Annotated in this window: 53 protein-coding genes and 1 pseudogene (1 of these 54 cut by a window edge); 31 read left to right on the top strand and 23 right to left on the bottom strand. The window is 61.2% G+C overall.

Features of this window, described 5'->3' with window-relative positions:
* The 11 genes from DMX12_RS03480 to DMX12_RS03425 all read left to right on the top strand — a co-directional run.
* A protein-coding gene (locus tag DMX12_RS03480) for a F0F1 ATP synthase subunit B (RefSeq protein ID WP_003253189.1) crosses the window boundary here: on the top strand, window positions 1–59 show its end. 412 nt of this gene lie to the left of the window's left edge; the window shows 59 of its 471 coding nt (coding positions 413–471); its start codon lies off the left edge, out of view; its stop codon occupies window positions 57–59.
* A 12-nt stretch (window positions 60–71) separates the two neighbouring features.
* Window positions 72–608, top strand: coding sequence for a F0F1 ATP synthase subunit delta (locus tag DMX12_RS03475; protein ID WP_003253191.1), 537 nt, complete (start codon window positions 72–74; stop codon window positions 606–608).
* A 21-nt stretch (window positions 609–629) separates the two neighbouring features.
* Entirely contained in the window at window positions 630–2,174 is a 1,545-nt protein-coding gene (atpA, locus tag DMX12_RS03470) for a F0F1 ATP synthase subunit alpha (RefSeq protein ID WP_009684664.1), read from the top strand.
* A gap of 48 nt (window positions 2,175–2,222) precedes the next feature.
* The gene (atpG, locus tag DMX12_RS03465; RefSeq protein WP_009684663.1) at window positions 2,223–3,083 is read left to right on the top strand and encodes a F0F1 ATP synthase subunit gamma; all 861 of its coding nucleotides are present in this window, start codon (window positions 2,223–2,225) and stop codon (window positions 3,081–3,083) included.
* A gap of 27 nt (window positions 3,084–3,110) precedes the next feature.
* A complete protein-coding gene (gene atpD, locus DMX12_RS03460) occupies window positions 3,111–4,487 on the top strand; it encodes a F0F1 ATP synthase subunit beta (protein ID WP_009684662.1) in 1,377 nt (458 codons plus the stop codon).
* A gap of 44 nt (window positions 4,488–4,531) precedes the next feature.
* Window positions 4,532–4,951, top strand: a complete 420-nt coding sequence (locus DMX12_RS03455) for a F0F1 ATP synthase subunit epsilon (RefSeq protein WP_029886844.1) — start codon at window positions 4,532–4,534, stop codon at window positions 4,949–4,951.
* A 121-nt stretch (window positions 4,952–5,072) separates the two neighbouring features.
* The gene (glmU, locus tag DMX12_RS03450; protein ID WP_110676249.1) at window positions 5,073–6,440 is read left to right on the top strand and encodes a bifunctional UDP-N-acetylglucosamine diphosphorylase/glucosamine-1-phosphate N-acetyltransferase GlmU; all 1,368 of its coding nucleotides are present in this window, start codon (window positions 5,073–5,075) and stop codon (window positions 6,438–6,440) included.
* A gap of 263 nt (window positions 6,441–6,703) precedes the next feature.
* A complete protein-coding gene (locus tag DMX12_RS03445) occupies window positions 6,704–7,483 on the top strand; it encodes a DeoR/GlpR family DNA-binding transcription regulator (protein ID WP_174824181.1) in 780 nt (259 codons plus the stop codon).
* 3 nt (window positions 7,484–7,486) lie between these two features.
* Window positions 7,487–9,322: a glutamine--fructose-6-phosphate transaminase (isomerizing) gene (gene glmS / locus DMX12_RS03440; protein WP_054914016.1), complete on the top strand. Its 1,836-nt coding sequence runs from the start codon at window positions 7,487–7,489 to the stop codon at window positions 9,320–9,322.
* Window positions 9,323–9,572: 250 nt separating this feature from the next.
* On the top strand, window positions 9,573–10,511 hold the full coding sequence (locus DMX12_RS03435) for a LysR family transcriptional regulator (RefSeq protein WP_110676247.1): 939 nt from the start codon (window positions 9,573–9,575) through the stop codon (window positions 10,509–10,511).
* A gap of 519 nt (window positions 10,512–11,030) precedes the next feature.
* Window positions 11,031–12,221, top strand: coding sequence for a multidrug effflux MFS transporter (locus tag DMX12_RS03425; RefSeq protein WP_110676245.1), 1,191 nt, complete (start codon window positions 11,031–11,033; stop codon window positions 12,219–12,221).
* A gap of 176 nt (window positions 12,222–12,397) precedes the next feature.
* Here DMX12_RS03425 and lpdA read toward each other — a convergent pair whose 3' ends face one another.
* Window positions 12,398–13,798, bottom strand: a complete 1,401-nt coding sequence (gene lpdA / locus DMX12_RS03420; RefSeq protein WP_110676243.1) for a dihydrolipoyl dehydrogenase — start codon at window positions 13,796–13,798, stop codon at window positions 12,398–12,400.
* 207 nt (window positions 13,799–14,005) lie between these two features.
* On the opposite strand from lpdA, the gene cfaB reads away from it, so the two are divergent.
* Entirely contained in the window at window positions 14,006–15,190 is a 1,185-nt protein-coding gene (gene cfaB / locus DMX12_RS03415) for a C17 cyclopropane fatty acid synthase CfaB (RefSeq protein ID WP_029886462.1), read from the top strand.
* A 26-nt stretch (window positions 15,191–15,216) separates the two neighbouring features.
* Here the strand turns inward: cfaB and cls are convergent, their stop codons facing one another.
* Entirely contained in the window at window positions 15,217–16,656 is a 1,440-nt protein-coding gene (gene cls, locus DMX12_RS03410) for a cardiolipin synthase (RefSeq protein ID WP_110676241.1), read from the bottom strand.
* Window positions 16,657–16,787: 131 nt separating this feature from the next.
* On the opposite strand from cls, the gene DMX12_RS03405 reads away from it, so the two are divergent.
* Window positions 16,788–17,315, top strand: a complete 528-nt coding sequence (locus DMX12_RS03405) for a DUF3617 domain-containing protein (protein ID WP_110676239.1) — start codon at window positions 16,788–16,790, stop codon at window positions 17,313–17,315.
* Here DMX12_RS03405 and folE2 read toward each other — a convergent pair.
* Together folE2 and DMX12_RS03395 are read right to left on the bottom strand one after the other, a co-directional pair.
* Window positions 17,299–18,204, bottom strand: a complete 906-nt coding sequence (gene folE2 / locus DMX12_RS03400; RefSeq protein ID WP_110676237.1) for a GTP cyclohydrolase FolE2 — start codon at window positions 18,202–18,204, stop codon at window positions 17,299–17,301. The genes DMX12_RS03405 and folE2 overlap by 17 nt on opposite strands.
* A 23-nt stretch (window positions 18,205–18,227) precedes the next feature.
* Window positions 18,228–18,608 (bottom strand): glutamine synthetase, encoded by a 381-nt coding sequence (locus DMX12_RS03395; protein WP_110676235.1) that lies wholly within the window; start codon window positions 18,606–18,608, stop codon window positions 18,228–18,230.
* A 115-nt stretch (window positions 18,609–18,723) separates the two neighbouring features.
* On the opposite strand from DMX12_RS03395, the gene zigA reads away from it, so the two are divergent.
* The 3 genes from zigA to DMX12_RS03380 are packed head-to-tail and all read left to right on the top strand — an operon-like array spanning window position 18,724 to window position 21,566.
* On the top strand, window positions 18,724–19,932 hold the full coding sequence (gene zigA, locus DMX12_RS03390; RefSeq protein ID WP_054913669.1) for a zinc metallochaperone GTPase ZigA: 1,209 nt from the start codon (window positions 18,724–18,726) through the stop codon (window positions 19,930–19,932).
* Window positions 19,929–20,555, top strand: a complete 627-nt coding sequence (locus DMX12_RS03385; RefSeq protein ID WP_110676233.1) for a DUF1826 domain-containing protein — start codon at window positions 19,929–19,931, stop codon at window positions 20,553–20,555. The genes zigA and DMX12_RS03385 overlap by 4 nt, the downstream gene beginning before the upstream one ends.
* A gap of 39 nt (window positions 20,556–20,594) precedes the next feature.
* Window positions 20,595–21,566, top strand: coding sequence for a GTP-binding protein (locus DMX12_RS03380; RefSeq protein WP_110676231.1), 972 nt, complete (start codon window positions 20,595–20,597; stop codon window positions 21,564–21,566).
* Here the strand turns inward: DMX12_RS03380 and DMX12_RS03375 are convergent, their stop codons facing one another.
* On the bottom strand, window positions 21,567–21,959 hold the full coding sequence (locus DMX12_RS03375) for a DUF3301 domain-containing protein (protein ID WP_110676229.1): 393 nt from the start codon (window positions 21,957–21,959) through the stop codon (window positions 21,567–21,569).
* A gap of 121 nt (window positions 21,960–22,080) precedes the next feature.
* Between DMX12_RS03375 and pdxY the strand changes: the two genes are divergently transcribed.
* Complete coding sequence (gene pdxY / locus DMX12_RS03370) at window positions 22,081–22,953, top strand: pyridoxal kinase PdxY (protein WP_110676227.1); 873 nt, start codon at window positions 22,081–22,083, stop codon at window positions 22,951–22,953.
* On the opposite strand, the gene DMX12_RS03365 is transcribed toward pdxY, so the two are convergent.
* Window positions 22,950–23,435 carry an acyl-CoA thioesterase gene (locus DMX12_RS03365; RefSeq protein WP_009683536.1) on the bottom strand — a complete coding sequence of 162 codons (486 nt, stop codon included), beginning with the start codon at window positions 23,433–23,435 and terminating at the stop codon, window positions 22,950–22,952. The genes pdxY and DMX12_RS03365 overlap by 4 nt on opposite strands.
* A 136-nt stretch (window positions 23,436–23,571) precedes the next feature.
* A complete protein-coding gene (locus tag DMX12_RS28915; protein ID WP_125854445.1) occupies window positions 23,572–23,781 on the bottom strand; it encodes a hypothetical protein in 210 nt (69 codons plus the stop codon).
* Here DMX12_RS28915 and DMX12_RS03360 point away from each other — a divergent pair.
* Window positions 23,776–25,536 (top strand): cation:proton antiporter, encoded by a 1,761-nt coding sequence (locus DMX12_RS03360; RefSeq protein WP_110676224.1) that lies wholly within the window; start codon window positions 23,776–23,778, stop codon window positions 25,534–25,536. The two genes, DMX12_RS28915 and DMX12_RS03360, sit on opposite strands and share 6 nt — an antisense overlap.
* Before the next feature lie 101 nt (window positions 25,537–25,637).
* Here DMX12_RS03360 and DMX12_RS03355 read toward each other — a convergent pair whose 3' ends face one another.
* From DMX12_RS03355 to zwf, 5 genes are all read right to left on the bottom strand, one after another.
* Complete coding sequence (locus tag DMX12_RS03355) at window positions 25,638–26,045, bottom strand: SMI1/KNR4 family protein (RefSeq protein ID WP_009683533.1); 408 nt, start codon at window positions 26,043–26,045, stop codon at window positions 25,638–25,640.
* 114 nt (window positions 26,046–26,159) lie between these two features.
* Complete coding sequence (locus DMX12_RS03350) at window positions 26,160–27,008, bottom strand: Tim44 domain-containing protein (RefSeq protein WP_054904314.1); 849 nt, start codon at window positions 27,006–27,008, stop codon at window positions 26,160–26,162.
* Window positions 27,009–27,184: 176 nt separating this feature from the next.
* Complete coding sequence (gene uvrD / locus DMX12_RS03345; protein WP_009683531.1) at window positions 27,185–29,371, bottom strand: DNA helicase II; 2,187 nt, start codon at window positions 29,369–29,371, stop codon at window positions 27,185–27,187.
* A gap of 133 nt (window positions 29,372–29,504) precedes the next feature.
* Window positions 29,505–29,813, bottom strand: coding sequence for a hypothetical protein (locus DMX12_RS03340; RefSeq protein ID WP_110676222.1), 309 nt, complete (start codon window positions 29,811–29,813; stop codon window positions 29,505–29,507).
* A gap of 88 nt (window positions 29,814–29,901) precedes the next feature.
* The gene (gene zwf / locus DMX12_RS03335; RefSeq protein WP_110676220.1) at window positions 29,902–31,344 is read right to left on the bottom strand and encodes a glucose-6-phosphate dehydrogenase; all 1,443 of its coding nucleotides are present in this window, start codon (window positions 31,342–31,344) and stop codon (window positions 29,902–29,904) included.
* A 103-nt stretch (window positions 31,345–31,447) separates the two neighbouring features.
* Between zwf and hexR the strand changes: the two genes are divergently transcribed.
* Together hexR and DMX12_RS03325 are read left to right on the top strand one after the other, a co-directional pair.
* The gene (gene hexR / locus DMX12_RS03330) at window positions 31,448–32,314 is read left to right on the top strand and encodes a transcriptional regulator HexR (RefSeq protein ID WP_009683527.1); all 867 of its coding nucleotides are present in this window, start codon (window positions 31,448–31,450) and stop codon (window positions 32,312–32,314) included.
* Window positions 32,315–32,509: 195 nt separating this feature from the next.
* The gene (locus DMX12_RS03325; RefSeq protein ID WP_110676219.1) at window positions 32,510–32,728 is read left to right on the top strand and encodes a PA3496 family putative envelope integrity protein; all 219 of its coding nucleotides are present in this window, start codon (window positions 32,510–32,512) and stop codon (window positions 32,726–32,728) included.
* Here the strand turns inward: DMX12_RS03325 and DMX12_RS03320 are convergent.
* Entirely contained in the window at window positions 32,670–33,617 is a 948-nt protein-coding gene (locus DMX12_RS03320) for a LysR family transcriptional regulator (RefSeq protein ID WP_161891643.1), read from the bottom strand. The two genes, DMX12_RS03325 and DMX12_RS03320, sit on opposite strands and share 59 nt — an antisense overlap.
* 204 nt (window positions 33,618–33,821) lie before the next feature.
* On the opposite strand from DMX12_RS03320, the gene DMX12_RS03315 reads away from it, so the two are divergent.
* The 4 genes and pseudogenes from DMX12_RS03315 (at window position 33,822) to DMX12_RS03300 (ending at window position 38,960) form a co-directional block, all read left to right on the top strand.
* Window positions 33,822–35,237 (top strand): acetyl-CoA carboxylase biotin carboxylase subunit, encoded by a 1,416-nt coding sequence (locus DMX12_RS03315; RefSeq protein ID WP_009684483.1) that lies wholly within the window; start codon window positions 33,822–33,824, stop codon window positions 35,235–35,237.
* A 98-nt stretch (window positions 35,238–35,335) separates the two neighbouring features.
* Window positions 35,336–37,144, top strand: a complete 1,809-nt coding sequence (gene oadA, locus DMX12_RS03310; protein WP_029886450.1) for a sodium-extruding oxaloacetate decarboxylase subunit alpha — start codon at window positions 35,336–35,338, stop codon at window positions 37,142–37,144.
* Window positions 37,145–37,360: 216 nt separating this feature from the next.
* Window positions 37,361–38,685 (top strand): annotated as a pseudogene (locus DMX12_RS03305) (type II toxin-antitoxin system HipA family toxin).
* A complete protein-coding gene (locus tag DMX12_RS03300) occupies window positions 38,682–38,960 on the top strand; it encodes a helix-turn-helix domain-containing protein (RefSeq protein WP_009684487.1) in 279 nt (92 codons plus the stop codon). Before DMX12_RS03305 ends, DMX12_RS03300 begins: the two are co-directional and overlap by 4 nt.
* Before the next feature lie 48 nt (window positions 38,961–39,008).
* On the opposite strand, the gene DMX12_RS03295 is transcribed toward DMX12_RS03300, so the two are convergent.
* The 3 genes from DMX12_RS03295 to DMX12_RS03285 are packed head-to-tail and all read right to left on the bottom strand — an operon-like array spanning window position 39,009 to window position 40,774.
* Window positions 39,009–39,680: a GNAT family N-acetyltransferase gene (locus DMX12_RS03295; protein WP_110676217.1), complete on the bottom strand. Its 672-nt coding sequence runs from the start codon at window positions 39,678–39,680 to the stop codon at window positions 39,009–39,011.
* Between the two features lie 5 nt (window positions 39,681–39,685).
* Window positions 39,686–40,132: a GNAT family N-acetyltransferase gene (locus DMX12_RS03290; protein WP_110676215.1), complete on the bottom strand. Its 447-nt coding sequence runs from the start codon at window positions 40,130–40,132 to the stop codon at window positions 39,686–39,688.
* Window positions 40,133–40,144: 12 nt separating this feature from the next.
* The gene (locus DMX12_RS03285) at window positions 40,145–40,774 is read right to left on the bottom strand and encodes an FMN-binding negative transcriptional regulator (protein ID WP_110676213.1); all 630 of its coding nucleotides are present in this window, start codon (window positions 40,772–40,774) and stop codon (window positions 40,145–40,147) included.
* A 90-nt stretch (window positions 40,775–40,864) separates the two neighbouring features.
* Between DMX12_RS03285 and DMX12_RS03280 the strand changes: the two genes are divergently transcribed.
* Window positions 40,865–42,397 (top strand): PLP-dependent aminotransferase family protein, encoded by a 1,533-nt coding sequence (locus DMX12_RS03280; protein ID WP_110676211.1) that lies wholly within the window; start codon window positions 40,865–40,867, stop codon window positions 42,395–42,397.
* Window positions 42,398–42,519: 122 nt separating this feature from the next.
* On the opposite strand, the gene DMX12_RS03275 is transcribed toward DMX12_RS03280, so the two are convergent.
* The 4 genes from DMX12_RS03275 to aspA all read right to left on the bottom strand — a co-directional run bounded on the left by DMX12_RS03275 (window position 42,520) and on the right by aspA (window position 47,543).
* Window positions 42,520–43,623 carry a polyamine ABC transporter substrate-binding protein gene (locus DMX12_RS03275; RefSeq protein WP_110676209.1) on the bottom strand — a complete coding sequence of 368 codons (1,104 nt, stop codon included), beginning with the start codon at window positions 43,621–43,623 and terminating at the stop codon, window positions 42,520–42,522.
* A complete protein-coding gene (locus DMX12_RS03270) occupies window positions 43,623–44,666 on the bottom strand; it encodes a histone deacetylase family protein (protein ID WP_110676206.1) in 1,044 nt (347 codons plus the stop codon). Before DMX12_RS03270 ends, DMX12_RS03275 begins: the two co-directional genes overlap by 1 nt.
* Before the next feature lie 225 nt (window positions 44,667–44,891).
* Window positions 44,892–45,884 carry an AraC family transcriptional regulator gene (locus DMX12_RS03260; protein WP_110676204.1) on the bottom strand — a complete coding sequence of 331 codons (993 nt, stop codon included), beginning with the start codon at window positions 45,882–45,884 and terminating at the stop codon, window positions 44,892–44,894.
* Window positions 45,885–46,118: 234 nt separating this feature from the next.
* Entirely contained in the window at window positions 46,119–47,543 is a 1,425-nt protein-coding gene (gene aspA / locus DMX12_RS03255; RefSeq protein ID WP_029886441.1) for an aspartate ammonia-lyase, read from the bottom strand.
* 182 nt (window positions 47,544–47,725) lie between these two features.
* Here aspA and DMX12_RS03250 point away from each other — a divergent pair, with 182 nt between their 5' ends.
* On the top strand, window positions 47,726–48,631 hold the full coding sequence (locus DMX12_RS03250) for a LysR substrate-binding domain-containing protein (protein ID WP_161891645.1): 906 nt from the start codon (window positions 47,726–47,728) through the stop codon (window positions 48,629–48,631).
* A 6-nt stretch (window positions 48,632–48,637) separates the two neighbouring features.
* On the opposite strand, the gene DMX12_RS03245 is transcribed toward DMX12_RS03250, so the two are convergent.
* On the bottom strand, window positions 48,638–49,255 hold the full coding sequence (locus tag DMX12_RS03245; protein ID WP_110676202.1) for a hypothetical protein: 618 nt from the start codon (window positions 49,253–49,255) through the stop codon (window positions 48,638–48,640).
* Window positions 49,256–49,524: 269 nt separating this feature from the next.
* Here DMX12_RS03245 and purE point away from each other — a divergent pair, with 269 nt between their 5' ends.
* The 4 genes from purE (at window position 49,525) to DMX12_RS03225 (ending at window position 52,033) form a co-directional block, all read left to right on the top strand.
* Window positions 49,525–50,016, top strand: coding sequence for a 5-(carboxyamino)imidazole ribonucleotide mutase (purE, locus tag DMX12_RS03240; protein WP_009684500.1), 492 nt, complete (start codon window positions 49,525–49,527; stop codon window positions 50,014–50,016).
* A gap of 10 nt (window positions 50,017–50,026) precedes the next feature.
* Window positions 50,027–51,109, top strand: coding sequence for a 5-(carboxyamino)imidazole ribonucleotide synthase (locus DMX12_RS03235; RefSeq protein WP_029886439.1), 1,083 nt, complete (start codon window positions 50,027–50,029; stop codon window positions 51,107–51,109).
* Between the two features lie 96 nt (window positions 51,110–51,205).
* Window positions 51,206–51,451 carry a GlsB/YeaQ/YmgE family stress response membrane protein gene (locus DMX12_RS03230; RefSeq protein ID WP_009684502.1) on the top strand — a complete coding sequence of 82 codons (246 nt, stop codon included), beginning with the start codon at window positions 51,206–51,208 and terminating at the stop codon, window positions 51,449–51,451.
* A gap of 48 nt (window positions 51,452–51,499) precedes the next feature.
* The gene (locus DMX12_RS03225) at window positions 51,500–52,033 is read left to right on the top strand and encodes a DUF3299 domain-containing protein (RefSeq protein WP_177411232.1); all 534 of its coding nucleotides are present in this window, start codon (window positions 51,500–51,502) and stop codon (window positions 52,031–52,033) included.
* A 333-nt stretch (window positions 52,034–52,366) separates the two neighbouring features.
* Here the strand turns inward: DMX12_RS03225 and DMX12_RS03215 are convergent, their stop codons facing one another.
* Both DMX12_RS03215 and DMX12_RS03210 read right to left on the bottom strand, forming a co-directional pair.
* Window positions 52,367–53,263, bottom strand: a complete 897-nt coding sequence (locus DMX12_RS03215; protein ID WP_110676200.1) for a D-hexose-6-phosphate mutarotase — start codon at window positions 53,261–53,263, stop codon at window positions 52,367–52,369.
* A 71-nt stretch (window positions 53,264–53,334) separates the two neighbouring features.
* Complete coding sequence (locus DMX12_RS03210) at window positions 53,335–53,733, bottom strand: acyl-CoA thioesterase (protein ID WP_003253317.1); 399 nt, start codon at window positions 53,731–53,733, stop codon at window positions 53,335–53,337.
* Window positions 53,734–54,094: 361 nt separating this feature from the next.
* On the opposite strand from DMX12_RS03210, the gene DMX12_RS03205 reads away from it, so the two are divergent.
* Window positions 54,095–55,384, top strand: coding sequence for an MFS transporter (locus DMX12_RS03205; protein WP_110676198.1), 1,290 nt, complete (start codon window positions 54,095–54,097; stop codon window positions 55,382–55,384).
* The last annotated feature ends 115 nt before the right edge of the window (window positions 55,385–55,499 follow it).

Genomic DNA, 55,499 nt, shown 5'->3' with positions numbered 1-55,499 from the left:
CCACAATCGATCAAAACGCGCATGCGGAGCTGGTTAACAAACTGGCCGCTGAAATTTAAGCGAGGGCGATCATGGCAGAACTGACCACGTTGGCCCGACCTTACGCTAAGGCTGCCTTTGAGCACGCCCAGGCCCATCAGCAACTGGCCAATTGGTCAGCCATGCTCGGCCTGGCTGCTGCGGTGTCGCAAGACGACACCATGCAGCGCCTGCTCAAGGCCCCGCGACTGACGAGCGCAGAAAAGGCCGCCACGTTCATTGACGTGTGCGGTGACAAGTTCAATGCACAGGCACAGAATTTCATTCATGTTGCCGCGGAAAACGACCGTCTCCTGCTTCTGCCGGAGATTGCCGCCCTGTTCGACCTCTACAAGGCCGAGCAAGAGAAATCCGTGGACGTGGAAGTCACCAGTGCCTTCGCGTTGAACCAAGAACAGCAAGACAAACTCGCCAAGGTTCTCAGTGCACGGTTAGGCCAGGAAGTGCGCCTGCACGCGTCGGAGGATGCCAGCCTGATTGGCGGCGTCGTCATCCGCGCAGGTGACCTGGTAATCGATGGCTCTGTTCGCGGCAAAATCGCGAAACTGGCCGAAGCATTGAAATCTTGAGTTTGAAGGGGCAGCAGAGCAATGCAGCAACTCAATCCTTCCGAAATTAGTGAAATCATCAAGGGCCGCATCGACAACCTCGATGTGAGCTCCCAAGCCCGTAACGAAGGTACCGTTGTTTCGGTATCCGACGGTATCGTGCGGATCCACGGTCTGGCCGACGTCATGTACGGCGAAATGATCGAGTTCCCTGGCAGCGTCTACGGTATGGCCCTGAACCTGGAGCAAGACTCCGTAGGTGCAGTGATCCTGGGTGCCTATGACACCCTCGCCGAAGGCATGAGCGCCAAGTGCACCGGCCGCATCCTGGAAGTTCCTGTTGGTAAGGAACTGCTGGGTCGCGTCGTTGACGCACTGGGTAACCCGATCGATGGCAAAGGTCCGCTGGGCAACACCCAGACCGACGCGGTCGAGAAAGTGGCTCCAGGCGTGATCTGGCGTAAGTCGGTAGACCAGCCTGTACAGACTGGCTACAAGTCCGTCGACGCCATGATCCCTGTCGGCCGTGGCCAGCGCGAGCTGATCATTGGCGACCGTCAGATCGGTAAGACCGCCATGGCCATCGACGCCATCATCAACCAGAAAGACTCCGGTATTTTCTGTGTTTATGTTGCTGTCGGCCAGAAGCGCTCTACCGTTGCCAACATCGTTCGCAAGCTGGAAGAAACCGGCGCCCTGGCCAACACCATCGTGGTTGTTGCCAGTGCTTCGGAATCCGCCGCACTGCAGTTCCTGGCGCCATACGCCGGCTGCACCATGGGCGAGTTCTTCCGTGACCGCGGTGAAGACGCACTGATCGTTTACGATGACCTGTCCAAGCAGGCCGTTGCCTACCGTCAGATCTCCCTGCTGCTGCGCCGTCCACCAGGACGTGAAGCGTACCCAGGCGACGTGTTCTATCTCCACTCCCGTCTGCTGGAGCGTGCATCGCGCGTTTCGGAAGAATACGTCGAGAAGTTCACCAACGGTGCAGTCACTGGCAAGACCGGTTCCCTGACCGCCCTGCCGATCATCGAAACCCAGGCTGGCGACGTTTCCGCGTTCGTTCCGACCAACGTGATTTCCATCACCGACGGTCAGATCTTCCTGGAATCGGCCATGTTCAACTCGGGCATTCGCCCTGCAGTGAACGCCGGTGTTTCGGTATCCCGCGTAGGTGGTGCCGCTCAGACCAAGATCATCAAGAAGCTGTCCGGTGGTATTCGTACCGCTCTGGCTCAGTACCGTGAACTGGCTGCATTCGCCCAGTTCGCTTCCGATCTGGACGAAGCGACCCGCAAGCAGCTGGAGCATGGTCAGCGCGTAACCGAGCTGATGAAGCAGAAGCAGTACGCGCCGATGTCCATCGCGGACATGGCTCTGTCGCTGTACGCCGCTGAGCGTGGTTTCCTGACTGACGTGGAAGTCTCCAAGGTCGGTAGCTTCGAGCAAGCACTGATCGCCTTCTTCAACCGTGATCACGCCGAACTGATGGCGAAGATCAACGTGAAGGGTGACTTCAACGACGAAATCGACGCAGGCCTGAAAGCCGGTATCGAGAAGTTCAAGGCCACCCAGACCTGGTAAGCCGCAGCGGGGGCTCCGGCCCCCGCTTGCTAACCTGATAGGTGATACATGGCAGGCGCAAAAGAGATTCGCAGTAAGATTGCGAGCATCAAAAGCACGCAAAAAATTACCAGCGCCATGGAGAAAGTGGCGGTCAGCAAGATGCGCAAGGCACAAATGCGCATGGCTGCTAGCCGTCCTTACGCGGAGCGTATCCGCCAGGTGATCGGTCATCTGGCCAACGCCAACCCGGAATACCGCCACCCGTTCATGATCGAGCGCCCTGTAAAGCGCGCCGGTTATATCGTGGTGAGCAGTGACCGTGGCTTGTGCGGTGGCTTGAACACCAACCTGTTCAAGGCCCTGGTCAAGGACATGAGCGAAAACCGCGAACAGGGCGTGGAAATCGACCTGTGCGTGATCGGCAGCAAGGGTGCGACTTTCTTCCGCATCTTTGGCGGCAACGTTGTAGCCGCGATCAGCCACCTGGGCGAAGAGCCGTCGATCAATGATCTGATCGGCTCCGTCAAAGTGATGCTGGACGCCTACATGGACGGCCGTATCGATCGCCTCTCGGTGGTTTCGAACAAGTTCATCAACACCATGACCCAAAAACCGACGGTCGAGCAATTGGTACCGTTGGTGGCAACCCCGGATCAGGAACTCAAGCACCACTGGGACTACCTGTACGAACCCGACGCAAAAGAGCTGCTGGACGGCTTGATGGTGCGTTACGTGGAGTCGCAGGTCTACCAGGCGGTGGTCGAGAACAACGCTGCTGAACAAGCAGCCCGGATGATCGCCATGAAAAACGCCACAGACAACGCCGGTGATTTGATCAAAGAGCTGCAATTGATCTACAACAAGGCGCGTCAGGCTGCGATCACCCAGGAGATCTCGGAAATCGTCGGCGGCGCTGCCGCGGTTTAACGGTTCAAAAAATCAGAGGATCCAGCTATGAGTAGCGGACGTATCGTTCAAATCATCGGCGCCGTCATCGACGTGGAATTCCCACGTGACGTCGTGCCGAGTGTTTACAACGCGCTGAAAGTACAAGGCGCGGAAACCACCCTGGAAGTTCAGCAGCAGCTGGGCGACGGCGTGGTTCGTACCATTGCGATGGGCTCGACCGAAGGCCTGAAGCGCGGTCTGGATGTCGTCGACACCGGCGCAGCCATCTCCGTTCCTGTTGGTAAGGCCACCCTGGGCCGCATCATGGACGTACTGGGCAACCCGATCGACGAAGCCGGCCCGATCGGCGAAGAAGAGCGTCGCGGTATCCACCAGCCAGCGCCTTCGTTCGCTGACCAGGCAGGCGGCAACGACCTGCTGGAAACCGGCATCAAGGTTATCGACCTGGTTTGCCCGTTCGCCAAGGGTGGTAAGGTTGGTCTGTTCGGTGGTGCCGGCGTCGGCAAGACCGTTAACATGATGGAACTGATCCGTAACATCGCCATGGAACACAGCGGTTACTCCGTGTTCGCTGGTGTGGGTGAGCGTACTCGTGAGGGTAACGACTTCTACCACGAGATGAAGGACTCCAACGTTCTCGACAAGGTAGCGCTGGTCTACGGTCAGATGAACGAGCCACCAGGAAACCGTCTGCGCGTAGCGCTGACCGGCCTGACCATGGCTGAGAAGTTCCGTGACGAAGGTAACGACGTTCTGCTGTTCGTCGACAACATCTATCGTTACACCCTGGCCGGTACCGAAGTATCCGCACTGCTGGGCCGTATGCCTTCTGCAGTAGGTTACCAGCCGACCCTGGCTGAAGAGATGGGCGTTCTGCAAGAGCGCATCACCTCCACCAAGGAAGGTTCGATCACTTCCGTTCAGGCCGTATACGTACCTGCGGACGACTTGACCGACCCGTCGCCAGCGACCACCTTCGCCCACTTGGACGCCACCGTCGTTCTGTCCCGTGACATCGCCTCCCTGGGTATCTACCCAGCGGTCGACCCACTGGACTCGACTTCGCGTCAGCTGGACCCGAACGTGATCGGCAACGAGCACTACGAGACCGCTCGTGGCGTTCAGTATGTTCTGCAGCGCTACAAAGAGCTGAAGGACATCATCGCGATCCTGGGTATGGACGAACTGTCCGAAAGCGACAAGCAACTGGTAGCCCGCGCTCGTAAGATCCAGCGCTTCCTGTCGCAGCCGTTCTTCGTGGCCGAAGTCTTCACTGGTTCGCCAGGCAAGTACGTTTCCCTGAAAGACACCATCGCTGGCTTCAGCGGCATCCTCAAAGGTGACTACGACCACCTGCCAGAACAAGCGTTCTACATGGTCGGCAGCATCGACGAAGCGATCGAGAAAGCCAAGAAACTGTAATCCCGGCGCCCCGCAAGGGGCGCTAATCAGGTTGAGGCAAGCAGATGGCTATGACAGTCCATTGCGACATCGTCAGCGCGGAAGGAGAAATCTTCTCCGGCCTGGTCGAGATGGTAGTAGCGCACGGCAACCTGGGCGATCTGGGTATCGCTCCAGGCCACGCGCCGCTGATCACCAATCTCAAGCCAGGTCCGATCACGCTGACCAAGCAGGGTGGCACTCAAGAGGTGTTCTACATCTCCGGTGGCTTCCTCGAAGTGCAGCCGAACATGGTGAAGGTTCTTGCCGACACCGTGCAACGTGCTGCCGACCTGGACGAAGCTCAGGCTCAGGAAGCCCTCAAGGCTGCCGAGAACGCGCTGAACACTAAAGGCTCGGACTTCGACTACGGCGCTGCAGCCGCACGTCTGGCCGAGGCGGCTGCTCAGCTGCGTACTGTCCAGCAAATGCGCAGAGGCAAGTAATCCGGCCCAGGCCGCTTACTGCCAGTGCGATTGAGTTAAAGGGTAGCCTCGGCTACCCTTTTTCTTTTTCCGAATTTCTATTTTGGTCACGCAGCTGACCGCCCAGGATTGGTAGCCAGTAATGTCCCTCGATATCGTTATTCTCGCCGCAGGCCAAGGCACGCGCATGCGTTCGGCGCTCCCCAAAGTGCTGCATCCGGTCGCCGGCAACTCCATGCTCGGCCATGTTATCCACAGCGCGCGCCAGCTGCAGCCGCAAGGTATTCATGTGGTCATTGGCCATGGTGCCGAACTGGTCCGCGAGCGCCTGGCCGCCGATGACCTGAATTTCGTCATGCAGGATAAACAGCTGGGTACCGGCCACGCCGTTGCACAGGCACTGCCAGCGCTGACTGCCGATACTGTGCTGGTACTGTACGGCGACGTGCCGCTGATCGAAGTGGAGACCCTGCAGCGGCTGCTGGCCAAGGCCAATGACCAGCAACTGGGCCTGCTCACGGTCACCCTCGACGACCCGACCGGCTATGGCCGCATCGTTCGCGATCAGCAAGGCAATGTCACCGCCATCGTTGAGCACAAGGATGCCAGCGAAGCGCAGAAAGCGATCAACGAAGGCAACACGGGCATTCTGGCGCTGCCAGCGGCGCGCCTGGCTGACTGGATGGGTCGTCTGTCAAACAACAACGCCCAGGGTGAGTATTACCTGACCGACGTCATCGCCATGGCGGTGGCCGATGGTTTGGTGGTGGCTACCGAGCAGCCCCACGATCCAATGGAAGTGCAGGGGGCCAACGACCGTCGCCAGCTTTCCGAGCTGGAGCGCCACTACCAGTTGCGTGAAGGGCGTCGCCTGATGGCCCAGGGTGTAACCCTGCGTGACCCGGCGCGCTTCGACGTGCGCGGTGAGGTGACCGTCGGTCGTGACGTGCTGATCGACATCAACGTTGTACTCGAGGGCAAAGTGGTCATCGAGGACGATGTGCAGATCGGTCCCAACTGTGTAATCAAGAACACGACCCTGCGCAAAGGGGCTGTGGTCAAGGCCAACAGTCACCTTGAAGGTGCGGTGATGGGCGAGGGCAGCGATGCCGGCCCGTTTGCCCGGCTGCGCCCTGGCAGCGTGCTGGATGCCAAAGCCCATGTGGGTAACTTTGTAGAACTGAAAAACGCTCACCTGGGAGAGGGTGCCAAGGCTGGCCACCTGTCCTACCTGGGGGATGCCGAAATCGGCGCCCGTACCAACATCGGCGCTGGCACCATCACCTGCAACTACGACGGTGCCAACAAGTTCAAGACAGTGATGGGTGAGGATGTATTCATCGGTTCGAACAACTCGCTGGTAGCGCCTGTGGAAATCCAGGCCGGCGCCACTACCGCCGCTGGTTCTACCATTACGCAGGCTGTTGAAGCAGGTGATCTGGCAGTGGCCCGGGCACGCCAGCGCAACATCCCAGGTTGGAAGCGGCCGGAGAAGATCAAGAAGAGCTGATTTATCCACAGCTGCTTCCCTCGAAGCCGACCTATGTGAGTAAGTCGGCTTTTTTGTGCGCTATGCAACCCGATGTGTGGGCGCGGCCAGTGTGGGAGCGGGCAAGCCCGCGAACACCGGCAAAGCCGGTGCCATACATCGCGATGCCGGCGTTGCGGACAAGCCAAAGAAAAATTGCCGCCAGTAAAGTTACGCACAGCTTGACTAATCGCTCATCTTAGGTTTTGATTGCAATCATTATCTTTCGAAACGAAATTTAACTGATCATGTCGAAACGAAACACCCCTCAACGTCGCCACAACATCCTGGCCATGCTCAGCGAGCTGGGCGAAGTGAGTGTGGATGCCTTGGCCAAGCGTTTCGAAACCTCGGAAGTGACCATTCGTAAGGACCTTGCCGCGCTGGAGGCGAACGGCCTGCTGCTGCGCCGTTACGGCGGTGCAGTACCGGTACCGCAGGAAATGCTCAGCGAACCCGCGCAACCGGTCTCTGCCTACAAGAAGGCTATCGCCCGTGCAGCGGTGGGGCGTATACGCGAGCATGCTCGTATCATCATCGATAGCGGTAGCACGACCGCCGCTATGATTCCGGAACTGGGCCGCCAGCCCGGCCTGGTGGTGATGACCAATTCGTTGAATGTGGCTCGCGCCATCAGCGAGGTCGAGCACGAACCGGTACTGCTTATGACCGGCGGAACCTGGGACCCGCACTCCGAATCGTTCCAAGGGCAGGTCGCCGAGCAGGTCCTGCGGTCTTACGATTTCGACCAGCTGTTCATCGGTGCCGATGGCATCGACCTCGCGCGGGGCACCACCACCTTCAACGAGTTGCTTGGCCTGAGCCGGGTAATGGCTGAGGTCGCCCGCGAAGTGATCGTGATGGTCGAGTCGGACAAGGTGGGGCGCAAGATCCCCAACCTCGAGCTGCCCTGGGGCAGCGTGCATACCCTTATTACAGATGAACGCCTGCCCGCAGCGGCACGCGAACACATTCAAGCCCGCGGCATCAACCTGATCTGTGCCGCGATCAGCCAGGAGCAATAATTCATGTGTGGAATCGTTGGTGCCGTCGCCGAACGTAATATCACCGCCATCCTGATCGAAGGCCTCAAGCGGCTTGAGTACCGTGGCTACGACAGCGCCGGCTTGGCCGTGCTCACCCAGGACGGCCAGCTGCAGCGTCGCCGCCGTATCGGCAAGGTCAGCGAGCTGGAAGCGGCCGTTGCTGCCGAGCCGCTGAGTGGCCGGCTGGGTATCGCCCACACCCGCTGGGCGACGCATGGTGCACCCACCGAAGGCAATGCCCACCCGCATTTCTCTGCTAACGAAGTAGCGGTAGTGCACAACGGCATCATCGAGAACCACGAGGAGCTGCGCGAAGAACTGAAGGGCCTGGGCTATGTCTTCGCCTCGCAGACCGATACCGAAGTCATCGTGCACCTGATTCACCATACCCTGAAAAGCGTGCCGAACCTGGCAGATGCGCTGAAGGCGGCCGTGAAACGCCTGCACGGTGCCTACGGTCTGGCGCTGGTCAGCATCCACCAGCCTGATCGCCTGCTCGCCGCACGCAGCGGCAGCCCCCTGGTGATCGGCCTGGGCCTGGGCGAGAACTTCCTGGCATCCGACCAACTGGCCCTGCGCCAGGTGACCGACCGCTTCATGTACCTGGAAGAGGGCGATATCGCCGAGATCCGTCGCGATCAGGTCACCATCTGGGACCAGGCCGGGCACGAAGTCCAGCGCGAAACCGTGCAGTACCATGAAGGCGCCGAGGCCGCCGACAAGGGTAACTACCGCCACTTCATGCTCAAGGAAATCCACGAGCAGCCAACCGTGGTTCAGCGCACGCTGGAAGGGCGCTTGGGTAAAGATCACGTTCTGGTCCAGGCCTTCGGCCCTCAGGCTGCAGAATTGTTTGCCAAAGTGCGCAATGTGCAGATCGTTGCCTGCGGTACCAGCTACCACGCAGGCATGGTCGCCCGTTACTGGCTCGAAGGCCTGGCCGGCATCCCTTGCCAGGTGGAAGTGGCCAGTGAATTCCGCTACCGCAAGGTGGTGGTGCAGCCAGACACCCTGTTTGTGTCCATTTCGCAATCTGGCGAAACCGCTGACACCCTCGCTGCCCTGCGCAACGCCAAGGAGCTGGGCTTCCTCGGCAGCCTGGCGATCTGCAACGTGGGTATCAGCTCGCTGGTCCGTGAGTCGGACCTGACCCTGCTGACCCTCGCTGGCCCGGAAATCGGCGTGGCCTCGACCAAGGCCTTCACCACCCAGCTGGTGTCGCTGATGCTGCTGACGCTGGCGCTCGGCCAGGTCCGCGGCACCTTGCCGGCCGGTGTCGAGGCCGACCTGGTCGAAGAGCTGCGCCGCCTGCCGACGCGCCTTGGCGAAGCCTTGGCCATGGACGCCACCGTCGAGAAAATCGCCGAGCTGTTCGCCGACAAGCACCACACCCTGTTCCTCGGCCGCGGCGCCCAATACCCGGTGGCGATGGAGGGCGCACTCAAACTCAAGGAAATCTCCTACATTCACGCAGAAGCCTACCCAGCTGGCGAACTGAAGCATGGCCCATTGGCACTGGTGGACAACGATATGCCGGTGGTGACCGTTGCGCCGAACAACGAACTGCTGGAGAAACTGAAGTCCAACCTGCAGGAAGTACGGGCCCGTGGTGGTGAATTGGTGGTGTTCGCTGACGAACATGCGGGCATGACTAATGGCGAGGGCACCCACGTGATCCAGGTGCCGCACATCGCCGATGCCCTGGCGCCGATCCTGTACACCATTCCGCTGCAGTTGCTGTCTTACTACGTGGCTGTGCTGAAAGGCACCGATGTGGACCAGCCGCGTAACCTGGCCAAGTCGGTTACGGTTGAGTAACGCGTGAGCGGGGGGACTTCAGTTGGTTTCCGGCAATAAAGTGGTACCGCGACATTAAAAGCGGTCATGCGCGATCGCGGCCTCCTGGTGATCCAGGCTCCGCTCGCGTCCACCACTGGCACTGCCGGGGGGCGCAGTAGCGCCCCAGCCGAGCACCCCATAGAGCGGTGGCAACCACACCAGCACCACGGTCGCGGCTTGGTTGGCTGTGGCCAGCTGTGCGGCCTGGGCAGGCTAAGAAGGAATTTCTATGCTCCACAGCAACTACCTCAAGCAGTTGGATCTGCAGGACATCGTGGTGTTTCTCAACTTGCTGGAGTTGCGCAGTGCCAAACGCACCGCTGAGCTGATGAGCGTGAGCCAGCCGACGGTCAGTTATTGTTTAAAGCGGCTGCGCGGCTGCTTTGACGACACGTTGTTCTCTTCATCCCAAGGGGTACTGCAACCGACCAGCAAGGCCGAGAAGATCGCGCCTTATTTGCGCGTGGTGGTCGAGTCGGTCAACCGCTGCGCGGAAGACGAATATCAAGCATCTGACCAAGCCGTGCGTAAGATCTGGCGGCTATGCGCGCCGGAGTATTTCGAGTTGTCGTTCCTGCCGCAAGCCCTGGCGATGCTGTCGCACACGCATGCCAATACGTCGCTGCACCTCGAACGCCTGAGCCGCGACCTGCCTGTGGATCAGCTGATGTCAGGGGAAATCGACATCGCGATCGGCTTCGGTCCGGGCTATCACCAGATGCACCCGGAGTTGCAATGGCAAGCGGTGGTCAACGACGACTTTGTCTGCCTGACCAGTCAAAACGGGTTGGCCAACGACGCGGCCATGAGCCTGGATGAATTCTGCGCCTCGCCCCACGTATTCCCCACACCGTGGATTTCGGAAAAGAACATGGTCGACAGCTGGCTGGATAAAGTCGGCCGTTCCCGCAATGTGCTGGTGCGCGCCAATGGTTACCAAGCCTGCGTGAACATCGTAGCCGCGGTACCGGCCACGCTCGCACTACCGGCGCGCCTGTTGCCGCATCTGCGCATACCGTCATCAGTGAAAGTCTGTCAGCCGCCGCTGGGTTTCCCAACGTTTACCTTGGACATGATCTGGGCGCGCGACCGTCGGGACAGCAAAGATATCGCCAGCCTGCGCAAGTTGATCGAACAGGTGGCCGAAGTGTTGTTGACGGCACCATGAAACAGGCTTTTAAATTTTCACCACGCTTTTAGATTTCTTAAAACCAGCCAGCCGCTCGTTTCTCTTATCGTGTGGTCATCGGGTAGCGCAAGACCTACCTGAGTTCCACGCTTTCACGGAGGAATGAGTCATGCTGGCGTACGCCCACCTGTGGTATTTCCCTTTTTCCAACAACCGACGCCGTGCTACGGCTTCGAGTGTGCCATTGCGGTCGATCGCTACATGCGTGTAAGCGATTCGATCAGCCCTATGCACATCGTGCGCAATTTCTACAAAGGCCGGCACGGCTCGTTGTCTGCAGGAAGCGGCGCGTACCCACTACCTCAGGCACTACGACGCCACCCCAGAGCCTTCGCTTCGTTTCGCAGCGCCAGCAGCGCCGATCAAGCCCGGGTCAAGGATCCGCAGGTCAATCGGGGTTCCTACCACAAACAAGGCCCTGCCCACTCTCAACCGCCAGGCCTCGGCCTGACCACGACGCGCGCCGGGCATCCGCTGCCCGGTGCGCCGGAGGTAAGCATGAACGCGACCAAGCGTTACGAGAATTTCATTGTCTTCCTGGCGCCGCTGATCAACAGCGTGGGCGGTATCGCCATCGACCTGTACGCGCCGAGTATCCCCTCCATTGGCCGTGAACTGTCAGCCAGCCCGGCGCTGATGCAGAACACCATCACCATCACCCTGCTGTTCTATGCACTGGGGCAGCTGTTCTTCGGCATCATGGCCGATGCCCGTGGGCGGCGGCCGGCGGTGCAATTGGGGCTACTGGTGTTCCTCGCGGGCAGCGTGCTGGCAACCGTGGCCACGTCCATCGAGATGCTCCTGCTCGCCCGCGCCTTGCAAGGCTTCGCCATCGGCGCCTGTCAGGTAGTTGCCCGTGCGCTGCTGGTGGACATCGTCAAAGGGCCGCGTTTCTACGTAGCGATCATCTACCTGAGCCTGGCCTTCGGCCTGGGGCCGGTGATCGCGCCGTATATTGGCGGGGTGATCGAAGTGCACCTTGGCTGGCGCTACAACTTCGTCCTGTACGCCGTATACGCCGTCATCGTGTTGGCCTTCGTGCTGGCAGGGCTCAAGGAGTCGTTGCCCGCAATGAACAGACGCAGCGCCTTGCACACCTGTGCCGGCTACCGCCCGATCCTGGCGGACAGCCGCTTTCGGGCCTCGGTGGTTGTGCTCGGCTCGAGCTTCTCGGCGTTTCTGCTATGGAACGTGTTCGGCCCACACATCGTCCAGGAACGCCTGGGGCACAGCGCGCAATACTTCGGCACCACCGCGCTGGCTGTGGGTAGCTGCTACCTGGTCGGCACTCTGGTCAACCGTGCGCTGATCCGGCAGGTCAAGCCACGGCTGCTGATGTGGGCAGGAATGGCGGTGTTTCTGCTCGGCGTGGTGACCATCGCCACGCAGGCAGAGGACCTACACCTGGTCTCGATCTTGGGCGGCATCATGCTGGTCGCGTTCGGTCAGGGCTTCATCTTCTCCAACGCCATGGCCAACTCGATGTCGCTGTTCCCCGACCGCGCCGGTGTTGCCGCCAGCCTGCAAGGCTGTCTGATGCTGGTATTCGGGTCATTGGCCTCGGCGCTGGTCAGCGCTTTGCCGCTGACCTCGAACCTGGCAATTGCCTGCGTGTTTCTGGTGCTTTGGTTGATCTCGTTGTCGGGCATGCTGAGCGTGCGCGTGCCGCGTCAAGCCTCGGTGGCCTGAAGCCTGCCGACCCCGGCGGTGCAGCGTATCTGTTGCCGGGATCTGCAAGGCAGCGCTGAGCAGTATTCATCAACCAGCAGAATCGAGTAACTGCAACGCACCAAACGCTTGCCTGCGCCGAAGGGGGAAGCAGCGGACGCAAGCTCCCGCTCGCTGTTACCCTCGGCGTAGTCGACTCAAATCTGCATGGCCATGCCATCCACATTCATCGCTGCCTGGCGCAACGCTTCGGAGCGGGTGGGGTGGGGGTGGCAGGTGAGGGCGATATCTTCGGCCGAGGCCGAGAACTCCATGGCCACGCAGAATTCACCGATCATTTCGCTGACGCTCGGGCCCACCAGGTGCACACCCAGCACTTCGTCGGTTTTGGCATCGGCAAGTACCTTGGCGAAGCCTTCGGTCTCGTGGTTGATCTTGGCGCGGCTGTTGGCCGTGAAGGGGAATTTGCCCACTTTGTATTCACGCCCTTCGGCCTGGAGCTGCTCTTCAGTCTTGCCCACGCTGGCCAGCTCCGGCCGGGTATAGATCACGCCTGGGATGAGGTTGTAGTTGACCTCGTGCGGTTTGCCGGCGATGCGCTCGATGCAGGCCACTGCTTCGTCTTCGGCCTTGTGCGCCAGCATCGGCCCGGAAGTGACGTCGCCGATTACCCACAGCCCGGGCACGGAAGTGCGGTGGTGTTCGTTGCCGAGCATGCCGCGCTTGTCGGTTTCCAGGCCTGCGCTTTCCAGGTTCAGGCCTTTGGTATAGGGGCGGCGACCGATGGCGACCAGTACATAATCGGCTTGCAGTGTTTCTGCCGCGCCACCCGCTGCAGGCTCAAAGGTCAAGGCCACGCCGTCGGCGCTGGCGGTCGCGTGGGTCACTTTGCTGCCCAGCTTGAACGCCATACCTTGCTTGGCCAATGCCTTCTGCAGGGTCTTGGCGGTTTCGCTGTCGGTGCCAGGGCAGATGCGATCGAGGTATTCGATGACCGTGACCTGGCTACCCAGCCGGCGCCACACCGACCCCAGCTCGAGGCCGATCACCCCGGCACCGATGACGACCAGGTGCTTGGGCACCTGCGGCAGCGACAGCGCGCCGGTCGAGTCGATGATGCGCTGGTTGTCGATGGTCACGCCTGGCAGCGGCGTCGGCTCGGAACCGGTGGCGATGACGATGTCTTTGGCCTGCAGCGTGGTTTCGCTGCCGTCCTGCGCCTTCACGACCACTTTGCCGACGCCATCCAGGCGGCCCCAGCCCTTGACCCAGTCGACCTTGTTCTTGCGGAACAGGTACTCGATGCCTTTGGTCAGGCCGGCCACGCTCTCGTCCTTCTGCTTCATCATCTGGGCGAGGTTCAGCGTAGGTTTGACTTCGATGCCGAGGTGGGCGAACGCCTCACCGCTGGCGGCTTCGTAGAGTTCGGAAGCATGCAGCAGTGCCTTGGACGGCATGCAGCCGACGTTCAGGCAAGTGCCGCCCAAGGTCGAGCGGCCCTCCACGCAGGCGACACTGAGCCCAAGTTGGCCAGCGCGAATGGCTGCGTTGTAGCCGCCAGGGCCACCGCCGATGATCACCACGTCATAGGTTTTCATGGTTCAACTCCAGGGATGTAGAAACGCGACAGGGGCATTAGGTTAGGCTGAGCCTTTAGAATTGTATACAATTTGCTGCGCGTACCAGCGCGGCAGGGTCTAGACCATGGTCTGATCGGGAGGAAACATCCCATGGATGAACTACTCTGATTCGACGACGTTCGAAATTTCGGGCGTCGTGGCCAATTACGGATAGGAGGGTCGTTCATGCTTGCGCAACTTCCACCGGCACTGCAGAGCTTGCATCTACCGCTGCGGCTGAAACTCTGGGACGGCAACCACTTCGATCTCGGGCCCAGCCCGCAGGTAACCATACTGGTCAGAGAACCCCAGTTGATCAGCCAGCTGACCCACCCGAGCATGGACCAGTTGGGCACGGCATTCGTCGAAGGCAAGTTGGAGCTGGAAGGCGATATCGGTGAGGCCATACGCGTTTGCGATGAGCTGAGCGAGGCACTGCTTACCGACGAAGACGACACGCCGCCCCAGCGCCTGGCGCATGACAAGACCACCGACGCCCAGGCCATTTCCTATCACTACGACGTTTCCAATGAGTTCTACCAGCTGTGGCTGGACCAGGACATGGTGTACTCGTGCGCTTATTTTCGCGAGCCGGACAACACCCTCGATCAGGCGCAGCAGGACAAGTTCGAGCACCTGTGCCGCAAGCTGCGGCTCGATGCGGGCGACTATCTGCTCGATGTGGGCTGTGGCTGGGGAGGGCTGGCGCGTTTCGCCGCCCGTGAGTATGGCGCCAAGGTATTCGGCATCACCCTCAGCAAAGAACAGTTGAAGCTCGGCCGCCAGCGGGTCAAGGCAGAGGGTCTGAGCGACAAGGTCGATTTACAGATACTCGATTACCGCGATCTGCCGCAAGACGGCCGCTTCGACAAGGTTGTCAGCGTGGGCATGTTCGAGCATGTCGGCCATGCCAACCTGGCGTTGTATTGCCAGAAGCTGTTCGGTGCGGTGAGGGAAGGGGGGCTGGTGATGAACCACGGCATCACCGCCAAGCATGTCGATGGTCGGCCGGTGGGGCGAGGTGCAGGCGAGTTCATCGATCGCTACGTGTTCCCACATGGTGAGCTGCCCCACCTGTCGATGATCAGTGCCAGCATCTGCGAAGCAGGGCTGGAGGTGGTGGACGTGGAGAGCTTGCGCCTGCACTACGCCAAGACCCTGCACCACTGGAGCGAGAATCTGGAGAACCAGCTGCACAAGGCGGCGGCACTGGTCCCCGAGAAAACCCTGCGCATCTGGCGGTTGTACCTGGCCGGGTGTGCCTATGCGTTCCAGAAGGGCTGGATCAACCTGCACCAGATTCTGGCAGTGAAGCCCTATGCCGACGGGCATCACGACCTGCCCTGGACACGCGAGGATCTGTACCGCTGACACCTACCTCTGGTCGGCGGCACCGATTACAGGATTGGGGATATCAAGCGTGCGATGCGCATCCCCAATTGCTGTAGCCGGTGGGTGTCGCGGCTGTCCTCAACGGTTATTTCTCGCGCCTGCTCGAAGTCTTCATTCAACATACGTTCCACCTGGTCGGCAAAGCCACGGTCGACCGTCAGCAGGGTGATCTCGAAGTTCAGGCGGAATGAACGGTTGTCCAGGTTGGCACTGCCGATTGCGCTGACCTCGTCATCTACCAGTACCACCTTCTGGTGCAGGAAACCCGGCTGGTAGCGGAACATGCGTACGCCTGCGCGTACCGCTTCGAAGGCAAACAGGCTGGAGGCGGCATAGACAACCCGGTGGTCGGGGCGTGCCGGGATCAATACGCGCATATCCACCCCACGCAGTGCTGCCAGGCGCAATGCCGCGAACACCGCTTCGTCAGGGATGAAGTAGGGGGTGGTTATCCACACCCTGCGCGTGGCGGAGTGGATGGCTTCAAGGAAGAACAGTGCGCAGGTTTCCTGTGGGTCCGCTGGCCCACTGGCCAGGGCCTGGCAGAGCACGCCGTCGTCCGGGTAGGCATCTGGCAGAATCAGCGGCGGCAGCTGGCGCGAGGCCCAGTACCAGTCTTCGGCGAACGACTCTTGCAGGCAGGCCAGCACTGGCCCGCCGATCTGCACATGAGTATCGCGCCACGGTGAAAGCTGCGGGTCTTCACCCAGGTACTCGTCACCTACGTTATGCCCGCCAATGAAACCGACCAAGCCATCCACCACCACGATCTTGCGATGGTTGCGGAAGTTGACCTGAAAGCGGTTGAACCAACCACGCCGGGTGGCGAAAGCGTGAACCTGTACGCCGCCATCACGCAGCGCCTGGCTATAGCTGGCTGGCAAGGCATGGCTACCGACACGGTCGTACAGTACAAAAACCTGAACCCCTTCAGCCGCCTTGCGCAGCAGCAGGTGCTGTAACGCCTTGCCGAGCTTGTCGTCATGGATGATGAAGAACTGCACCAGCACCACATCGCGGGCTTTTTCGATGGCCGCGAAAATGGCATCGAAGGTGGCCTTGCCATTGATCAGCAGCTTCACCTGGTTGTTCGCCAGGCAAGGCATGCGCCCCAGTTTGGGCATGGCGCGTAGCGCGGCGTAGCTTTCCGACTCGCGGGCGGTAAGGGCTTCTTCAACCCATGGCCGCCAGTTGAGGTTGGCCATTGCAACGTGCATTTCCTGGTTGGCTTGGCGGCGCGCCTTGATATACGCATTGAACGAACGGGCGCCGAACACCAGGTACGGTATAAGGGTGAAATAAGGAATGAAGAACAACGGCATCGCCCAGGCGATCGCGCCTTGGGCCGTGCGCACCGTGAACAACGCGTGCAGTGCGGCTACGATACCCAGTAGATGAATCAGGCCAATTACATAACCAAAGAAATAGGGGCTGTGGTAATCCATATGCATCCTGCTCACCGAGTACTGTTGGCTAACAGAACACGTTCCCGGTGCACCTTGCAACCTGCGGATGGTTTTGACGTCTAAGGCTCAGCCCGGCCCGCTTGGCCGGCTTTTTTCAGGAGTGTTCACCCATGAAGATTCGTCTGCCACTGTTGGCCCTGGTCCTCGGTATGAGCAGCCCGCTGGTGCATGCCCAGATGCTGCAACCCGGTTTGTGGGAGCTGACCACCAGCAACATGCAGGTCGATGGCAAGCCGTTACCTGACATGGGGTTCATGCTGGGGCAGCTCAAGAACCTGCCGCCGGAGCAGCGCGCGATGATGGAAGGCGTACTGGCCAAACAAGGGGTGACGTTGGCTGGTAATGGCGTGCGTTCCTGCCTGACCGCCGAACAGGTGGCGACCAACGACATCCCGCTGCAGGATCCCAAATCCGGTTGCACGCAGAAAATCACTGACCGTACCGGCAACGTGTGGAAGTTCGAGTTCAGTTGCCCGAAGGCACAGGGCAGTGGCCAGGCGACGTTCCTCAGTGATCGGGAGTTCACCACCCAGGTCAGTGGCACCTTCAACGCGTCGGGTGTTCAGCAGCAAGGCAGCATGAACACCCGTGCGGTGTGGCTGGGCAGTGATTGCGGTACGGTCAAACCGCGCAGTTGACGTCCCACTGCCACTGGCTGGTGGCAACAGCGTCGTGGGCATGCAGGCTTTCTGCATGTTCCACCCGCAGCCTGAAAGCAGCACTCCACTCCAATTGTCGCAGCGCCTGGTGCAGGCGCCGGGCAGCATCTTCACAGAACATCAGGTTTTGCCCGTTGGCTAAAGCGAAGGCCTGTTCGTCTGCACGCTTGACCGCAGTCTGTACCGCTGTGCCCAAGCTTATTTCGATGCAATCAATCAGCTCGGTAACCGGCAGCTCACGCTGGCTGCTGCGCAGCCGTACCTGAATTTTCGCGCTACTGCGTTGGCTATGTGGGGTAGCGACGATGCCTTCGGCAGTGCCCAGCCAGTTCATTACCGCCGCGGTGTCGACCTGCGATCCGGGGAAGTGCTGTTGGAACTGCTGTTGTATCAGTTGCCTGGCAAGTGCCGCCGAGCATGGACAGGTGGACGAATAGGGCACGCACACGGATAGTTCCACGTGGAACATTTCATTCTCGATGCGTGCATCGATGGTCACGGGATAGCTCTTCCAGCCTGCCAATGGGCTGATCAAGGCTGGTCTTTTAAGCAGGTGATCAAAGCCCAGGCGCAGATAAGCAGCGGAAGACAGCCCTTCGTGGCTGGTCAAAAAATCCGCCAAAAGCTGCCGAATTGCCAGCGGCGTAAGGGGCTGGTTTTCCAGGGCCTCCAATGCAAGGTAGAGCCGCGACATGTGGATACCGCGTGAATGGCCGTCTATCAAACTGACGCCTGCGTCGACGGTGGCAGCAGCGGGGCGCCCTTCGAACTGCACGGGCAGGGCTATGCCGCACATGCCCACCCAGTTCAGTGGCAAGGCGAACGCATGAGTCTGTGAGGCGATATCGGGGAGCGTGTGCTGGTTCATTGGGGTTTCCACAGAAAAAGGTGTCAGCGGCAGCCGCCGATCATGCTGCAATGCAAATCGAAACGTTGCCCGCTGGAACTGGACACCCGGTTCAACGTGGTCCAGCCTACGCGGCGGCTGTAACCCACCCAGGCTTCGCCGTCACTGGCCAGGCCGGTGAAGAAGGTCAACGAACCGTAACGGCTGTTGGTTTGAGCCCATAGCCGCCGCGTGACCGAGTCGAAACCGCGCAGGTAAAGCTCAGTGCCGTGTGTGCGTACGCTGTAGTAACTCCCTTTGCCGTCCTGGCAGGAGAGCAGCGTGGCGCTGCGGGTACACAACGCCAGTGCAGTGCTCTGCGGCATGGCAACCAGTGAGGTGGGCATGGCGAACAACACCAATGCCATGGCGCGTGACAGTTTCATGTTTTGTCCCTGGTGAGCAGTCGTCCGTCGAGAACGACTTGGCGAAATTGTATTGTTACTTTATAACATTGTGCAATGCATCGTTTCGAATGCGCTCGCCTGAAGGGGTTTCGCCATGTCCAATCGTCTTCCCGTTACTGTGCTGTCCGGCTTTCTGGGTGCCGGCAAAAGCACGTTGCTCAACCATGTATTGCGTAACCGTGACAACCTGCGGGTTGCCGTCATCGTCAACGACATGAGCGAAATCAACATCGATGCCAGCGAGGTGCAGCGCAACGTCAGCCTCAACCGCGCTGAAGAAAAGCTCGTCGAGATGAGCAACGGCTGCATCTGCTGCACCCTGCGTGAGGACCTGCTGGAAGAGGTAGCGCGGTTAGCCGCAGAAGGGCGCTTTGACTACCTGCTGATCGAGTCCACGGGCATTTCAGAGCCACTGCCGGTAGCAGAGACTTTCACCTTCCGCGACGAACAAGGCCGCAGCTTGTCCGACATGGCCCGGCTGGACACCATGGTCACGGTGGTCGATGGCCTGAACTTCCTGCGCGATTACCAGGCTGCAGACAGCCTGGCCAGCCGTGGGGAAACATTGGGCGAGGACGATGAGCGCTCGATCAGCGACCTGCTGATCGAACAGGTGGAATTTGCCGATGTTCTGCTGCTGAGCAAGATCGACCTGATCAGCCAGCATGAGCGCGAAGAGCTCGTGGCCATTTTGCGCAGCCTCAATGCGCGGGCAGAGATCGTGCCGATGGTCATGGGCCAGGTGCCACTGGAGCGAATTCTCGATACGGGCCTGTTCGACTTCGACCAGGCGGCCCAGGCGCCAGGCTGGTTGCAGGAGCTACGCGGCGAGCACGTACCGGAAACCGAAGAGTACGGGATTGCAGCCATGACCTGGCAAGCGCGTCGCCCGCTGCATCCACAACGGTTCTACGACTTTATCCACACGCACTGGACCAACGGCCGCTTGCTCCGTTCCAAAGGCTTTTTCTGGTTGGCCAGCAAGTACCAGGAAGCCGGTAGCTGGTCGCAAGCGGGCGGGATGATGCGCCATGGGCTAGCGGGGCGCTGGTGGCGCTTCGTACCGCGCGACCAGTGGCCTGAGGATGTGGATAACACCAGTGCAATCCTTAAACACTGGACCGCTGAAACCGGCGATTGCCGCCAGGAATTGGTGTTCATTGGGCAGAACATCGACTTTGCCAAGTTATCCACAGCCCTTGACGCGTGCTTGTTGACCGACCAGGAAATGCAGCTTGGGCATATGGGCTGGTTGCGGCTGCCCGATCCATTCGGACCGTGGCATGCGGAGTCCGCAGCATGAGCCTGGCATTAAGGCCTGTGGATATCTTTCAGGTGTTTGGCGAAACGCCGCAAACATTGGCTGAGGTCCTGCAGGATGGTGTCAACCTGGCCGTGTGGCGGCGGCGGCTGCCGGCGCAGTTGCAGGACTTTGCCGAACTGGTACTCAGCCTTGGCCAGCCTTTGACCGACCAACGGGTAATCGAGGTGCACGAGCAACACGCGCCGGTCCTGCCGGACCTGCTGCGCGAAGCCGCTGACCTGCATGGCTATGAGTCATTTGTAGCCGATGTGACCTGGCTGGTCGCGGCCTACACCTGCCTGGTGGGTGCGCGCCGTGTGGGTTTACGCCTGCGCGTGCTGGATGGCCCCATGTGTCCGCGCTTCCATGTGGATAACGTGCCATTGCGCTTGCTCACAACCTACGTGGGGCCGGGCAGTGAATGGTTGCCTGAGGCAATCAGCCCCCGGCGGGAGTTACACACAGCACAGCTGCCTGTGGATAAAATTCAAACCCTGCAAGCCGGTGATGTGGCGTTGCTCAAGGGCGAGAAATGGCAAGGCAACGAAGGCGCAGGTCTGGTTCACCGCTCGCCTTCGGGCCAGCAGGGGCGTCTGCTGCTGAGCCTTGACTGGTTGGCCTGACGGCGCATAGTTAGGCTTTGCCACTGTTTGAACCAGGCCATGCTGCAGAACATACCTACCCACGTGATTGCCGGCCCGCTCGGCGCCGGCAAAACCACCCTGATCCGCCATTTGCTGGCGCAGCGGCCGCCCAATGAGCGCTGGGCGGTGCTGATCAATGAATTCGGCCTGGTTGGCCTGGATGCGGCGTTGCTCAGCCGGGATGAAGACGGTGTTGCCATTGGTGAAGTGGCCGGTGGTTGTCTGTGCTGCGTGAACGGTATGCCGTTTCAGGTCGGGCTAGGGCGTCTATTGCGCAAATCACGCCCTGACCGTTTGTTCATCGAGCCTTCAGGTTTGGGTCACCCGTTGCAATTGCAGGCACAGCTGCAGGCAGCGCCATGGGCTGGAGTGCTGACAATTCAGCCACTTGTCATGGTTTTGGATGCTCAAGCGGTAGTTCGCAACCAGCGGCTTTCCGATGCGCAACAGCAGGCGTTGAACGCCTGCGAATGTGTGATTCTGAATAAGTCAGAGGCTGTGGATGAATCAACTAAGTTGTTGATAAGTAATAAATTTAGCGACAGGAGGGTGCTGTGGGCGGTGCAGGGTGAAGTAGCGTTTCGTGGCCTACCCCAGGCACCTTCACAGATTGTTGACAGCCCGCTTTCCGCCTTCAGGATTGTCGACAATCTGGAACTAACCACAGGTACGGTCTGGGCCGACCCCACCCAGCCGGTCTGCCTGGCCCAGCAAGGTGAGGGTGGTTGGAGTATTGGCTGGCGCTGGCACCCCAGCCAGCAGTTTTATCCACAGCGGCTAAGCACGTTCTTGCAAAATTTGCCCTGGCGACGCGCCAAGGGGGTTATCCACAGCTCGGAGGGGTGGCAGGCTTTCAACGGGCTGGATGGGGGCTTGCCCGCCTGGCAGCCCAGCGAGTGGCGCCGGGACAGCCGCATCGAGCTGATTTTCGATCAGCCACAGTCGCAACCGGCGCTGCAGGCCGGCTTGCGCGAGTGCCGCATCAGCTGATCAGTTTCGCCAGCGGTTGTGTTCCTGGCGCCATTGCTGCATCTCGATAACGTTGTCGGTGCGCGGCGGGGTCTTGATCTCGAACGGGTAGGGTGCCAGTTCTATCTGCACGCTGTGCGCACCGAACTGTGTCACGCTACCGGGGTGGCGCTGCTCGCCAGTGACGGTGAACTCGAAGGCATAGATGCGGGCCAGGCGCTTGCGGCCATTGGCATCGCGCACAAAGCCGATGCGCTTGAGCGCCACGGCGTCGTCAAGCAACTCGAGGTCCAGTTTGGCGCAATGCTGTTTGACTCGGTCCAGGGCTTTCTCGCGCAACCCATGGTTGTGCCACAACCAGGCGCCTGCCGTGGCTACCAGCATCAAGACGAACAGGTTCTCCAGGGTCAACATTTGCTTATGCTCCAAACAGGTAGATCCAGCTTAACTGCGTCCCTGGCCTGTCGTACAGGTGACAATCGAGTTCATACTGCGTCGCGCACCATTCTTTGAAACAGCTTTGGAAAACACCCGCATGAAACGTACTCCGCACCTGCTCGCCATTCAGTCCCATGTGGTGTTCGGCCACGCCGGCAACAGCGCCGCGGTGTTCCCCATGCAGCGGATCGGGGTCAACGTATGGCCGCTCAATACCGTGCAGTTCTCCAACCACACACAGTATGGCCAGTGGGCGGGCGATGTGCTTGCTCCAGCGCAAATTCCTGCGTTGGTCGAAGGTATTTCCAACATCGGTGAACTGGGGCACTGCGATGCGGTGCTTTCCGGTTACCTGGGCAGTGCCGAACAAGGGCGGGCGATTCTGGCCGGGGTACAGCGGATCAAAGCGGTGAACCCCAAGGCGTTGTACCTCTGTGACCCGGTCATGGGGCACGCTGAGAAGGGGTGCATCGTACCGCCAGAGGTCAGCCAGTTCCTGCTCGACGAAGCGGTGGCCAAGGCCGACATCCTGTGCCCCAACCAGCTGGAGCTGGACAGCTTCTGTGGGCGCCGCGCGCAGTCGCTGGAGGATTGCGTGCACATGGCGCGCAGCTTGCTGCAGCGCGGGCCGCAGGTGGTCGTGGTCAAGCACTTGGCCTACCCCGGGCGGTGCGAGGACCAGTTCGAAATGCTGCTGGTGACGGCCCAGCACTGCTGGCACCTGCGGCGCCCGCTGCTGGCGTTTCCGCGTCAGCCAGTGGGGGTCGGCGACCTGACTTCCGGGCTGTTCCTGGCCAGGGTATTGCTGGGCGACAGCTGGGTGCAGGCATTCGAGTTCACTGCCGCCGCGGTGCATGAAGTGCTGTTGGAAACCCAGGCCTGTGCCAGCTACGAGCTGCAGCTGGTACGGGCCCAGGATCGCATTGCCCACCCGCGTGTGCGCTTTGAAGCGCGGTTGCTGGCGTTTTAGATAGCGTCGGTTTTCAGGTCCTGGTAGCGCTTTTCCAGTTCCTGGCGGATCTGGCGGCGCTGCTGCCCCTGCAGGAAGCGGCGCTTTTCTTCGCTGCTTTGCGGCTGACGCGGCGGTACCGGCACAGGGCGGCGATTGTCGTCCACCGCTACCATGGTAAAGAAGCAGCTGTTGGAGTGGCGCACCGAGCGCTCGCGAATGTTCTCGGTCACCACTTTGATGCCCACTTCCATCGAGGTATTGCCGGTGTAGTTGACGGACGCCAGGAACGTCACCAGCTCGCCCACGTGTACCGGCTCGCGGAAGATCACCTGGTCCACCGACAATGTCACCACATAGCTGCCTGCATAACGGCTGGCGCATGCATAGGCCACTTCGTCGAGGTATTTGAGCAGGGTGCCGCCATGTACGTTGCCAGAAAAGTTGGCCATGTCCGGGGTCATCAGGACGGTCATGCTCAGCTGGGCGTTTCCAGGTTCCATAAGGTGCTCACGGTTAGGTTGCGCTGAATCGGGCGAATGGAGGGGGTGATCTGCTGACACGGGTTTTCCCTCTTGTGAATTTGCCTCGTTGCTACGGGACGTTGCCGGGGGCGTAGCGGTCACGCTGATCATGCCATCAGCGGCGCTTTTCCAGCCGATCTGTTTCTGCATATTGCGCCGGCTTTTTGCAGCCGATCGCGATGTTAACCTGAGTACGCCCATGCACCATGGGCGTTCCTGCATTCAATACAGTATGTACTTGCTGCTCGCTCAGGTTTGCCCCGGCAGAGGAGCGGTTTGCCCAGGCATTCATAAAAGACGAGAAAAGGAGTATCACGCCATGCATGCCATCAGCTTCATCCAGGACCTGGCAGTCATCATGCTGGTCGCTGGCGTGGTCACCATCCTGTTTCACCGCCTCAAACAGCCGGTCGTGCTTGGTTATATTGTCGCCGGCTTCATCATCGGCCCGCACACCCCGCCATTCGGCCTTATCCACGACGAAGACACCATCAAGACCCTCGCCGAGCTGGGGGTGATCTTCCTGATGTTCTGCCTGGGGCTCGAGTTCAGCCTGCGCAAGTTGTTCAAGGTGGGCGCCACGGCGTTCATCGCGGCGTTCCTCGAAATTGTGCTGATGATCTGGATCGGCTTCGAGATCGGCCGCTGGTTTGGCTGGAACACCATGGACTCGCTGTTCCTGGGTGCCATCCTGGCCATTTCCTCGACCACCATCATCGTCAAGGCGCTCAACGACCTGAAGATGAAGAACGAGCGCTTTGCCCAGCTGATCTTTGGCGTGCTCATCGTCGAGGACATTCTTGGCATTGGCATCATTGCCCTGCTCTCAGGTATCGCCGTCAGCGGCACGGTCAGCTCGGGGGAAGTATTCTCCACTGTCGGCAAGCTGTCGTTGTTCATGATCGTTGCCCTGGTCATCGGTATCCTGCTGGTGCCGCGCCTGCTGGCCTACGTGGCCCGGTTCGAGAGCAACGAGATGTTGCTGATTACCGTGCTGGGGCTGTGCTTCGGCTTCTGCCTGCTGGTCGTCAAGCTGGAATACAGCATGGTCCTGGGCGCCTTCCTGATTGGCGCGATCATGGCCGAGTCACGCCAGTTGCTGAAGATCGAGCGCCTGATCGAACCCGTACGCGACCTGTTCAGCGCCATTTTCTTCGTCGCCATCGGCTTGATGATCGACCCGCAGGTGCTGGTCGAATACGCTTGGCCGATTGTGGTCATTACCCTGGCGGTGGTATTGGGCAAGATGTTGTCCTGTGGCATGGGCGCGTTCATTGCCGGTAACGATGGGCGTACCTCGCTGCGCGTGGGCATGGGGCTTTCGCAGATTGGCGAGTTCTCCTTCATCATTGCCGCGCTGGGCATGACCCTGCAGGTAACCAGCGACTTCCTGTACCCCGTGGCGGTCGCCGTATCGGCTATCACCACCCTGCTTACGCCCTACCTGATCCGCGCAGCCGACCCGCTTTCGCAAAAGCTGGGCAATGTCGTGCCCGGGCGCCTGGCGCGGGTGCTGTCGTTGTATGGCGAGTGGTTGCGCAACATTCAACCGCAGGGCGAGGGTGCCATGCTCGCGGCAATGATCCGGCGCATCCTCCTGCAGGTTGGGGTGAACCTGGCGCTGGTGATCGCGATCTTCTTCAGCGGCGGCTATTTTGCCGGGCGCATCGGTAACTGGCTCAGCGAATGGGTCAGCGACATCAGCCAGCAGAAGGCGATGATCTGGGGCGCGGCGTTATTGCTGTCGCTGCCGTTCCTGATCGCGGCCTACCGCAAGCTCAAGGCGCTGTCGATGCTGCTGGCCGAGATGGGCGTGAAGCCGGAAATGGCCGGGCGGCATACCCAGCGGGTGCGGCGAGTGATTGCCGAAGTGATTCCGCTGTTGTCGTTACTGGTGATTTTCCTGCTGTTGTCGGCATTGTCTGCGAGCATCTTGCCGACCAACGAATTGCTGTTGGTGATTGCCGTGGTCGCTGCGGTGGTGGTGGCCTTGCTGTGGCGCTGGCTCATTCGCGTGCACACGCGCATGCAGATCGCCTTGCTGGAAACGCTGGAGAACAGCCGCGAGAACTCGCACTGAGTGCCGCCCGGCCGCAGCGACAGCGGCGCCTACCGGTTCACCACACGCTTGGCCGTTGTGGGTACCTGTAGGCGCCGCTGCACCGGAATTGGTGGGGAAGATCAGCTTTCCAGCCACACATCCCGTGCCCAGTGCCACACCGATTCCCAGCTGTCCTCACCGACCAGCTCTTCCTCGGCATCCCACAGCACCACGGTGCCATCTTCCTCTACGCAGTAGTAGTTGGCGCCGTCCTGGCACAACGGGATCAGCTCACGCGGTACGCCCGCATCCCAGGCGTTGGCCGCCACCTCGGGCAGGTAGGTGTGCGACTGTGGATCGGTGCAAGTTACAGGCTCCAGTGAGCCGTACACCACATCGCTCACAGTCAGCAAAAACTCTTTGAACACGTATGGAATGTTGATGAACAGCTGCTCTTCTATCTCTACCAGCTGGTCCTCATCGGGAAGCTCCAAAGGTACCGGCACCGGCTCGTTGGCTTCACGGAGTTGTTCGATCACTTCTTCCACGGTTCACTTCCTCTGACCTAGATGACAACTTTGCGCGTTATACCCTAGTAGGCCACTCTGACAAAAGCAAAAACCCCGGGGCAAGCCCGGGGTTCTTGGTACGGCGCGCAGCGGTTAGCTGTTTTGACGGATACCGGCTACCAGCCAAGGCTGGTTCTCACCTGGGGCACGCACCATGTGCCAGCTTTCGCTGAACAGTTCGCCCTGGTCGAAGCGCGAGTTTTTCGACACGCCGCGGAAGGTCAGGGTGGCGTCGGTGCGGTCTGGGCGGTCATCGACGCCGTCCAGTTGCACTTCGAGGTTATCGATGTAGGTGGACTGGAAGCCATCACCCAACTCGGCGCGCTCACGCTTGAGGAACTCAAGCATCTGCGGCGTGACGAACTCGGCGATCTTGTCCATCTCGTTGGCATCCCAGTGCTGCTGCAGCGACTGGAAGTGGTTGCGAGCGGCAGCCAGGAAGCTCTGCTCGTTGAACCAGGCAGGTGCGTTGATCACCGGGGCGGCGGCAGGCGCGGCCGAACCACCGAACACCGACGGCTGGGCAGGCTGGCCGTGGGCTTCACGCTGCATCGGCGCGTGGCCTGGCATGGCCATTTGCGGTTGTTGCTGGCGACGACGCGCGGCAATGAAGCGGAACACCAGGAAGGCGATGAGCGCCACGATCAGGAAGTCCATGATCTGGAAGCCCTCGAAACCGTCGCCCATGAACATGGACGCCAGCAGGCCGCCGGCGGCCAGGCCAGCGAGTGGGCCCAACCAGCGCGAAGCACCGCTGGCGGCCGGGGCGGCACGACCAGGAGCGGTCGGCGCGGCGGCTGGCGCGGTTGGTGTGGCCTGGCGGGTCTGGTGAATAGGCGCGGAGCCCGAGCTCTTGCCGCCGCCGAAACGCTTGGCGTTGGCGTCCAGGCTCAGCGTCAGGCCGACGCAAAGCGCCAGTGCGATGCTAAGAAAACGTTGCATAATTGGGATATCCCCTGTTGTGGATTGCACGCGCGTCATGGTGCACAGGTTCCCGGGCACATGACCAGCGACATAATGTTTCCAGCTTTTGCCTGAATGTTACAACGCCGGCACCACCGCCCTTGAGCGCGCCCCCAAAAAGGCAGCCGCTGCAAGGAACGGTACTGGCATAGGCGTCAGATCGCCTCGAGTTTGGCATACCCCAGCATCAGCCATTTGCTGCCTTCGGCAAAATTCACCTGCACCCGTGCCTGGGCGCCGGAGCCCTCGAAGTTGAGGATCACGCCTTCGCCAAACACCGCGTGCTGCACCCGCTGGCCGAGGTTGAAGGCGGTTTGCGGGATGTTGGCATTGTCGAACAGGTGGCTGTTGGTGGCTGTCTTGGGGGCGCCGAACGGGCGGCTGACGCTGTTGGAAAGGCGTACTTCCTGAACCAGCCCTGGTGGAATTTCGCGAACGAAGCGCGACACCTTGTTGTAGGTTTCGCTGCCATACAGGCGGCGTGTCTCGGCATATGTCATGACCAGTTGGCGCATCGCACGGGTGATGCCGACATAGGCCAGGCGGCGTTCCTCTTCCAGGCGGCCAGGTTCCTCGAGGCTCATCTTGTGCGGGAACAGCCCTTCTTCCATGCCGACCAGGAATACGTAGGGGAACTCCAGGCCCTTGGCGCTGTGCAAGGTCATCAGCTGGATGCTGTCCTCATGTTCGTCCGCCTGGCTGTCGCCGGCTTCCAGCGAAGCATGGCCGAGGAAAGCCGAGAGCGGAGAGAGGTCGGCATCTTCTTCGGTGGATTCGAAGTTGCGCGCTGCGCTGACCAGTTCCTCAAGGTTTTCTACCCGTGCCTGGCCCTTTTCACCCTTTTCTTCCTGGTGATAGGTAATCAGCCCGGACTGCTCGATGGTGGTCTGGGTCATGGTATGCAGCGGCATGTCCGCAACCTTGGCAGCCAGCCCTTCGATCAGTTCGATGAAGGCCCCCAATGCACTGGCGGCGCGGCCTTTCAACGCCTTGGCGGCGATCAGCTGGCACATGGCCCCCCACATGGAAAGCTGGCTGTGGCGGGCGTGCTCGCGGATGGCTTCGACGGTTTTTTCGCCAATGCCGCGTGGGGGGACGTTGATTACCCGCTCCAGTGCGGCATCGTTGCCACGGCCTTCGATCAAGCGCAGGTAGGCCATGGCGTTCTTGATTTCGGCGCGCTCGAAGAAGCGTTGGCCGCCATAGATGCGGTACGGCACGCGTTCGCGCAGCAAGGCTTCTTCCAGCACCCGCGACTGGGCGTTGGAGCGGTACAGGATGGCAATGTCGTTGCGCGCGTTACCCTGCTTGATCAGGCCTTCGATGGTTTCCACCACGTAGCGCGCTTCGTCGTGCTCGTTGTAGGCCGCGTACAGGGTCAGGGGTTCGCCTTCACCCAGGTCAGTCCACAGCTCTTTGCCCAAGCGCCCGCTGTTGTTGGCAATCAGCGCGTTGGCAGCCTTGAGGATGCCGCCGGTGGAGCGGTAGTTCTGCTCCAGGCGGATCATTTCGGCGTCGGGGAAGTCGGCGGTGTACTGGTGGATGTTCTCGATCTTGGCGCCGCGCCAGCCGTAGATCGACTGGTCGTCATCGCCCACCGCCATCAGGCTGGCGCCACCGCGCGCCAACAGGCGCAGCCAGGCGTACTGCACGGCGTTGGTGTCCTGGAACTCGTCGACCAGCACGTGCTGGAAGCGCCGCTGGTAATGCTCCAGCAGGCCGGGGTGGTCACGCCACAGGTCCAGTGCGCGCAACAGCAGCTCGGAAAAATCGATGACCCCGGCGCGTTCGCAGGCCTGCTCGTAGGCGGTATACACCTCGCGCATGGTGGCCAGGAACAGATCGCCGCCGGCCTGGATATGTTGCGGGCGCAGCCCCTCGTCCTTCTGGCCGTTGATGAACCACTGGGCCTGGCGGGCCGGCCACTTCTGTTCATCCAGGCCCAGCTCGCGCATTACCCGCTTGATGAGGCGCTGTTGGTCGTCGCTGTCGAGGATCTGGAAGTTCTGCACCAGCCGCGCTTCCTGCCAGTGTGCCCGCAGCAGGCGATGGGCCAGGCCGTGGAAGGTGCCGACCCACATGCCAGCTGGGTTGATGCCCAGCAATTGCTCGATCCGCTGGCGCATTTCCGCGGCGGCCTTGTTGGTGAACGTCACCGACAGGATCGAGTGCGGCGAGGCCTGCTCTACCTGGATCAGCCAGGCGATACGGTGCACCAGCACGCGGGTTTTACCGGAACCGGCGCCGGCAAGCACCAGTTGACGCCCGAGCGCGGCCGCTACGGCCTGGCGTTGGGCATCGTTGAGGGAGTTCAGCAGGAGGGAGAGGTCGTCTGTGTGCATCCGGCCATTCTAGGGCGCGGCAGGGAAGGGGTAAATGGTACTGTATAAATACTCACCTGCCCAAGCGCCGAACGGTGCATGCGCAAGGCCGCCGCGCCGGGCGTGCAAGCCGACGTGGCGGTTATCAGCGAAATCAAGCAGTGATCAGGATTTCGTCGATCTCGGCAAGCAGCGTGCCTTCGTGGAAAATTTCCACGCTGGCGATGGCTTCAGTGCCGGTTGGCATCTCGAAATGCACCTCCTTGTCACACAACACCTGGATGAAGCTGCCGCCTTCCGATTTCAATTCCAGGTCCAGGGCCAAGGTACCCGGTTGCCCGTCGCGCTTGACCAGCACGGGGTCGACGCCAGGGTTGGCGACGGTCACGGTACCTGCAACCCGCACCCGCGCCCCTGGGGGCATCCTGTCATGTTGGGCTTTCCAGCTCTTGCTGTTGATCATGTCTGCAGCTCCATTAGTACGAAGGGCGAAATGCGCCTTCCGACCAGAGCGTGCAACAAGCCCCAGCCCAGCCACAGCATGAAACTTTTCAGCTATGCCAGACCCTGCCATGGCGTGCCAGCAGGCTGGTAGCCTGCTCTGGCCCGTTGCTGCCAGCCGCATACGGGCGTGGGGCCTGGAAGTGTTCTTCACAGCCCTTGATCACGGGGTCGATCCAGGCCCAGGCGGCTTCTACTTCATCACGGCGCATGAACAGCGTGGAGTCGCCCTCCAGCACATCCAGTAACAGGCGTTCGTAAGCCTCCCAGCGGCGCGTCTGGCTGAAAACCTGGGCCAGGTTCAGGTCGAGGTCGACCGGCTCAAGGCGCATGCCCTTGCCAGGGCTTTTGGTCATCATGCGCAGGCTGATGCGTTCCTCTGGTTGCAACTGGATCAGCAGCTGGTTCACCTGGCCACCGTTGAACAGCTCATGGGGCACCGGCTTGAACTGAATGACGATTTGCGACGAGCGCCGTGCCATGCGCTTGCCCGTGCGCAGGTAAAACGGCACCCCAGCCCAGCGCCAGTTGTCGATGTGTGCCTCGATGGCGATGAACGTTTCGGTGTCGCTGTCATTGTCGACGTCTTTTTCGAAGTAATAGGCCGGCACCTCCTGGCCGCCGATGCGCCCCGGGCCGTATTGGCCACGGACCGTCTTGTCCTGCACGTCCTGGCCAGTGATCGGCTTGAGCGCGCGCAGTATCTTCACTTTTTCATCGCGTACCGCTTCGGCCTCGAACTGCGCGGGTGGCTCCATCGCCACCAGGCACAGCAACTGCAGCAAGTGATTTTGCAGCATGTCGCGGATCGCGCCAGCCTTGTCGTAATAGCCGCCCCGGTTCTCTACACCCAGGGTTTCGCACACGCTGATCTGCACGTGATCGACCTGGTTGTTGCGCCACACCGGCTCCAGCAGGGCGTTGGCAAAGCGCAGCGCCATCAGGTTCTGCACGGTTTCCTTGCCCAGGTAGTGGTCGATACGAAATACCTGGAATTCTTCGAACACCGCGCCAATCGCTTCGTTGATGGCGGTGGCCGACTCCAGCGAGTGGCCGAGCGGCTTCTCCAGCACGATGCGTGCTTCGCCGTCGGCCAGGCCTGCGGTGTGCAGGTGGTTGGCAATGGGGACGAACAGCTTGGGTGCGGTGGCCAGGTAGAAGATGCGCGTGAGCCCGCCTGGCTCACCCAGGTAGCGCGCCAGGCGGCCGAAATCGGCGCTCTGTGACGCGTCCATGGGGAAGTAGTCGAGGCGTGCGGAAAAACGCTGCCACACTTCTTCGTCAAAATCGGTACGGGCAACCTGTGCCCGGCAGTGGCGCTCGGCGAGCTTCAGGTAGTCATTGCGTGGCAGGTTGCGGCGGGCCAGTGCGATGACGCGTACTGCAGGGTTGAGGCGGGCCTCGCGGAACAGGTGGTAGAGCGCCGGAAGCAGTTTGTGCAGGGCCAGATCGCCGGTGCCGCCGAATACCAGAATGTCGCAAGGAATAGTCAAACCACCACTCTCCACGTTCGTTTAACTGGGCGGGTTGGCGTCCATGTAGTATAACTACAAGAAAGCTACAACCCGGCCAGCCGATCATAACCGAGTCCAGCCCGTGAATCTGTTGCAACATATCGCCCAATCGCGCCACCTGCTGCGCAAATCGGAACTCAAAGTGGCCGACCACGTGCTGCTCGACCCGGCTGCCGTCATGCACAGCTCCATGGCCGACCTGGCGCACAGCGTAGGTATCAGCGAACCCACCATCGTGCGTTTCTGCAGGGCCATCGGTTGCACGGGCTTTCAGGACCTCAAGCTGAAGCTGGCGCAGAGCCTGGCCGCCGGGGCCAGCTTCGGCCAGTTCGCCATCCACGAAGACGACTCGGTCGCCGACTACAGCCTGAAAATCTTCGACACCACTCTGCACACCCTGATGGAGGTGCGCGAGCACCTCGACCCGCTGGCGCTGCAGCAGGCGGTGAGCGCCATGGCGCAGGCCCAGCGTGTGGAGTTCTACGGCTTTGGTGCCTCGGGGGCTGTAGCGGCAGATGCCCAGCACAAGTTCTTTCGCCTGCTGCTGAGCGCGGCGGCGTATTCCGACCCGCACATGCAGGCCATGTCGGCGGTGACCTTGAAGCCGGGCGATGTGGCCGTGTGTATCTCCCAGTCCGGCCGCTCCAAGGACCTGTTGATCACCGCCAACCTGGTACGTGAGAGCGGGGCCAACCTGATTACCCTGTGCCCCAGCCAGACACCGCTGGCCGAGTTGTCGACGGTCAACCTGGCGATCGACGTGCATGAAGACACCGAAATCTATACCCCGTTGACCTCGCGCATTGCCCACCTGGTGGTGATCGACGTACTGGCCATGGGTGTGGCCATGGCGCGTGGGCCGAGCCTGGTCAACCACCTGAAAAGCGTGAAACGCAGTTTGCGTAGCCTGCGTCTGTCGCCCAAGTCGATCAAGGCTACAGACGACTGAATTCAGTCTGTGCCGGCCCCTTCGCGGGCTTGCCCGCTCCCACAGGTACTGTGCACCTTTTGCAATTGGCGCAATGCCTGTGGGAGCGGCCGGCACCGGCAAAGCAGATTTCACTGTTTTGTCACCATTTCACCGCTAAACCGTAAACCTGCCAGGCCAGTCTGAAACTCCCGCATCCTATCTGGGAGACAGGCAATGGCTCGTGACTTCGACGGTACGTACCAACCCAGCGCCAAGGCTCGCAAGCAGCAGGAAAAGGATCAGCGCCGCATGGAATACCGGCGGGCGATCGAGAGCTATTGCGACCAGCGTCAATTACTCCGCGAGCTGGCGGACTACCCAGACCTGCAAGCGCTCACGGTGTGGCAGGTGTCTGCGGCAGCCTCCCCGAAAAGCGCTCAACAAGCCCGCTGATCAGCGCACGTTCGCCGCGGATGAACGCCAGAAACGCCAAGGCCACCGGCGACTGGCGCTTGGCCTTGGCCTGCACCACGCACCAGCTGCGGTACAGGGGCAGCTCTTCCACCGGCAGTTCGGTCAGCACGCCGGTGGCCAGTTCCAGGTTCACCGCGTGGCGGGTCAGCAACGCCACCCCGAGACCTGCGATCACGCATTCGCGTTGAGCATCGGCCGACGCCACTTCCAGGGTCTGGGTGAAATGCACACGCTTGTCCTTAAAGTACTCCTCGCACGCCTTGCGCGTCCCTGAGCCTTGCTCGCGGACCAGCAGGGTATGAGGTTCCAGATCCTGCAAGCGCAGCTGCTCCAGCTTGCACAGCGGATGCTGTGGCGGCGCCACGGCCACGATCGGGTTGTTGAGGAAGGGCAGAAACTCCAGGCCCATGTCCTGGGGCACCATGGACATGATGATCAGGTCATCGCGGTTGTCGGAAAGCCGCCGAATGGCCTGGGCACGGTTGACCACCGTCAAGGTCAGGTTGACCTCCGGGTGACGTTGCTTGAAGGCCGCGAACAAGTGCGGAACGAAGTACTTGGCACTGGACTCGACCGCCAGCTTCAACTGACCTTGCAATGAGCCCTGCATGTCCGACAGCTGCATGTCCAGGCTCTCCAGCCGGCCGAAGATATCCCGGCTGGCACGCTGCAGGGCCTCGGCTGCTTCGGTCAGGTAGAGCTTCTTGCCAACGTACTCGAACAGTGGCTGGCCTATCAGCTCTTCGAGCTGCCGGATCTGTAGACTAACGGCGGGTTGTGTGAGCGCCATTTCTTCCGCAGCGCGGCTGTACGAACGCAAATCACACACTTCGTTGAAGATCTGCAATTGTCGTAAAGTCATACGCATCAAGGACTTACGCATAGTTGTCGGCTCATCGGCAATACCTTGTTACCCAACTATAAGCTTTTGCTAATACAGCCCCTAACAAATATTGATTTTTGTTTATCAACCCATGGCGCTAGGGTGAATACGCGACTGGCCAGCAACGTCTGGTCACGCGCCGACCGGTAGAACCGGCTCGACTGTTCCTACGGCTTTGGGAAGACTCCAGTGATAAAAAAAATCCTGATCGCCAACCGAGGTGAAATCGCAGTTCGGATCGTGCGTGCTTGCGCCGAGATGGGCATTCGCTCGGTAGCGATCTATTCCGACGCCGACCGCCACGCCCTGCACGTCAAGCGTGCCGACGAGGCGCACAGCATTGGTGCCGAGCCGCTGGCCGGGTACCTGAACCCGCGCAAACTGGTGAACCTGGCGGTGGAAACCGGTTGCGATGCCCTGCACCCGGGCTATGGCTTCCTGTCGGAAAATGCCGAGCTGGCAGAGATTTGCGCCGAACGCGGGATCAAGTTCATTGGCCCGGCCGCCGACGTGATTCGCCGCATGGGCGACAAGACCGAAGCACGCCGTACCATGATCGCCGCCGGTGTGCCGGTAACCCCGGGCACCGAAGGTAACGTTGCCGATATCCACGAAGCCCTGAGCGAAGGTGACCGCATCGGTTACCCGGTCATGCTCAAGGCCACTTCGGGTGGCGGTGGCCGTGGTATCCGCCGTTGCAACAGCCGTGAAGAACTGGAGCAGAACTTCCCGCGGGTCATTTCCGAAGCAACCAAGGCATTTGGCTCGGCCGAAGTCTTCCTGGAAAAGTGCATCGTCAACCCCAAGCACATCGAGGCGCAGATTCTCGGTGACAGCTTCGGCAATGTGGTGCACCTGTTCGAGCGCGACTGCTCGATCCAGCGCCGCAACCAGAAGCTCATCGAAATCGCCCCAAGCCCACAGCTCACCCCTGAGCAGCGCGCCTATATCGGCGACCTGGCGGTGCGTGCAGCCAAGGCAGTGGACTACGAAAACGCCGGCACCGTGGAGTTCCTGCTCGCCGATGGCGAGGTGTACTTCATGGAAATGAACACCCGGGTGCAGGTGGAGCACACTATCACCGAGGAAATCACCGGCATCGACATCGTCCGTGAACAGATCCGCATTGCTTCAGGCTTGCCGTTGTCGGTGAAGCAGGAAGACATCCACCACCGCGGCTACGCGTTGCAGTTCCGTATCAACGCCGAAGACCCGAAGAACAACTTCCTGCCCAGCTTCGGCAAGATCACCCGGTACTACGCCCCTGGCGGCCCGGGCGTGCGCACCGACACGGCGATTTATACCGGCTACACCATTCCACCGTTCTACGACTCCATGTGCTTGAAACTGGTGGTCTGGGCGCTGACCTGGGAAGAAGCCATGGACCGCGGCCTGCGGGCCCTGGATGACATGCGTGTACAAGGGGTGAAGACCACCGCTGCGTACTACCAGGAAATTTTGCGTAACCCGGAATTCCGTAGCGGCCAGTTCAACACCAGCTTCGTCGAAAGCCACCCTGAACTGACCAACTACTCGATCAAGCGCAAACCCGAAGAGCTGGCCCTGGCCATCGCCGCTGCCATCGCCGCCCACGCAGGCCTATGAATGCAGCAGCAAGCTGTGAGCGGCAAGCTGCAAGTAGAAGCAGATCAGCTTTTTCTAGCAGCTTGTAGCTTCAAGCTTGCCGCTACGAGGAGATAACAATGTCCAAGAAAATTCACGTAACCGACACGATCCTGCGCGACGCCCACCAGTCCTTGCTGGCCACCCGCATGCGTACCGAAGACATGCTGCCGATCTGCGAAAAGCTCGACAAGGTCGGCTACTGGTCGCTGGAAGTGTGGGGCGGTGCCACCTTCGACGCCTGCGTACGCTTCCTCAAGGAAGACCCGTGGGAGCGCCTGCGCAAGCTGCGCGCCGCGCTGCCCAACACCCGCCTGCAAATGCTCCTGCGCGGCCAGAACCTGCTAGGCTACCGCCACTACAGCGACGACGTGGTCAGGGCCTTCGTGGCCAAGGCGGCAGTCAACGGCATCGATGTATTCCGCATTTTCGACGCCATGAACGATGTGCGTAACCTGCGCGTGGCCATCGAAGCGGTCAAGGCCGCTGGCAAGCACGCCCAGGGCACCATTGCCTACACCGTCAGCCCGGTGCACACCATCGAAGCCTTCGTGAACCAGGCCAAGCAGATGGAGGCCATGGGTTGCGACTCGATCGCGATCAAGGACATGGCCGGCTTGCTGACGCCGTTCGCCACCGGTGAACTGGTCAAGGCCCTGAAGGCCGAGCAGTCGCTGCCGGTGTTCATCCACTCCCACGACACGGCTGGCCTGGCTGCCATGTGCCAGCTCAAGGCAGTGGAAAACGGCGCCGATCACATCGACACCGCCATTTCCAGCTTCGCCTGGGGCACCAGCCACCCAGGTACCGAATCGATGGTCGCTGCGCTCAAGGGCAGTGAGTTCGACACCGGCCTGGACTTGGAACTGTTGCAGGAAATCGGCCTGTACTTCTACGCGGTGCGCAAGAAATACCACCAGTTCGAAAGCGAATTCACCGCGGTGGACACTCGCGTGCAGGTCAACCAGGTTCCCGGCGGGATGATTTCCAACCTGGCCAACCAGCTCAAGGAGCAGGGCGCCCTCAACCGCATGAACGAAGTGCTGGCCGAGATTCCGCGGGTCCGCGAAGACCTTGGCTTCCCGCCGCTGGTCACCCCGACCTCGCAGATTGTCGGTACCCAGGCGTTCTTCAACGTGCTGGCCGGCGAGCGTTACAAGACCATCACCAACGAGGTGAAGCTCTACCTGCAGGGCGGCTACGGCAAGGCCCCAGGCGTGGTCAACGAGCAGTTGCGCCGCCAGGCCATCGGCAGCGAAGAGGTGATCGACGTGCGCCCGGCCGATCTGCTCAAGCCGGAGATGACCAAGCTGCGTGGCGATATCGGTGCCTTGGCCCGGTGCGAAGAAGACGTGCTGACCTTCGCCATGTTCCCGGATATCGGGCGCAAATTCCTCGAAGAGCGCGAAGCCGGCACCCTGACCCCGGAAGCCCTGCTGCCGATTCCGGAAGCCGGTGTGGCTGCCGCCCCAAGCGGTGAAGGCGTACCGACCGAGTTCGTCATCGATGTGCACGGTGAAACCTACCGCGTCGACATCACCGGTGTGGGTGTGAAGGCCGAAGGCAAACGCCACTTCTACCTGTCGATCGATGGCATGCCGGAAGAGGTGGTGTTCGAGCCGCTCAACGAGTTCGTCGGCGGCGGCAGCAGCAAGCGCAAGCAGGCCAGTGCCCCAGGCCACGTCAGCACCACCATGCCCGGCAACATCGTCGATGTGCTGGTCAAGGAAGGTGACATGGTCAAGGCCGGCCAGGCGGTGCTGATCACCGAGGCCATGAAGATGGAGACCGAAGTGCAGGCGGCCATCGCCGGCAAGGTCGTGGCCATCCACGTGGCCAAGGGCGATCGCGTTACACCGGGCGAGATCCTGATCGAGATCGAGGGCTGATACAGGCCCTCATCTACAAGCGGTTTACCTCTGGGGAGCGGATGCTCCCCTTTTTTTTTGAGGTTGAATATGCATTTTAATGCAGGAATAGCGTGAATCTTGGTCCATATCTGCATTAAATTGCAGAATTTACACTGAAACATCAGGGAATCTGCACTATGATGCAGATTCATCGACCGAGTCGGTTGTCCGCATGCGGTAAATTGCAGGTGAACCATGTACAGACTCACGCTTCAACTCCATGATCAGGCGCAGTGGCATGATGCTGTTGCCATCGCCTTTGTCGAGCCTGAAAAGGGCCTCTCCAGCCCCTGCGAGTTCGGCTATACCTCCGAGTACGTCAAAACCCATCTGGAGGCATACGACAGCCTGTTCTGCCAGGCGGCAAGCGCGAGGCTGCCGGTGGATTTTAATTCTCATCGTCTGCAGCATGCTCCCGCGTTCCTTTACGACATCGCGCCCGCCGGTGCCGCCAAGCGCTTCCTGCTCCGGCATATCGGCCGTGAGAAACCAGAAGGCATGGGGGATGACCTGTTTCTCCTGGGGCGGTCCACTCCGGCGCCAATCGGCAACCGGCGCATCAAGGAGTCGGCTGAGCTACTGGATTATGCCGACCCCATCGGGTTTGCCCGTCAGGATGTGATCACCCGCGATCAACGGTTTCTCGAATACGCCTATGAGCGAGGTGCGGCCATCGGTGGCGCGATAGGCGCGGTGGGGAGGCGCCAAAGCTGTTGATGACCGAGGCAGAAAATGGCCTGTTGTATCCCGACGCGGTGCTGGCGGATGAACGTGCCCGGCGTCACTGGTTCATCAAGTTCGCCAGGAACCAGGCACTGGCTGATGATCAGCAGATACTGCGGGCCGAGTATCTCTACTACAAGGCGTTGCAGCAGCTTGGCATCGAAACGGTGGCCACTGAATACATGGCGCTGGAAGAAGGCTCCAAGCCCAGCCTGTGGCTGGAACGCTTCGACCGGCAGGTTTGCGCGCAGGGTGTGCAACGCTTTGCCGTGGAGTCGATGTACTCCCTGTGTGGCGTGACCGAGCCTGGCAGCCGAATGGGGCACCTGGAGGCGATTGAGGCGCTTGCCGTGTTGTGGAAACTGGCCGGGCAGGGGAGGCAGCTGCCTGACCTGGTTGCCGATTATCTGCGGCGCGACCTGATCAACAAGATCCTTGGTAATGCCGATAACCACGGGCGTAACACTGCGATCATCCGTACCCGTGACACCGTGCGCCTCGCACCGATCTACGACCTTGCACCGATGGTGATGGATCAGGAAGGGATAACGCGAACGACGAAGTGGCCAGCCTCGATAGAGCGGGCTGGCGATATCGACTGGCAGGCTGCCTGTACTGCACTGGCCGAATTCGTCGACCCGGGCGAAGCTTTTGAGCGTCTGCGGCGGGATGCCCGGCACCTGTTGGCATTGCCGGATATCTTGTCCGCCCTGGGGCTGCCTGATGCAGTGATGAATCACCCGGCAATTGCGCTGGGCAGGCTTGAGCGCCGGATGGTTGAATGGGGGTTGGCATGACGGTATCCATCGATGCCCGTGGGCTGCTGATCGACGGAGTACGCGAAGGTATCGCCAACGGCAGTCTTGAGCTGGGTGCTGCCGTGCGGCGGCTGCGTGTGGAGGTGGCGAAGATGCAGCAGACTCAGTTTGCACGCATGTGCAAGATTTCCGTGCGTACGCTGATCCAGATCGAGCAGGGCGGTGGTAACCCCACGCTGAACTCGTTGAACGCCGTGTTCAAGCCATTTGGCTTGCAGATGGGAGTCGTCAGGCGCGCGAGTCTGATCAGGTAAGCCACTGCACCGATCATAGGCCCGTGAGCCCGTGACCGGTGGTGCAGGTCAGTTCCTGCGGCAGGCTTCAAGCGTTCGTGCCTGCCCTTGCGGGCGCTGGTTCTCGGCACTCAACCACCGCTCGAAGCCAGCCGCCACCTGCGGCCACTCATCATCGGTAATCGAGTACCACGCCGTATCGCGGTTGTGGTCCTTCACCACCAGGTGCTTGCGGAACACCCCTTCGAAGACGAACCCGAACCGCTGCGCTGCACGCTTGGAGCGGGCATTGGCGTTATTGCACTTCCATTCCAGGCGGCGGTTCCCGAGATCGAAGCTCAGCTTGGCCAGCAGGTAGACGGCCTCGGTACTCCTGGGTGTGCGCTGCATGGGCGCGCCGAAGGCGATGTGGCCGATCTCGATGCGGCCATGGTCGGGCACGATCGACATCAGGCTGAGGATGCCCTGAGCCTTGCCGCTGGCGCGGTCGATCACGGTGAAATACAGCGGGTCGTTGCCGGCGGCGTTACCTTGCAGCCAGCGGTCGAAGGCAGCGCGTTCGGTAAACGGGCCGTAGGGCAGGTAGTCCCACAGTACCGGGTCGGCGCCCGGGCCTTGCAGGGCCACCCAGAGGTCGTCGCCGTGGCGCACCGGGTCGAGTTTTTCCAGGCGGATGAAGCGCCCGTCGATGGGCTCGGCCTTGGGTGATGCGGCGGGTTTCCAGTGCAGTGCGTCAGTCATGTGGCCTACAACCCTTTGCGGAATTGGATGAAGCCCGGGCGCTCGGCAACCTGCTCGTACAGGCTGATGGCGGTGGCGTTGGTTTCGTGGGTCAGCCAGTGCACCTTGCTGCAGTTGTCGGCCTTGGCTGCAGCATAGACATGTTCGATCAACTGGCGGCCGATGCCCAGGCCCCGCTGTGCGCTGTGCACGTAAAGGTCCTGCAGGTAGCAGGCATTTTCGATGCTCCAGTTGGAGCGGTGGTAGATGAAGTTGACCATGCCCACGGCCGTGCCATCTACCCAGGCCAGGGCCGAATGGGTCGGCTCGTTGGGGTCGAGCAGGCGCTGCCAGGTACTGAGGCTGACGTCATCGGCCAGCTCGGTTTCGTAGAAGTGCAGGTAGGCCTGCCACAAGGCATGCCAGGCGGCGTGATCTTGAGCGGTGACAGGGCGCAGGGTAACGCTGGGCATTGGGCTACTCCTTCACAGAAGGCGCATGTGCGCGGCAAGTTGATTGTCCAGGTGATCGGGGCTGGCGCTCAGGCTTTCGCGCACGCCGGCAATGTCCTGCTCAGCGCGGTTCTGGCTCAGCTTGCGCGCGCCTTGCAACCGCTGGATCGGCAGGCGAATGCCAACAATGGCGCGGAGCATGCCGTCGATGTAGTCGGCGGGCGCATCGCTCACCTGCCACGGCTCACTGCGGCCGTGCTCATGGCGGTCGGTGAGCCGGCTGACAATCGCCAGCAATGGCTCGGCGTCGTGGATCACGTCGGGTACCCCATAGGCGTGCACGGCCAGGTAATTCCAGGTTGGCACCACCTTGGGGTTATCGGCCTTGCTTGGGTAGTAACCGGGGCTGACATAGGCATCGGCCCCGGGAAACACCAGCAGCGCTTCGGTCCCCTGCGCCAAGTCCTGCCACTGGCGGTTGGCCCTGGCCAAGTGGGCGTACACGGTGCCGAACTCGCCTTCTGCGGGGTCGAGCAGCACCGGCAAGTGGGTGGCCAGCAGGCCCTGCTCGCCATGGCTGACCAGCACGGCCAGACGCGTGTCGAGCATGTGCCGCTGCAGCCGGGCGAGGTCGTGTTCCTGGTGAGGCTTACTGTTGTACATGGCCTGAGTCCTTGTCGAATGGTCCCATCCTAGGCAGGCTAATGGTTCTGGGTAAGAGCCATTACTGCCTGTTTTCATAGGTCCAATGCCATGCACGAAAAGCCCCTCATCCTGCCTTTCGACCCGGCCGGGATTTCGCTCGATCGGCGCCGCGGGTTGAGCCAGCAGCTTTACCAGGCGCTACGCGAGCGGGTGCTGGACGGGCGGCTGTGCAGCGGCACACGGCTGCCTGCCACCCGCGACCTGGCAGCCGTGCTGGGGCTGTCGCGCAACAGCGTGGTGCGCGCGTATGACCAGTTGTACGCGGAGGGCTATATCGAAAGCCGAGTCGGTGACGGCACCTACGTAACCCGGCTGCCGAAACTATCCACACAACTGTCCACAGGGTTATACCGGGGGTTATCAACAGGTTTATCCACATTTGGCCAGGAAAATACTGAGGATTTATCCAGCCAGCGCAGCTGGAGCGAGCCTTTGAAGCGTCTGAAAAATCACCATCTGCCGCCCCCCAAACAGGGCGCGCCGCGGGCTTTTCGTTTGGGGATACCTGCCTTCGATCTGTTCCCCTTCGACGTTTGGGCCAGGCTGCAAGCGGGTTTCTGGCGTAACGCTGCGCCTGCACAGCTGGGTTATGGCGACCCGGCGGGTGAACCGGCACTGCGCGAGCTGATCGCGGCCTACTTGCGCCGCTCGCGGGGGCTGACCTGTACCGCTGAGCAAATAGTGATCACCAGTGGCGCGCAGCAGGCCATAAGCCTTTGTGCACAGTTGCTGTTGCAGCCCGGCGACCGGGTGGCTGTGGAAAACCCGGGCTACCGTGCGGCGGCGCACGCTTTTTCAGTGGCGGGTGCTGAGGTCGCCGGCGTGCCGGTGGATGAAGAGGGTATGGATTGCGCACGGTTGGGCCAGTTGCCGGGTTGCCGGTTGGCCTATGTCACGCCCGCCCATCAGTACCCGACCGGGGTAACCATGAGCCTGGCCCGGCGCCTGGCGTTGCTGGGCTGGGCAGAACGCAGCGATGGTTGGATCATCGAGGACGACTACGATGGCGAGTACCGTTACAGCGGCGCGCCCCTGGCCCCGCTGGCTGCACTCGACCGGGCCGGCCGTGTGTTGTACGTGGGCACCTTCGGCAAGATCGCCTTCCCGGCGCTGCGCTTGGGTTACCTGGTATTGCCGGCGCAGTTGGCACAGGCCTTCAGCCAGGGTAAGGCGTTGGCAGTACGGCATTCGGAGGTCAGCAGCCAGTGTGTGATGGCCGAGTTCATGGCCCGTGGGCATTTCCAGCGGCATATTCGCCGCATGCGCAAAGCGGCGTTGAGCCGGCGCAATGTGCTCAAGGCCGGCTGGCCTGTGGATATTGCCGGGCTGGGCAGCATGCCCGAAGTGGCTGCTGGGCTGCATGTGAAGGTGTCTGTGGATAACTTTGCGCGTGAACAGGCGTTGGTGGCCAAGGCAGAGGCGGTTGGCGTTGAAGTGGCAGCATTGAGCAATTTCTGGCTGGCCGACAGCGAAGTGCCTGTGGATAAGCGGGCTGGCCTGGTGCTGGGGTTTGCCGCGGTTCCGGAGGGTGAGATTGCCGCGGCATTGATGAAATTGCGCAAGGCGTGGCGCAAGGGTTGAGGCTGCCTGCCTCTTCGCGGGTAAACCCGCCCCCACAGTTATGGCCAGGTGGTTTCAGGTGCGGCGCATATCCTGTAGGAGCGGGTTCACCCGCGAAGGGCGGCAAGGCAGCCCAAATTGCGTCAGGTCCCCGACTTGATCCGCGTCCAGGCCCGGGTTCGCGCCCGCTCGGCATCGCGCTGCAACGGCTTGAGCGTGTAAAGCTTGGCCATCGCCTCCGCCGTCGGGTACAGGTTGGGGTTGTTGCGAATCGCAGGGCTCACCTTGTCGGTGGCATCCTTGTTGGGGTTCGGGTAGCCGACAAAATCGCTGATCGGCGCAATCACCTCCGGCCGCAGCAGGTAGTTGATGAATGCATGGGCGTCTGCCGGGTTGGCGGCATTCTTCGGAATCGCCAGCATGTCGAACCAGATCGGCGCGCCTTCCTTGGGCAGGCGCATGTCGACCGTCACACCATTTTTCGCTTCGCGGGCGCGGTTGGCAGCCTGCGAGAAGCTGCCGCTGTAACCCACCGCCACGCAGATATCCCCATTGGCCATGTCAGCCATGTACTTCGAGGAGTGGAAGTAGGTGATGTACGGGCGAATCTTCAGCATCAGCGCTTCGGCCTTCTTGTAGTCGGCCGGCTTGTCGCTGTTCGGTGGCAGGCCGAGGTACTGCAGGGCCAGCGGCAGGATCTCCGACGGCGAGTCGAGCAGCGCTACCCCGCACTGCTTGAGCTTGGCGATGTTCTCTTCCTTGAAGATCAGGTCCCAGCTGTCCACCGGGGCGTTGTCGCCGAGTGCGGCCTTGACCTTGGCCGGGTTGAAGCCGATCAGCACGGTGCCATACATGTAGGGCACGGCAAACTTGTTGCCTGGGTCGTTGGCCTCGATCAGCTTCATCAGCGCAGGGTCCAGGTGTTGCCAGTTCGACAGCTTGCTGCGATCCAGCGGCTGGAACACCCCGGCCTCGATCTGCTTGGCGAGGAATACGTTGGACGGCACCACCACGTCATAGCCGGAGTTGCCGGTGAGCAACTTGGCCTCCAGCGCTTCGTTGGTGTCGAAGATGTCGTAGATCAGTTTGACGCCGCTGTCCTTCTGGAAATCGGTCAAGGTCTGCGGGGTGATGTAGTCGAACCAGTTATACACACGCAGGGTGCGCTGCTCGGCGTGCGCCTGCAGGGCACCGGTGAACAGGGTGGCAGCGATGAACGGGGCGAGCAGACGCTTGAGTCGGACCATTACCGGGCTCCTGGCTGGGCGCGCTGGAAACCTTCCAGCACATTGACTGCGTTGGTACCAATTTCTTCCACAGCGTAGCCGCCTTCCATCACGAACAGGGTCGGCTTGCCAAGCTGGCCGATACGCTTGCCCATTTCCAGGTAGTCGGGGCTGTCCAGCTTGAATTGCGAGATCGGGTCATCCTTGAAGGTGTCCACACCCAGGGAGACCACCAGTACGTCGGCGTCATAGCTGGCGATGCGCTGGCAAGCCTCTTCCAGGGCAGCGCTCCAGGCAGACCAGTCGCTGCCGGCGGGCAGCGGATAGTTGATATTGCAGCCCTCGCCGGCGCCTTCGCCGGTTTCGTCGGCATAGCCGAGAAAGAACGGGAATTCGTCCTGCGGGTCGCCGTGGATCGAAGCGAAGAACACATCGTTGCGGCGGTAGAAGATGTCCTGGGTGCCATTGCCGTGGTGGTAGTCGACATCGAGGATGGCAACCTTGCGCCGACCCTGGTCGAGGAATGCCTGGGCGGCGATGGCGGCGTTGTTCAGGTAGCAGTAGCCACCCATCACTTCGCCGGCGGCGTGGTGCCCTGGTGGGCGGCACAGGGCAAAGGCGCTGTGCGCGCCTTGCTGGATCGCTGCCTGAGCGGTGAGGGCAACCTGGGCGGCACTGTAGGCCGCCTGCCAGGTGCCGGCGGTGATCGGCGCACCGGCATCGAAGCTGTAATAGCCCAACTCGCCGTGCAGGCCGGTGGGTTTTACCTGGCGCAAGGTGCGTGCAGGCCAGGTGAACGGCAGCAGGTCGCCTTCCTGGCCCAGCGCCGCCCAGCGCGCCCAGGCGCCTTCGAAAAAGTCCAGGTAGTCGGCGCTGTGGATGCGCAGCAAGGGCGCGCGGCCGAAGTCGGTAGGGCCCTGGATGTCACCGAGGTTGCGTTTTTTGACCTGGTCGAGCACATGGTCAGCGCGCGAGGGCATTTCGAAACACGGCATCAGCTTGCCGTCAATCAGCTCGCAGCGGCCATGGTGCAGGCGGTGATCATCGGAATAGATCGTCAGCATTGTTGTTCTCCGGTGGGGACTGGCGTGGGGCCATTTTCAGCGGTGGGCCAGTGGCGGAGAACGACGCAACTGGCCAAAAGGGGATCGATGTGGCCAAGCTCTATGGCCGGTTTTTCCTGTGCTGGCTTCTTCGCGGGCTCGCCCGCTCCCACAGGTATCCCACAGTACTCGGAACTTGTGCAGTTCCTGTGGGAGCGGGCGAGCCCGCGAAGAAGCCAGCACAGGTCAACCGCGGAAATGGCTGGGCGCTACACCACTCCAACGCTGAAAGGCATGCCGGAAACTGGCCGTTTCGCTGAACCCCAGGGTTTCGGCAATGCGGTAGATTGGCATCTGCTCATCGGCCAGCAACTGCTTGGCCCGCTCGAACCGCAGTTCGTCCAGCAACTGCTGGTAACTGCTACCCAGCGCCTGCAAATGCCGGCGCAGCGTGCGCGACGAGCAGTTCATCTGCCGTGCCAGCCCGTCCAGCCCTGGCGCGGCGTCCAGTTGTTGCGTGAGCAACTGGCGAATCCGCCCCAGCCAGGCCTGGCGACCCGTGAATTCGAGGTTCAGGCGCCGGCAGCGTTCGCTCATGGCTTTGTGGGTAATCGGGTCAGCCAACGGCAGCGGCGTATCCAGCCAGCGCCGCTCGAACGCAAAGGCATTGTCTTGCGCCGCAAACGCCACTGGGCACTGGAACGCACCGGCATAGCGTGCATGGTAGTCAGGCCGAGGGTGCTCGAAGCGTGCCCCCAGCAGCGGCAATGGGCGGCCAAGCAGGTCGTCACAGATGACTTTCAGCGAAACCAGGCAGAACTCGGCATTGAAAGCGCTCAATGCCGGGTTGTCGTGGTACTCGCTGGCGCTGAACCAGACGCGTTGGCCATCGTCGCGCAAGCGCAGCGAGAAGACTGTTCCCAGCAGTGCCGGATACTGCAGCGCCAGGCGCAGGGCGTCACCCAAAGTGGCACTGGAGAGCAGGGCGTAACCGAGCATGCCATAGCACGACACATGCATGCGCTGGCCCAGCTCCAGGCCGATGTCTTCGCGCCGGGCCACGGCGTTGGCACACACTTGCAGTTCCTGCTGTGTGGTGATGCGCGCGTCGGCGTGCCCCAGGTCTGCCGGGCCAATGCCGCTACCGGCGAGCAGCGCCGAAGCCTCAGCACCGTCTGCCTGGAAGACGTTGAGTATCAGCGAAACCGCGTTGAGGGTGGTCAGGTGGCTGTGCAGCATGCTGGGTAATCCCGTGGGCCTGGAACACATTATGGAGCAAGTTGTGTGCCGATATTCAAAGGCCGCAGTGCAGCCCCTTTGCGGCGCCAGGCCGCTCCCACGTCTACCGGTGTAGGCAGGGCACGCGCCCGCGCAAGCCAGCAGGCAAAAAAAAGCCCGGTGCATAAGCCCGGGCTTGGAAAGGTTGAGAGGTGTCTAGTCCCTTAACCTGGTGAGACAGTGTGCAGCAGCCGGTTACGCCTTCAGCGGAACCAGGCGTGGCGCGATCATGTTTTCCGGACGCAGGATGTCGTTGAGCATTGCTTCGTCCAGCAGCTTCTCTTCACGCACCAGTTCCAGCACGCCGCGGCCGGTTTCCAGGGCAACGCGGGCGATACGGGTGGCGTTTTCGTAGCCGATGTATGGGTTCAGGGCGGTGACCAGGCCGATCGAGTGTTCGACCAGCTCACGGCAGCGCTGTTCGTTGGCGGTGATACCAACGATGCAGTGCTCGCGCAGCATGTCCATGGCGCGTTGCAGCAGGCGGATCGAGTCGAAGATCTTGTAGGCGATCAGCGGCTCCATGACGTTCAGCTGCAGCTGGCCACCTTCGGCAGCAACGGTCAGGGCCAGGTCGTTGCCCATGATGGCGAAGGCGACTTGGTTGACGGCTTCCGGGATAACCGGGTTGACCTTGCCTGGCATGATCGAACTGCCTGGCTGACGCGCTGGCAGGTTGATTTCGTTGATGCCGGTGCGTGGGCCGCTGGACAGCAGGCGCAGGTCGTTGCAGATCTTCGACAGCTTGACCGCGGTGCGCTTGAGCATGCCGGAGAACAGCACGAAGGCACCCATGTCGGAGGTGGCTTCGATCAGGTCGGCAGCCGGTACCAGCGGCTGGCCGCTGATGATTGCCAGGCGTTGTACGGCCAGGGCCTGGTAGCCAGGGTCGGCGTTGATGCCGGTGCCGATGGCGGTACCGCCCAAGTTGATTTCGGTCAGCAGCTCCGGCGCTAGCGAGCGCAGGCGCTGCAGGTCTTCGGTCATGGTGGTGGCGAAGGCACGGAATTCCTGGCCCAGGGTCATCGGCACGGCGTCCTGCAGCTGGGTGCGGCCCATCTTCAGTACGTGGTCGAATTCCTTGCCTTTGGCGGCGAATGCCTGGATCAGGCTTTCGAGGCTGGCCAGCAGGGCGTCGTGACCCAGCAGCAGGCCCAGGCGAATGGCCGTCGGGTAGGCGTCGTTGGTCGACTGCGCCATGTTCACATCGTTGTTCGGGTGCAGGTACTGGTACTCACCCTTCTGGTGGCCCATGGCCTCCAGCGCGATGTTGGCGATGACTTCGTTCGCGTTCATGTTGGTGGACGTACCGGCGCCACCCTGGATCATGTCGACCACGAACTGCTCGTGGTAGTCGCCCTTGATCAGGCGGCCGCAGGCGGCGCTGATGGCAGCATGCTTGGCATCGCTCAGGTGCCCCAGCTCACGGTTGGCGTCGGCAGCAGCCTGCTTGACCATCGCCAGGCCCACTACCAGTTTCGGGTAGTGCGACAGCGGAACACCGGAGAGGTGGAAGTTGTTGGCAGCGCGCAGGGTCTGGATGCCGTAGTAAGCATCGGCAGGTACTTCCAGGGTGCCCAACAGATCTTTTTCGACGCGGAACGATGCAGCAGCGGACATGATGTATATCATCTCGATGTTGACCCGGCACATGCCGGAATGGCGCCAATCCTAGGCCTTAAGGGGATTTTGCGGCCAATGCTGTTGCACGCTAACCTATGCACAAACGGCATAGTGATTCATGTGACGCCAATCGAAATTCGAGCGTGTTCCATTTTGGTGCACGACGGGAGATGTGCTTCGTGAACCTTGAAAGCAAATGGCTGGAAGATTTCAGTGCGCTGGCCGCCACCCGCAGTTTTTCCCAGGCGGCAGAGCGGCGCTTCGTCACCCAACCGGCCTTCAGCCGGCGTATCCGCAGCCTTGAGGCAGCGTTGGGCCTGCAACTGGTCAACCGTTCCCGCACGCCGATAGAGCTGACCGAGGCCGGGCAGCTGTTTCTGGTTACGGCGCGCACGGTTGTCGACCAGTTGGGCGAAATTCTCCGCCATTTGCATCACCTTGAGGGTGGCCAGGGGGAGGTGATTCAGGTGGCTGCAGCGCACTCGTTGGCGTCGGGCTTTTTCCCGCGTTGGGTAGCGCAGCTGCGTAATGACGGCCTGAACATCGCCACCCGCCTGGTTGCGACTAACGTGGGGGATGCCGTGCATGCACTGCGCGAGGGCGGTTGCGACCTGATGCTGGCGTTCTACGACCCAGACGCCGCCTTGCAGATGGATGCCGAGATTTTCCCGTCCCTGCACATGGGCAATACCGAAATGGTGCCGGTATGCGCGGTGGGCGCCGACGGCAGGCCCATGTTCGACCTGGAAGGTGAAAGTAGCGTGCCACTGCTGGCCTATACCGCCGGGGCCTTCCTCGGGCGATCGGTCAACCTGCTCTTGCGCCAGCGCAATGTGCGTTATACCACCGTTTATGAAACCGCCATGGCAGACAGCCTGAAGAGCATGGCGCTGGAAGGCATGGGCATTGCCTGGGTGCCCCGGCTTTCGATGCGAGGCGAGTTGGAACGTGGTGAATTGGCGATCTGCGGAGGCAGCCAGTGGCATGTACCACTGGAAATCCGCCTGTACCGCTGCGCGTTAGTGCGCAAGGCCAATGTGCGGCTACTTTGGCGCAAGCTGGAAAATACGCCTGCGCCGGAGTGAGCCTCTTCAGTTACGAAGCGCGTGATCAAGGTGATTGGCGATGGCCGCTCTGTTCTGGTCGCTGTAGCGGTAGCAATTGGCCCGAAGCGAGAAGCGGTCCGGATAGACGAAGGTCTCGCATGGCCATGGGTTGTAGCGTAACTCTGCTGCCTCGTGAGTGGCGTTCATCAAGTGACCCAGTTCATGCCCCAGGGTGCCATAGCTGGTCATTGAGGCGATCGCGTGGGCATAGCCCAATTTGGCCAGGCCAAGGTGTTCTGCGCCTTCGCTGTTGAGGCCGAAACTATCGCGCGTCAGCAAAATCGATTTCTGCCACCTGAACTGTGGATGCGCTGCAGCGCTGAAGACCCTGTGGGTATCTTCTGGAGGCATCTGGCGATAAGGAATATCGGTAATGCCTGCAACATCACGCTTGAAGATGACCTCAATTGAGTGATTGCTGATTCTGCGCATTTCTTCCAGCCACGGCTGCACGTAGTCTTTATCGATCTGTTTGTCGCTCACATCGGCTAGTTCATCGTGCGGATAGATAGTAACCACCAAGGTTCTCGCAGCCCATGTGGGGGAGGCCTGAAGGGCCATCGTCATGCAAAACAGCAGTGAGGTGAAAAATGGTCTGGCCATCTTTTTCTCCAAGAAGTTTGAACAGGGGTGTTCAATCCTCTTGCAACTGTCGTTACGCATCGCAGCCGGAAAAAGTTGTCCCGCGAGACAGCTTGCCCTTTTATCTGTCATGTGCTTGCAGGGGTGGGCGGCCCGCCTGCAAGTACGCTACAATCCCGCGCCTTCGGCCACCGGGCCGATTAGAATCCGTATGACAAGCCACGCCGGCCTACCCGCGTGGCTTGTTGCTTTATAGCGCGCCAGAAGGCGCTTGCAGGAGAGGCTCGACGATGAGTGCACTGGTTGGCGTGATCATGGGCTCCAAGTCCGATTGGTCCACCCTTAGCCACACCGCCGATATGCTGGAAAAACTCGGCATTCCCTACGAAGTGAAGGTGGTGTCCGCCCACCGCACCCCGGATCTGCTGTTCCAGTACGCCGAAGAGGCCGAGGGCCGGGGCATCGAGGTGATCATCGCGGGTGCTGGTGGCGCTGCCCACCTGCCGGGCATGTGCGCCGCCAAGACCCACCTGCCGGTGCTGGGCGTGCCGGTGCAGTCGTCGATGCTCTCGGGCGTCGACTCGCTGCTGTCGATCGTGCAGATGCCAGCCGGCGTACCGGTTGCCACCCTGGCCATCGGCCGTGCCGGTGCAGTCAATGCGGCGCTGTTGTCGGCCAGCATCCTGGGTGCCAAATACCCGCAATTCCACGCTGCGCTGAAGCAATTCCGCACGGAACAGACCGACACCGTGCTGGACAACCCAGACCCGCGCCAGGCTTGAGGCTCAACCCATGAAGATCGGTGTAATCGGTGGCGGCCAGCTGGGCCGCATGCTGGCCTTGGCGGGTACCCCGCTGGGCATGAATTTCGCTTTCCTCGACCCGGCGCCGGATGCTTGCGCTGCGCCTCTGGGCGAGCACCTGCGGGCCGATTACGGCGATCAGGAGCACCTGCGCCAGTTGGCTGACGAAGTTGACCTGGTGACCTTCGAGTTCGAGAGTGTCCCGGCCGAAACCGTGGCCTTCCTCTCGCAGTTCGTACCGGTCTACCCCAGTGCCGAAGCGCTGCGCATCGCCCGTGACCGCTTGTTCGAGAAGAGCATGTTCCGCGACCTGGGTATCCCTACCCCGGCTTTCGCCGACATCCTCTCGCAAGCCGACCTGGACGCCGCAGTCGCCAGCATCGGCCTGCCAGCCGTGCTGAAAACCCGTACCCTGGGTTACGACGGCAAGGGCCAGAAGGTGCTGCGCACGCCTGAAGACGTGGTTGATACCTTCGCCGAACTGGGCAGCGTGCCCTGCCTGCTGGAAGGCTTTGTACCCTTTACCGGCGAAGTCTCGCTGGTGGCCGTACGGGCCCGTGATGGCGAAACCCGCTTCTACCCGCTGGTGCACAACACCCACGAGAGCGGCATCCTGCGCCTGTCGGTGGCCAGCCAGGCACACCCGCTGCAGGCTTTGGCTGAAGACTATGTTGGCCGTGTACTGCAAAAGCTGGAGTACGTGGGCGTGATGGCGTTCGAGTTCTTCGAAGTCGACGGTGGCCTGAAGGCCAACGAAATCGCCCCGCGCGTGCACAACTCCGGGCATTGGACCATCGAAGGTGCCGAATGCAGCCAGTTCGAGAACCACCTGCGCGCGGTGGCCGGCCTGCCGCTGGGCTCCACCGCCAAGGTGGGCGAGAGTGCGATGCTCAACTTCATCGGTGAAGTGCCTGCCGTGGACAAGGTGATCGCCATCGATGGCTGCCACCTGCACCACTACGGCAAGGCTTTCAAGGCCGGCCGCAAGGTTGGCCACGCCACCCTGCGCTGCCACGACATGGCTACCCTCGAGCGCAAAATTGCCGAGGTAGAGGCCCTGATCAGCAACTGATCGAACTTCTACCAGCGGCTTGCCCTCTGAAATGGCAACAAGTCGAAGCGCTGTCTAGGCTTTGGCTTGTTCCATTTTCACTGCAGAGGGATTGCCATGGGCATCATTGGAACCATCTTCATCGGCCTCATCGTCGGCCTACTGGCCCGCTTCATCAAACCAGGCGACGACAGCATGGGCTGGATCATGACCATCCTGCTGGGTATTGCCGGTTCGCTGTTGGCCACCTATGGCGGCCAGGCGCTGGGCATTTACCAGGCTGGGCAGGCGGCGGGCTTCTTCGGCGCGCTGGTCGGTGCCATTGTCCTTCTGGTGATCTACGGGTTCATCAAGAAACGCTGAATACCGGTTAGAATGCTCGGCAATTCCATCGAGTTGCCGAGCATTGTCATGCGTGCCTTTTTTCTCCTGCCCCTGCTGTTGGCCAGCACCCTGGCCCATGCCGAACTGCCTGAAACCGACTGGCTTGAACTGATGCCCAAGTCGGACCAGAAGGCGCTCGAGCAGATGCCCGAAATCGACCATAACTCGCCGGAAGCCATGGGTACCTTCACCGACAAGGGCGGCCTCAAGCAGAGCAAGGGTCTGCCGGCGGTGATGTATTCCACCAAGACCGTGCCAGCCATGAATGGCAAGGACATCCGCCTGGGCGGTTACCCGGTACCGCTGGAAGGCGATGCCAAGGGTAACAGCACGTTGTTCTTCCTGGTGCCGTACCCGGGCGCGTGCATCCACGTACCGCCTCCGCCGCCCAATCAGCTGGTGCTGGTGCGCTACCCGAAAGGCCTGAAGATCGATGACATCTACACCCCGCTGTGGGTCACCGGCAAATTGAAGGTGGAGAAGGTCAGCAATGATCTGGCCGATGCCGCCTATGCGCTGGATGCCGCAAAGGTGAGGGTGGTGGAAGACGCCGACCTCTGAGCCCTCGCCACACAAGGCCGCACCTGCAACGGCACGCGATCGCCAGTAACAGCAACTGTCTTGCCCAAAATTTGAAAAGCCTGCGCGTTTCATTGTGGGAGCGGGCTTGCCCGCGAAGCAGGCGACGCGGTGTCTGGCACCGGCTGCGCCGGTGTTCGCGGGCACGCCCGCTCCCACAAGTGGAATGGTGAATGACAGCTTCTGCTCCTGCTCGTGCTCTAGGCACCTGCGGCATTCAGCTTGTCATTCACCGCTCTCACTGCAGATTCTAATCCCCTCTCAAGACACAAGCGGCCTTGTGTCGCGAAAGGACCGCGCAGCGGTCCCTGGTACTCAAAGCGCTTCGCTAGCCAGCACCACGCCCAGCGAATGACTGGCCCCAGGCTTCAACTCCACCAGGTCATCCCACACATTCGCCGTCTCGATGCATAGCATCCGTTGCCAACCCTCATCGGCCATGTCCGACAGCTCCCTGGCCCGTTCGGTCCAGGGGTTCCAGATAACCGCCGAACGCGAGCCGCTGCTGGTCAGGGTTATCCGCCGGTTCCAGTGCGGGTCGACAATGCTCAGCGTTTGCGGGGCACCGAGGTAGATCCGGTCAGTCTCCCCGGTGAACGTGAGCGGCCCCTGCTGCTGGCGCTGTTGCCAGTCAGCCAAGGTTTCGATGTAACTCAGCCCCTCTACCCCTTCGACCTGGGCCTGGCGCACGTCACTGACCGCAAAGTAGCTGTGCAGGGCTTGGCTGATGGTGACGGGTGCAGTGCCCACGTTGCGACTGGTGAGGTTCAGTTTCAGGTCCGCGCCAAGCGCTATCACCAGTTTCAGTTCGACTGAATGCGGCCAGTCGGGCAGTTGACCCTGCGCTTCTGGCAGCGCGAATTCGATCTGCAGTTGCTGGCCGACTTCCTCGATACCCAGCAATTGCCAGTCTCGGGCGCGCGCAAGGCCGTGGGCAGGCGCCTGCGCTCCGTTGTACATGGCCTGCACAGCCTGGGGGTTACGCTGCAGGTTGCCGAACCACGGCCAGCACACGGGTACCCCGGCGCGCACCGACTTGCCCTTGCCGAAGATGGCCTGGTCGCTCAGCCACAGCAGTGGCGGCTCGCCCACCCGCTGGTAGCTGAGGATCTGTGCGCCCTGTTGGGCGATCAGGAGTTCGGCGTGGTCGCTGCTGATACGCCAGCAGTTCAGTTCGCCATGTTGCTCGGTTACGACCTGGAAGGTTGCCATTGCACTTGTCTCATTGATTGCCAGTGGGCCTTGGACCCGGGCACCTGCAATGAGTTTACCGCCGGCAAGGCTCAGCGACGAGGCACCGAGCGCGTGCGGCCGCTGCCGTCGATGGCGACGAAGACGAATACCGCCTCGGTGACCTTGCGCCATTCGCTGGACAGCGGGTCGTCGCTCCACACTTCGACCATCATCTGGATCGAGCTACGGCCGATTTCCAGGGTCTGGGTATAGAACGACAGCTGCGCACCCACGGCGACCGGCACGAGGAACGCCATGCGGTCGATGGCCACGGTGGCTACCCGGCCACCGGCGACACGGCTGGCCATGGCAGTGCCGGCCAGGTCCATCTGGGCGACCAGCCAGCCGCCGAAGATGTCGCCAAAGCCGTTGGTTTCCCGCGGCAGGGCGGTGATCTGCAAGGCCAGGTCGCCCTGCGGGATAGGATCTTCTTGTTCGAGCTCAATCATGCGATGGGGCCTCTGACCCGTGACGCTTTCGTTGGTGTGGCGCAAGGGCCGGGTAAACGATTCAGCTTGAAACATACTACGCCGATTTCGTTTCACTGGGCGGCCGTAGGGAAACTCTGCGAAACCGCCTGACAATAAAGACCGGCGTTTTCGCACAACATCCCACGTTAGGCGCAACCTTTTCCTACGAGTTGCCAGTATATAGAGCATAACGGCCAGCGACGACCGTACATTCGTGAATATCTGTAGGGTTTTGGTAGCGCTATCAGCACGCCTCGGCAATTTGCTATCTTCGCTGGTCTCCCAATCCAGAAGCCGCGCGCCCAGCGGCCTGCATGCCCTACAAAGAGAACAACCAGCGATGACTTCCGTGCCGAGCAGTATCGAGCAGCCCTCGCGGCCGCTGACCCGCAGTGACTACAAGACCCTCTCACTGTCCGCATTGGGCGGGGCGCTGGAGTTCTACGACTTCATCATCTTCGTGTTCTTCGCCACGGTGGTCGGCAAGCTGTTCTTCCCCGCCGACATGCCCGAGTGGCTGCGCCTGATGCAAACCTTCGGCATCTTCGCGGCCGGTTACCTGGCGCGGCCGCTGGGCGGCATCATCATGGCCCACTTTGGCGACCTGCTCGGGCGCAAGAAGATGTTCACCCTGAGCATTTTCATGATGGCCCTGCCGACGCTGATCATGGGTCTGCTGCCAACGTATGCCCAGATCGGCCTGTGGGCACCGATCCTGCTGCTGCTGATGCGGGTTATCCAGGGCGCTGCGATCGGAGGGGAAGTGCCGGGCGCCTGGGTGTTCGTTTCCGAGCACGTACCGGCGCGTAACACCGGTTACGCCTGCGGCACCCTCACGGCCGGCCTGACTTCGGGCATTCTGCTGGGGTCGCTGGTCGCCACGCTGATCAACACGGTCTACAGCCCTGCAGAAGTCGCGGATTACGCCTGGCGCATCCCCTTCCTGCTGGGTGGTGTGTTCGGCCTGTTCTCGGTCTACCTGCGCCGCTGGCTGCACGAAACGCCGGTATTCGCCGAGATGCAGCAGCGCAAGGCCCTGGCAGAAGAGCTACCGCTGCGTGCGGTGCTGCGCGACCATCGTGGCGCGATCATCTTGTCGATGCTGCTGACCTGGATGCTGTCGGCGGCCATCGTCGTGCTCATCCTGATGACCCCGGCGCTGTTGCAGAGCATCTACCACATCAGCCCCACCGACTCGCTCAAGGCCAACAGCCTGGCCATCGTGCTGCTCAGCTTCGGCTGCATCAGCGCTGGCAGCCTGGCGGACCGATTTGGCGCGGGCCTAGTGTTCGTGATTGGCAGCCTGTTGCTGCTGATAACCTCCTGGAGCTTCTACCACAGCTTGCCAACCCGGCCCGAGTTGCTGTTCCCGCTGTATGCGGTAACCGGCCTGTGCGTGGGGGTGATCGGCGCGGTGCCTTATGTGATGGTCAAGGCGTTCCCGGCGGCGGTGCGCTTCAGTGGGTTGTCGTTCTCCTACAACGTGGCCTACGCGATCTTTGGCGGGCTGACGCCGATGGTGGTGACGGCGCTGCTCAAGGTCAGCCCCATGGCGCCGGCCTACTATGTGGCGGGGTTGTGTGCCGTCGGGCTGGGCGTAGGGGTTTATCTGCTCGCCAACAAACGCTGAGCTGCGCTGCCGCGTGGCGCGGCCCTACGAATGATGGCCTTTAATCCATTTGTCACAATTAGGTCATATCGTGTTCATGCGGCCTGCCGATACTGGGGCCCGTTCCATCCAGCAC

The sequence above is a fragment of the Pseudomonas sp. MB-090624 genome (assembly GCF_003205245.1).
Lineage (GTDB): Bacteria > Pseudomonadota > Gammaproteobacteria > Pseudomonadales > Pseudomonadaceae > Aquipseudomonas > Aquipseudomonas juntendi.
The sequence above is the reverse complement of the archived record's forward strand: the minus strand, read 5'-3'. Positions and strand labels throughout refer to the sequence as shown.

Bases quoted from the DNA above. Each gene is read 5' to 3' on its own strand.
- DMX12_RS03395 (WP_110676235.1), bottom strand. From the start codon at position 18,608: ATGAAACTGTCACGCGCCATGGCATTGGTGTTGTTCGCCATGCCCACC.
- purE (WP_009684500.1), top strand. From the start codon at position 49,525: ATGAGTGCACTGGTTGGCGTGATCATGGGCTCCAAGTCCGATTGGTCC.
- DMX12_RS03435 (WP_110676247.1), top strand. From the start codon at position 9,573: ATGCTCCACAGCAACTACCTCAAGCAGTTGGATCTGCAGGACATCGTG.
- DMX12_RS03260 (WP_110676204.1), bottom strand. From the start codon at position 45,884: ATGCTGCACAGCCACCTGACCACCCTCAACGCGGTTTCGCTGATACTC.
- DMX12_RS03225 (WP_177411232.1), top strand. From the start codon at position 51,500: ATGCGTGCCTTTTTTCTCCTGCCCCTGCTGTTGGCCAGCACCCTGGCC.
- pdxY (WP_110676227.1), top strand. From the start codon at position 22,081: ATGAAACGTACTCCGCACCTGCTCGCCATTCAGTCCCATGTGGTGTTC.
- atpA (WP_009684664.1), top strand. From the start codon at position 630: ATGCAGCAACTCAATCCTTCCGAAATTAGTGAAATCATCAAGGGCCGC.
- DMX12_RS03340 (WP_110676222.1), bottom strand. From the start codon at position 29,813: ATGATCAACAGCAAGAGCTGGAAAGCCCAACATGACAGGATGCCCCCA.
- uvrD (WP_009683531.1), bottom strand. From the start codon at position 29,371: ATGCACACAGACGACCTCTCCCTCCTGCTGAACTCCCTCAACGATGCC.
- lpdA (WP_110676243.1), bottom strand. From the start codon at position 13,798: ATGAAAACCTATGACGTGGTGATCATCGGCGGTGGCCCTGGCGGCTAC.
- DMX12_RS03235 (WP_029886439.1), top strand. From the start codon at position 50,027: ATGAAGATCGGTGTAATCGGTGGCGGCCAGCTGGGCCGCATGCTGGCC.
- DMX12_RS03285 (WP_110676213.1), bottom strand. From the start codon at position 40,774: ATGTACAACAGTAAGCCTCACCAGGAACACGACCTCGCCCGGCTGCAG.
- cfaB (WP_029886462.1), top strand. From the start codon at position 14,006: ATGCTTGCGCAACTTCCACCGGCACTGCAGAGCTTGCATCTACCGCTG.
- DMX12_RS03475 (WP_003253191.1), top strand. From the start codon at position 72: ATGGCAGAACTGACCACGTTGGCCCGACCTTACGCTAAGGCTGCCTTT.
- DMX12_RS03245 (WP_110676202.1), bottom strand. From the start codon at position 49,255: ATGGCCAGACCATTTTTCACCTCACTGCTGTTTTGCATGACGATGGCC.
- DMX12_RS03295 (WP_110676217.1), bottom strand. From the start codon at position 39,680: ATGACTGACGCACTGCACTGGAAACCCGCCGCATCACCCAAGGCCGAG.
- DMX12_RS03425 (WP_110676245.1), top strand. From the start codon at position 11,031: ATGAACGCGACCAAGCGTTACGAGAATTTCATTGTCTTCCTGGCGCCG.
- DMX12_RS03320 (WP_161891643.1), bottom strand. From the start codon at position 33,617: ATGCGTATGACTTTACGACAATTGCAGATCTTCAACGAAGTGTGTGAT.
- DMX12_RS03270 (WP_110676206.1), bottom strand. From the start codon at position 44,666: ATGCTGACGATCTATTCCGATGATCACCGCCTGCACCATGGCCGCTGC.
- glmS (WP_054914016.1), top strand. From the start codon at position 7,487: ATGTGTGGAATCGTTGGTGCCGTCGCCGAACGTAATATCACCGCCATC.
- aspA (WP_029886441.1), bottom strand. From the start codon at position 47,543: ATGTCCGCTGCTGCATCGTTCCGCGTCGAAAAAGATCTGTTGGGCACC.
- DMX12_RS28915 (WP_125854445.1), bottom strand. From the start codon at position 23,781: ATGCATGGCGTGATACTCCTTTTCTCGTCTTTTATGAATGCCTGGGCA.
- DMX12_RS03365 (WP_009683536.1), bottom strand. From the start codon at position 23,435: ATGGAACCTGGAAACGCCCAGCTGAGCATGACCGTCCTGATGACCCCG.
- cls (WP_110676241.1), bottom strand. From the start codon at position 16,656: ATGGATTACCACAGCCCCTATTTCTTTGGTTATGTAATTGGCCTGATT.
- DMX12_RS03380 (WP_110676231.1), top strand. From the start codon at position 20,595: ATGCTGCAGAACATACCTACCCACGTGATTGCCGGCCCGCTCGGCGCC.
- DMX12_RS03280 (WP_110676211.1), top strand. From the start codon at position 40,865: ATGCACGAAAAGCCCCTCATCCTGCCTTTCGACCCGGCCGGGATTTCG.
- DMX12_RS03375 (WP_110676229.1), bottom strand. From the start codon at position 21,959: ATGTTGACCCTGGAGAACCTGTTCGTCTTGATGCTGGTAGCCACGGCA.
- DMX12_RS03275 (WP_110676209.1), bottom strand. From the start codon at position 43,623: ATGGTCCGACTCAAGCGTCTGCTCGCCCCGTTCATCGCTGCCACCCTG.
- zigA (WP_054913669.1), top strand. From the start codon at position 18,724: ATGTCCAATCGTCTTCCCGTTACTGTGCTGTCCGGCTTTCTGGGTGCC.
- DMX12_RS03350 (WP_054904314.1), bottom strand. From the start codon at position 27,008: ATGCAACGTTTTCTTAGCATCGCACTGGCGCTTTGCGTCGGCCTGACG.
- oadA (WP_029886450.1), top strand. From the start codon at position 35,336: ATGTCCAAGAAAATTCACGTAACCGACACGATCCTGCGCGACGCCCAC.
- DMX12_RS03325 (WP_110676219.1), top strand. From the start codon at position 32,510: ATGGCTCGTGACTTCGACGGTACGTACCAACCCAGCGCCAAGGCTCGC.
- atpG (WP_009684663.1), top strand. From the start codon at position 2,223: ATGGCAGGCGCAAAAGAGATTCGCAGTAAGATTGCGAGCATCAAAAGC.
- DMX12_RS03210 (WP_003253317.1), bottom strand. From the start codon at position 53,733: ATGATTGAGCTCGAACAAGAAGATCCTATCCCGCAGGGCGACCTGGCC.
- atpD (WP_009684662.1), top strand. From the start codon at position 3,111: ATGAGTAGCGGACGTATCGTTCAAATCATCGGCGCCGTCATCGACGTG.
- DMX12_RS03230 (WP_009684502.1), top strand. From the start codon at position 51,206: ATGGGCATCATTGGAACCATCTTCATCGGCCTCATCGTCGGCCTACTG.
- glmU (WP_110676249.1), top strand. From the start codon at position 5,073: ATGTCCCTCGATATCGTTATTCTCGCCGCAGGCCAAGGCACGCGCATG.
- DMX12_RS03290 (WP_110676215.1), bottom strand. From the start codon at position 40,132: ATGCCCAGCGTTACCCTGCGCCCTGTCACCGCTCAAGATCACGCCGCC.
- DMX12_RS03300 (WP_009684487.1), top strand. From the start codon at position 38,682: ATGACGGTATCCATCGATGCCCGTGGGCTGCTGATCGACGGAGTACGC.
- DMX12_RS03205 (WP_110676198.1), top strand. From the start codon at position 54,095: ATGACTTCCGTGCCGAGCAGTATCGAGCAGCCCTCGCGGCCGCTGACC.
- DMX12_RS03455 (WP_029886844.1), top strand. From the start codon at position 4,532: ATGGCTATGACAGTCCATTGCGACATCGTCAGCGCGGAAGGAGAAATC.
- folE2 (WP_110676237.1), bottom strand. From the start codon at position 18,204: ATGAACCAGCACACGCTCCCCGATATCGCCTCACAGACTCATGCGTTC.
- DMX12_RS03385 (WP_110676233.1), top strand. From the start codon at position 19,929: ATGAGCCTGGCATTAAGGCCTGTGGATATCTTTCAGGTGTTTGGCGAA.
- DMX12_RS03360 (WP_110676224.1), top strand. From the start codon at position 23,776: ATGCATGCCATCAGCTTCATCCAGGACCTGGCAGTCATCATGCTGGTC.
- DMX12_RS03215 (WP_110676200.1), bottom strand. From the start codon at position 53,263: ATGGCAACCTTCCAGGTCGTAACCGAGCAACATGGCGAACTGAACTGC.
- DMX12_RS03405 (WP_110676239.1), top strand. From the start codon at position 16,788: ATGAAGATTCGTCTGCCACTGTTGGCCCTGGTCCTCGGTATGAGCAGC.